General features: G+C 74.8%; 43 protein-coding genes (1 of these 43 running past the window's edge). 24 read left to right on the top strand and 19 right to left on the bottom strand.

The annotated features are described in order from the left end of the window. Positions 1–3680, bottom strand: the beginning of a protein-coding gene (locus tag D459_RS37120) for a type I polyketide synthase (protein WP_017595632.1). It extends 9883 nt beyond the left edge of the window; only the first 3680 of its 13563 coding nucleotides appear in the window; it begins with the start codon at positions 3678–3680; its stop codon lies off the left edge, out of view. A 743-nt stretch (positions 3681–4423) separates the two neighbouring features. Here D459_RS37120 and D459_RS37420 point away from each other — a divergent pair. After that, entirely contained in the window at positions 4424–7387 is a 2964-nt protein-coding gene (locus D459_RS37420) for a helix-turn-helix transcriptional regulator (protein ID WP_017595631.1), read from the top strand. A 1719-nt stretch (positions 7388–9106) separates the two neighbouring features. Here D459_RS37420 and D459_RS0124425 read toward each other — a convergent pair. The 9 genes from D459_RS0124425 to D459_RS0124385 form a co-directional block, all read right to left on the bottom strand. Beyond that, positions 9107–10126, bottom strand: coding sequence for an NAD-dependent epimerase/dehydratase family protein (locus D459_RS0124425; RefSeq protein WP_206540798.1), 1020 nt, complete (start codon positions 10124–10126; stop codon positions 9107–9109). Continuing rightward, the gene (locus tag D459_RS0124420) at positions 10123–10725 is read right to left on the bottom strand and encodes a dTDP-4-dehydrorhamnose 3,5-epimerase family protein (protein WP_026120727.1); all 603 of its coding nucleotides are present in this window, start codon (positions 10723–10725) and stop codon (positions 10123–10125) included. Before D459_RS0124420 ends, D459_RS0124425 begins: the two co-directional genes overlap by 4 nt. A gap of 101 nt (positions 10726–10826) precedes the next feature. Further along, complete coding sequence (locus D459_RS32650) at positions 10827–11570, bottom strand: class I SAM-dependent DNA methyltransferase (protein WP_017595628.1); 744 nt, start codon at positions 11568–11570, stop codon at positions 10827–10829. 59 nt (positions 11571–11629) lie between these two features. Then, positions 11630–12754 (bottom strand): DegT/DnrJ/EryC1/StrS family aminotransferase, encoded by a 1125-nt coding sequence (locus D459_RS0124410; protein ID WP_017595627.1) that lies wholly within the window; start codon positions 12752–12754, stop codon positions 11630–11632. A 3-nt stretch (positions 12755–12757) separates the two neighbouring features. After that, positions 12758–14107 carry an NDP-hexose 2,3-dehydratase family protein gene (locus D459_RS0124405; protein WP_017595626.1) on the bottom strand — a complete coding sequence of 450 codons (1350 nt, stop codon included), beginning with the start codon at positions 14105–14107 and terminating at the stop codon, positions 12758–12760. A 204-nt stretch (positions 14108–14311) separates the two neighbouring features. Then, positions 14312–15040: an LmbU family transcriptional regulator gene (locus D459_RS36215; protein WP_169558472.1), complete on the bottom strand. Its 729-nt coding sequence runs from the start codon at positions 15038–15040 to the stop codon at positions 14312–14314. A 659-nt stretch (positions 15041–15699) separates the two neighbouring features. Further along, a complete protein-coding gene (locus tag D459_RS0124395; RefSeq protein ID WP_017595624.1) occupies positions 15700–16545 on the bottom strand; it encodes a hypothetical protein in 846 nt (281 codons plus the stop codon). 58 nt (positions 16546–16603) lie between these two features. Continuing rightward, positions 16604–16903, bottom strand: a complete 300-nt coding sequence (locus tag D459_RS0124390) for a hypothetical protein (protein WP_017595623.1) — start codon at positions 16901–16903, stop codon at positions 16604–16606. 15 nt (positions 16904–16918) lie between these two features. Then, positions 16919–18169 (bottom strand): activator-dependent family glycosyltransferase, encoded by a 1251-nt coding sequence (locus D459_RS0124385; protein ID WP_026120726.1) that lies wholly within the window; start codon positions 18167–18169, stop codon positions 16919–16921. Positions 18170–18548: 379 nt separating this feature from the next. Between D459_RS0124385 and tvaA the strand changes: the two genes are divergently transcribed. The 11 genes from tvaA to D459_RS0124330 all read left to right on the top strand — a co-directional run bounded on the left by tvaA (position 18549) and on the right by D459_RS0124330 (position 28712). Then, on the top strand, positions 18549–18773 hold the full coding sequence (gene tvaA, locus D459_RS0124380) for a thioviridamide family RiPP peptide (RefSeq protein WP_017595621.1): 225 nt from the start codon (positions 18549–18551) through the stop codon (positions 18771–18773). 216 nt (positions 18774–18989) lie between these two features. Beyond that, entirely contained in the window at positions 18990–19991 is a 1002-nt protein-coding gene (locus tag D459_RS0124375) for a T3SS effector HopA1 family protein (RefSeq protein ID WP_017595620.1), read from the top strand. Continuing rightward, positions 19988–20914, top strand: a complete 927-nt coding sequence (locus tag D459_RS0124370) for a phosphotransferase (RefSeq protein WP_017595619.1) — start codon at positions 19988–19990, stop codon at positions 20912–20914. The genes D459_RS0124375 and D459_RS0124370 overlap by 4 nt, the downstream gene beginning before the upstream one ends. Continuing rightward, positions 20914–21582: a flavoprotein gene (locus D459_RS32640; protein WP_017595618.1), complete on the top strand. Its 669-nt coding sequence runs from the start codon at positions 20914–20916 to the stop codon at positions 21580–21582. The genes D459_RS0124370 and D459_RS32640 overlap by 1 nt, the downstream gene beginning before the upstream one ends. Next, positions 21569–22789: a 50S ribosomal protein L11 methyltransferase gene (locus tag D459_RS0124360; RefSeq protein WP_017595617.1), complete on the top strand. Its 1221-nt coding sequence runs from the start codon at positions 21569–21571 to the stop codon at positions 22787–22789. The genes D459_RS32640 and D459_RS0124360 overlap by 14 nt, the downstream gene beginning before the upstream one ends. After that, positions 22789–24144 (top strand): YcaO-like family protein, encoded by a 1356-nt coding sequence (locus tag D459_RS0124355; protein WP_017595616.1) that lies wholly within the window; start codon positions 22789–22791, stop codon positions 24142–24144. Before D459_RS0124360 ends, D459_RS0124355 begins: the two co-directional genes overlap by 1 nt. Continuing rightward, positions 24145–24834 carry a TfuA-like protein gene (locus tag D459_RS32635; protein WP_017595615.1) on the top strand — a complete coding sequence of 230 codons (690 nt, stop codon included), beginning with the start codon at positions 24145–24147 and terminating at the stop codon, positions 24832–24834. Beyond that, entirely contained in the window at positions 24831–25685 is an 855-nt protein-coding gene (locus tag D459_RS0124345) for a phytanoyl-CoA dioxygenase family protein (RefSeq protein ID WP_017595614.1), read from the top strand. Before D459_RS32635 ends, D459_RS0124345 begins: the two co-directional genes overlap by 4 nt. Further along, complete coding sequence (locus tag D459_RS33855; protein ID WP_017595613.1) at positions 25682–26590, top strand: C1 family peptidase; 909 nt, start codon at positions 25682–25684, stop codon at positions 26588–26590. Before D459_RS0124345 ends, D459_RS33855 begins: the two co-directional genes overlap by 4 nt. Next, the gene (locus D459_RS0124335) at positions 26587–27714 is read left to right on the top strand and encodes a phosphotransferase family protein (protein WP_017595612.1); all 1128 of its coding nucleotides are present in this window, start codon (positions 26587–26589) and stop codon (positions 27712–27714) included. Before D459_RS33855 ends, D459_RS0124335 begins: the two co-directional genes overlap by 4 nt. Further along, positions 27711–28712, top strand: a complete 1002-nt coding sequence (locus D459_RS0124330; protein WP_017595611.1) for a T3SS effector HopA1 family protein — start codon at positions 27711–27713, stop codon at positions 28710–28712. Before D459_RS0124335 ends, D459_RS0124330 begins: the two co-directional genes overlap by 4 nt. A gap of 107 nt (positions 28713–28819) precedes the next feature. On the opposite strand, the gene D459_RS33850 is transcribed toward D459_RS0124330, so the two are convergent. Together D459_RS33850 and D459_RS0124320 are read right to left on the bottom strand one after the other, a co-directional pair. Continuing rightward, positions 28820–29611 (bottom strand): MerR family transcriptional regulator, encoded by a 792-nt coding sequence (locus D459_RS33850; RefSeq protein WP_017595610.1) that lies wholly within the window; start codon positions 29609–29611, stop codon positions 28820–28822. A gap of 20 nt (positions 29612–29631) precedes the next feature. After that, positions 29632–31125, bottom strand: a complete 1494-nt coding sequence (locus D459_RS0124320; protein WP_081620693.1) for an FAD-dependent monooxygenase — start codon at positions 31123–31125, stop codon at positions 29632–29634. A 132-nt stretch (positions 31126–31257) separates the two neighbouring features. Here D459_RS0124320 and D459_RS0124315 point away from each other — a divergent pair, with 132 nt between their 5' ends. Continuing rightward, positions 31258–32289: a methyltransferase gene (locus tag D459_RS0124315; protein WP_017595608.1), complete on the top strand. Its 1032-nt coding sequence runs from the start codon at positions 31258–31260 to the stop codon at positions 32287–32289. A 106-nt stretch (positions 32290–32395) separates the two neighbouring features. On the opposite strand, the gene D459_RS0124310 is transcribed toward D459_RS0124315, so the two are convergent. Next, the gene (locus D459_RS0124310) at positions 32396–34975 is read right to left on the bottom strand and encodes a penicillin acylase family protein (protein WP_040710961.1); all 2580 of its coding nucleotides are present in this window, start codon (positions 34973–34975) and stop codon (positions 32396–32398) included. A gap of 319 nt (positions 34976–35294) precedes the next feature. Between D459_RS0124310 and D459_RS0124305 the strand changes: the two genes are divergently transcribed. Both D459_RS0124305 and D459_RS0124300 read left to right on the top strand, forming a co-directional pair. Further along, positions 35295–35765 (top strand): hypothetical protein, encoded by a 471-nt coding sequence (locus D459_RS0124305; protein ID WP_017595606.1) that lies wholly within the window; start codon positions 35295–35297, stop codon positions 35763–35765. Next, positions 35762–39529 carry a caspase, EACC1-associated type gene (locus D459_RS0124300; RefSeq protein WP_017595605.1) on the top strand — a complete coding sequence of 1256 codons (3768 nt, stop codon included), beginning with the start codon at positions 35762–35764 and terminating at the stop codon, positions 39527–39529. Before D459_RS0124305 ends, D459_RS0124300 begins: the two co-directional genes overlap by 4 nt. Positions 39530–39759: 230 nt before the next feature. On the opposite strand, the gene D459_RS0124295 is transcribed toward D459_RS0124300, so the two are convergent. After that, positions 39760–40080, bottom strand: a complete 321-nt coding sequence (locus D459_RS0124295) for an AzlD domain-containing protein (RefSeq protein WP_017595604.1) — start codon at positions 40078–40080, stop codon at positions 39760–39762. Further along, positions 40077–40766: an AzlC family ABC transporter permease gene (locus D459_RS32620; protein ID WP_040710967.1), complete on the bottom strand. Its 690-nt coding sequence runs from the start codon at positions 40764–40766 to the stop codon at positions 40077–40079. The genes D459_RS0124295 and D459_RS32620 overlap by 4 nt, the downstream gene beginning before the upstream one ends. A gap of 54 nt (positions 40767–40820) precedes the next feature. On the opposite strand from D459_RS32620, the gene D459_RS37415 reads away from it, so the two are divergent. Beyond that, entirely contained in the window at positions 40821–41387 is a 567-nt protein-coding gene (locus D459_RS37415; RefSeq protein ID WP_017595602.1) for a helix-turn-helix domain-containing protein, read from the top strand. A 45-nt stretch (positions 41388–41432) separates the two neighbouring features. On the opposite strand, the gene D459_RS37510 is transcribed toward D459_RS37415, so the two are convergent. Further along, the gene (locus tag D459_RS37510) at positions 41433–41702 is read right to left on the bottom strand and encodes a Uma2 family endonuclease (RefSeq protein ID WP_338044457.1); all 270 of its coding nucleotides are present in this window, start codon (positions 41700–41702) and stop codon (positions 41433–41435) included. A gap of 52 nt (positions 41703–41754) precedes the next feature. Continuing rightward, on the bottom strand, positions 41755–42051 hold the full coding sequence (locus tag D459_RS37505) for a Uma2 family endonuclease (protein WP_338044456.1): 297 nt from the start codon (positions 42049–42051) through the stop codon (positions 41755–41757). A 152-nt stretch (positions 42052–42203) separates the two neighbouring features. Here D459_RS37505 and D459_RS0124275 point away from each other — a divergent pair, with 152 nt between their 5' ends. Next, positions 42204–44222: a tetratricopeptide repeat protein gene (locus D459_RS0124275; protein WP_017595601.1), complete on the top strand. Its 2019-nt coding sequence runs from the start codon at positions 42204–42206 to the stop codon at positions 44220–44222. 8 nt (positions 44223–44230) lie between these two features. Here D459_RS0124275 and D459_RS35945 read toward each other — a convergent pair whose 3' ends face one another. Further along, complete coding sequence (locus tag D459_RS35945; protein ID WP_017595600.1) at positions 44231–44488, bottom strand: DUF397 domain-containing protein; 258 nt, start codon at positions 44486–44488, stop codon at positions 44231–44233. Positions 44489–44718: 230 nt separating this feature from the next. Here D459_RS35945 and D459_RS0124260 point away from each other — a divergent pair, with 230 nt between their 5' ends. After that, positions 44719–45276, top strand: coding sequence for a hypothetical protein (locus tag D459_RS0124260; RefSeq protein WP_017595598.1), 558 nt, complete (start codon positions 44719–44721; stop codon positions 45274–45276). 445 nt (positions 45277–45721) lie between these two features. Then, entirely contained in the window at positions 45722–46951 is a 1230-nt protein-coding gene (locus tag D459_RS0124255; protein ID WP_017595597.1) for a M20 metallopeptidase family protein, read from the top strand. A gap of 1678 nt (positions 46952–48629) precedes the next feature. Here D459_RS0124255 and D459_RS0124250 read toward each other — a convergent pair. Further along, a complete protein-coding gene (locus D459_RS0124250; RefSeq protein WP_017595596.1) occupies positions 48630–49634 on the bottom strand; it encodes an Lrp/AsnC family transcriptional regulator in 1005 nt (334 codons plus the stop codon). A gap of 155 nt (positions 49635–49789) precedes the next feature. On the opposite strand from D459_RS0124250, the gene D459_RS32610 reads away from it, so the two are divergent. The 5 genes from D459_RS32610 to D459_RS0124225 form a co-directional block, all read left to right on the top strand. Then, positions 49790–51211, top strand: a complete 1422-nt coding sequence (locus D459_RS32610; protein WP_017595595.1) for an MFS transporter — start codon at positions 49790–49792, stop codon at positions 51209–51211. A 77-nt stretch (positions 51212–51288) separates the two neighbouring features. Next, entirely contained in the window at positions 51289–53496 is a 2208-nt protein-coding gene (locus D459_RS33845) for a serine/threonine-protein kinase (RefSeq protein WP_051065532.1), read from the top strand. 423 nt (positions 53497–53919) lie between these two features. Beyond that, the gene (locus D459_RS0124235; RefSeq protein WP_017595594.1) at positions 53920–54780 is read left to right on the top strand and encodes a hypothetical protein; all 861 of its coding nucleotides are present in this window, start codon (positions 53920–53922) and stop codon (positions 54778–54780) included. Next, positions 54773–56965, top strand: coding sequence for a hypothetical protein (locus tag D459_RS32600; protein ID WP_017595593.1), 2193 nt, complete (start codon positions 54773–54775; stop codon positions 56963–56965). Before D459_RS0124235 ends, D459_RS32600 begins: the two co-directional genes overlap by 8 nt. Beyond that, a partial coding sequence (locus D459_RS0124225; RefSeq protein WP_026120720.1) for a hypothetical protein occupies positions 56962–57671 on the top strand: 710 nt, incomplete at its 3' end. The genes D459_RS32600 and D459_RS0124225, both read left to right, overlap by 4 nt.

The following is a 57671-nucleotide window of genomic DNA, read 5'->3' as shown; positions in this document are numbered from 1 at the left end:
GCGAACGCCTTGGAGCGCCCGTCCGGCGCCAGCCCGCGCTGCCTGCTGAACTCGATGAACATGCCGGGCGTGGCCATGACCGCGACGCCCCCGGCCAGCGCCATGTCGCACTCGCCCCGGCGCAGCGCCTGCACCGCCAGGTGGAGCGCCACCAGCGACGACGAGCACGCCGTGTCCACGGTCAGCGCCGGACCCTCCAAGCCGAGGGTGTAGGCGACGCGGCCGGAGAGCACGCTCGTCGTGGTGCCGGTGAGCAGCCGCCCCGCGGAGGCGTCCACGGCGTCCTGGAGCCGGGGGCCGTAGTCCTGGGCCATGGCGCCGGTGAAGACGCCGACCTGGGCTCCGGCCAGGGAGATCGGCGGGATCCCGGCCCGTTCGAGCGCCTCCCAGGAGGTCTCCAGCATCAGCCGCTGCTGGGGGTCCATGGCCAGCGCCTCGCGCGGCGAGATCCCGAAGAACGCGGCGTCGAACCCGGCGGCGTCGTCCAGGAACCCGCCGTGGCGGACGCTGCTCGTGCCCGTCCGCTCGGGGTCCGGGTCGTACAGGGACTCGGTGTCCCAGCCGCGGTCGCCTGGGAACTCGGCGATCGCGTCGGTGCCGGAGGCGACGAGCCGCCACAGGTCCTCGGGGGAATCCACGCCGCCGGGCAGTCGGCAGGCCATGCCGACGATCGCGATCGGTTCGTCGTCCTGGAGAGGGGACGCCGCCGCACCCTTCGAGCCGCCGGCGTGGACGGCGGAGGCCCCGCCTTCGATCTCTTCCAGCAGGTGCGCCGCGAGCACGTCCGGCGTCGGGTGGTCGAAGACCAGGGAGCTGGGGAGTCGGAGCCCAGACGAGGCGGCGATCCGGTTGCGCAGCTCGACGCCGGCCAGTGAGGTGCATCCGAGGTCTCGGAACGTGGAGCCGGTGTCGATCTCGCCGGTGGACTCGTAGCCCAGTACGGCGGCGGCCTGGGAGAGGACGAGGTCGAGGACCTGCCGGGACTTCTCATCGGCGGAAAGCCCGGCGAGGCGCTCGGCCAGGGGGGAGCCGCCGGCGTCGGCGGGAACGTCGGCGGTGTCGGGGAGGGCGTCGGTGAACCAGTGCCGGCGGCGCTGGAAGGCGTAGGTGGGCAGGTCGACCGTTTTGGCGCCGGTGTTCGCGAACAGGTTGGCCCAGTCGATGGTGAGGCCGTTGGTCCAGGCTTCTCCGGCGGAGAGGAGGAGGCCGTCGAGTCCGCCCTCGTCGCGGCGGAGCGACCCCGTCCCCACGACGTCGTCGGGGAGTGCCATGAGGAGGACGGGGTGGGGGCTGGCCTCGATGAAGAAGAGGTGTCCTTCGTTCCTCAGGGTCTCCACCGCGGGGCCGAAGAGGACCGGTTCGCGCAGGTTGCGGTACCAGTAGTCGGGGCCGAGGGCCGTGGTGTCCTCGACCCAGGTGTTGTCGGTGGCCGAGTAGTACGCGACCTCGCCGCGCCGGGGAGAGATCTCTGCGAGCAGTTCGTGTAGCTCGTCCTGGATGCGTTCGACGTGGGGGGAGTGGGAGGCGTAGTCGACGGGGACGCGGCGGGCGCGCAGGCCCGTCTTCTCGCATTCGTCGATGAGTCCGTCGAGGAGGTTCGCGTCGCCGGAGACGACGGTGGCGCTCGGGCCGTTGAGCACCGCGATGGACAGTCCGGTCCGGGATCCGATGAGTTCTTCGACGTCATCGGCGGGTGCGGCGATGGAGACCATGCCGCCCGATCCGGCGAGCGCGCGCAGCGCCGGGGAGCGGAGGATGACCACGCGTGCGGCGTCCTCCAGCGAGAGCGCCCCTGCCACGTGGGCGGCGGCGATCTCGCCCTGGGAGTGGCCCAGCACCGCGTCGGGCTGCACGCCCAGGGACCGCCAGACCTTGGCCAGGCCGACCATCATCGCGAACAGGGCCGGCTGGACGACGTCGACCCGGTCCAGGGAGGCGGCGCCGTCGGCGCCGCGCAGCACGTCGGTGAGCGACCAGTCGACCAGCCCGGAGAACGCGGTCTCGCATTCGGCGATGGCCTGGGCGAAGACCGGGGAGGAGTCGAGGAGTTCGGCGCCCATCCCGAGCCACTGGGACCCCTGCCCGGGGAAGACGAACACCGTTCGCCCCCGCCCTGCGACCGAGCCGCGCACCCACTCCTCGCCCTGGATGGACATGGCGCGGTGCTCGAAGACCGAGCGCCCGGTGGCCAGCGAGAAGCCCACGTCGACCGGGTCCAGGCCAGGGTTCTCGGTCAGGAAGTCCCCGAGCCGCTCCACCTGGGCGTCGCGGGCGTCCGCGCTCTTGCCGGACACGAGCCAGGGGGCGGTCGGGAGCGCGGTTCGAGGGCCGCTCTCAGCGGCACCGGCCCGGGCGGGGGCGCCGCCGGGCTCCTCGGAGAGGACGACGTGGCAGTTGGTGCCGCCCATGCCGAAGGAGCTCACACCGGCCGTTCGCGCCGCGCCGCCGGGCGGGGCTTCGAGCGGTTCCCGCTCGGTGACGACGCGCAGCCGCAGCTCGTCCAGGGGGATCTCGGGGTTGGGGGTGGCGAAGTTCAGGCTGGGCGGGAGTTCGCGGTGGTGCAGCGCCAGCACCGTCTTGATCAGGCCCGCGATGCCCGCCGCGCCCTCCAGGTGCCCGATGTTGGTCTTGACGGAGCCGACCGGCAGAGGCCGGCCCTCGGCGCGGCGGGCGCCGCCGAGGACCGCGCCGAGGGCGGCCGCCTCGATCGGGTCGCCGACGGGGGTGCCGGTGCCGTGCAGCTCGACGTGGCCCACGTGCGCGGGGTCGACGCCGGCGTGCTCGTAGGCGGTGCGCAGGACCTCGGCCTGGGCGTCGGTGTCGGGCACGGTCATGCCCTTCTCCGCGCCGCCGCTGTTCACCGCGCTGCCGCGGATGACCGCGAGGATCCGGTCGCCGTCCTCCCGGGCGCGCGCGAGCGGCTTGAGCAGCACCAGGCCGCCGCCTTCGCCGCGCACGTAGCCGTTGGCGCGGGCGTCGAAGGTGTAGCAGCGGCCGTCCGGGGACAGGGCGCCGAACCGGGCCTCGGCCACGGCGCTCTCGGGGGCGATGTTGAGGTTCACGCCGCCGGCGAGCGCGAGGTCCGCCTCCCCGCGGATCAGGCTCTGGCAGGCGGCGTGCACCGCGACCAGGGACGACGACTGGCCGGAGTCGATGACGAGGCTGGGGCCGCGCAGCCCGAGGGCGTAGGAGAGCCGGTTGGCGATCATGCCGCGGTGCGTGCCGGTGAGCGTGTGCCGGTCGAACTCCTCGGCGCCCTCGCGCTGCAGCAGCGAGGCGTAGTCGTCCCAGATCGCGCCGACGAACACGCCGACCCCGGTCCCGCGGCGGGAGGCCGGCGGGACGCCCGCGTGCTCCAGGGCCTCCCAGCCCAGTTCCAGGACGAGCCGCTGCTGGGGGTCCATGGCGGCGGCCTCGCGCGGCGAGATCCCGAAGAACGCGGCGTCGAACCGGTCGACCGCGTCGAGGAAGGCGCCGCGGCGGGTGGGCACGCGGCCGGGGGCGTCGGGGTCGGGCGAGTAGAGGTCCTCGGCGTTCCAGCGGTCGGCGGGGGTGTCGCGCACGGCCTCGGTCCCGCCGCGCAGCAGGTCCCACAGTGCGGCGGGGCCGGGGGCGCCGGGGAAGCGGCAGGCCAGGCCGATGACGGCGATGCCGCCGCCCGCTCCGGTGGGGGCGGTCACGGGTCGCCGGTCTTCCTGACGGTCTTCCATCGCTTTCCAGACCCCCATCGATCCGCTCGGGACGCAGTTCGGCGATTCGCGGAATTCGCGCCCGCCGGTCCGCGGTTCCGCGCCGGGGTATTCCTTATTCATTTCGAAAGGAATTGTTCGCTCCGGTGTTTCTCCGCCTTCGGAGGGGCGCCTCCGGCCTCGGGGTCGGGGGCGCGCCATTCCGTTATCGCCGCCACCGGACGCTACGGAGTCGGGGGCGGCCGGACAACCCCTAACCAGCGGCTTCCCGCGTGACCTGTCGGCTTCGGGGGCAACCCCTCAGGCACCCCTATCCGGGGCCGGGGAATAGGGGGTGTCGTTTTCCGCGGTGCGGATCGGGGTGTGGGGGTGGAACACCGGGCGGGGTGGTGTCCGGAGAGCGGGTCCCGGTGCCGATCGGTCGCCCGGAACCCGGTGCGGGAGGGAGAACTTGACGCGGTGGGGCCGGTGTGGTGAGGGTTCGGTGGCGACTCTACAGTAGATGTGACCGAAGCCACACGACCGAAAGCGGCCATGAACGCACGTTCGGTGACCGCTCGGACACGGATCCGCATTCTCCCTCTTGGTGCGCTCCGTTCGGCGCCGCCCCCGCATTCACCCGCCAATTCATATCCGCCGCCGCTTCGACACGTGTGGGTAGAGTCGATTCGCCCAGCCCATTTAACCCCAGGTAATCGTGGAACGCCTCGGACGGACACGGAGGACGTGTGTTGGTGAGGCTCGTCGAACGGTCGCGTGAACTCGATTCGCTGAGATCTGTCATCGACGCCTCTTTCGCCGGTGACGGTCAGATCGCCCTCGTCTCGGGCGCCGCCGGAAGCGGAAAGACCGAGCTCCTGCGCGAGGCGCGGGGATACGCGCGCTCGGTCGGGGGCAACGTCATCGCGGGCCAGGGGGCCGTGGCCGACCGCCGCCTCCCCCTCGCCTTCATCGAACAGCTCATCAGCGGCGCGGCCATGACGCCCGAAGAGGCGGAGAAGGCCGCCCGGGCGGTCGAAGAGGCGGCGAGGGCCGCGGAGGAGGCCCCCTGCTCCGCCGAGGAGCCGCTCCACGCCCACCACCTGCGCGATATGTGCAGGCTGCTGAGGTCGCCCTCCAACGCCCCGGTGCTGCTCGTCGCCGACGACATCCACCACGTCGACCCGGCCTCCCGGCAGGTGCTGATGCACTTCGCCCAGAACGGGCTCTCGCGCCCGCTCGGGTTCCTGTTCAGCGAGCGGGTGGGCTCGTGGCCGGAGTACCAGATGTTCCGCAGCGCGCTCATGCGGATGCCCAACTGCCACGCGCTGTGGCTGCCCCGCCTGTCGCCGGACGGGGTCCGCCGGGTGCTGGCCGACTCCTTCCCCGAGGAGGCGGCGGCCCGCCAGGCGCCCGCCTACCACGACGCCAGCGGCGGCAGCCCGCTGTTCGTGCGCGCGCTGGTACAGGACCACGAGGCCGAGCGCGGCCTGCGCGGGCCGGGGGAGGACGGCTGCCACGACGGCTGCGACGGCGCCCTGGTCACCGGCGAGGCCTACGCGCAGGCGGTCCTCACCTGCCTCTACCGCAGCGAGCCCGGCGCGCTGCGCACCGCCCGCTGGCTGGCGGTCGCCGGCCCGGTCGGGGCCCCGCTCATCGAGCGGCTGGAAGGCATCGAGGGCGGCTCCGTCAGCCGCCACCTGCACGAACTGACCGCGATGGGGCTGCTCGACGGGGACGAGCTCTGCCACCCCGCCGCGCGCGACGCCGTCCTCGGCGACATCCCCGAGGACGCCCGGCAGGACATGCACCTGCGCGCCGCCGAGCTGCTGCACGAGGAGGGCGAGTCCGCGCTGCTGGTCGCCACGCACCTGGTCGCCGCCAAGTGGGGCGACGCGCCGTGGGCGCTGGCGGCGCTGGAGCGGGCCGCCGAGCAGGCCATGGCCGAGGACCGGATCGACCTGGCGGTGAGCTGCCTGGACCAGGCGGTGCACTCGGCGACCGAGGACGACACCCTGATCCGCCTGGGCGCCCTGCTCATCGCCGCGTCCTGGCGCTGCGCCCCGGCGGTGGCCGCGCGCCGCTTCGCCCTGCTGGACCGGCTCTGGGAGCGCGGCCTGCTGGGCACCCCGCAGGCGCTGCTGCTGGTGGTCTGCCTGGTCTGGTACGGCCGCATCGCGGAGGCGCGCAAGGCGCTGATCGACATCGGCGCGGACGCCGACGCGCAGGACGACCCGGAGTTCCGCATCGCCGAGATGTGGCTGTCCTGCTGGGTGCCGCTGCTGCTGCGGAGGCTGCCCGCCCGGTCCGCCGGCGCGTCCCGCGCGGAGCCCCCGGCCGCGCCGCCGCGCGCCGGGGGCGGCGGCGGGACGTTCGTCAGCGCCCGGATGGGCGCCGAGACGGGCGCGGTGCGCTCCTCCGGGCTCCGGTTCACCGCCTTCTCCGCGCTGCACGACGTGCTGTACGGCGACCCCGACGGGTCGGTGCTGGTCCGCGCCGAACAGGTGCTGGAGCGGTCGCGGCTGTCGGAGAAGACCTACGCCGCGGTGGAGTCGGCCCTGCTCGCGATGGTCTACTCGGACCGCCTGGAGCGGGCCGCCTACTGGTCGGACTCGCTGCGCGACGAGGCGGCGGAGCGCCGGTCGCCCGGCTGGGAGGCGATCTTCGCGGCGGTCCGCGCGGAGGTGGCGCTGCGCCAGGGCGACCTGCGCAGCGCGATGGCCAACGCCCGGTTCTCGCTGACCTACATCACGCCGGAGAGCAGCGGCCTGGCGGTGGGCGGCCCGATGGCGGTCATGGTCATGGCCCACACCGCGGTCGGCGAGTACGACGAGGCCGAGCGGCTGCTGCAGCGGCCGGTGGCCGAGGAGATGCTGGTCTCCCGCCCCGGCCTGCACTACATGTACGCGCGCGGCCGGTACTGGGCGGCGACCGGCCGGAACCGCGCGGCGCTGGGCGAGTTCATGCAGTGCGGGGAGTACATGCTCGACTGGGGCATGGACCGGCCCTCGGTGGTGCCGTGGCGGGCCGCGGCCGCCGAGGTGCAGCTGCGGCTGGGCGACCGGGAGCAGGCGCGGCGCCTGATCGGGGCGCAGTCCGGCCGGATCGGGGCCGGGCAGCACCGCACCCGCGGCGCGACCCTCCGACTGCTCGCGGAGTGCGCGGACCCCGGCGACCGCGAGCGGCTGCTCACCGAGGCCGTCGAGGCGCTGCGGGTGGGCGGTGACCGGTTGGAGCTGGCCCGCGCACTGCACGACCTGAGCCGCCTCCAGCAGGGGAGCGGGGACACCCGCAGGGCGCACACGACGGCGCGCGCGGCCTGGGAGACGGCGGACGCCTGCGGGGCCCGGGTCCTGCGCGAGGAGATCCTGCCGGGCGCCGCGGCGCGGCCCGGCGGCGCCGAGCCGGGCGAAGCGGGCGCCGAGGCCCGCCCGGGCGCGGCGCTCCAGGACCCCGGGAAGGGCGCCCTCCCGGAGTCCGCCCCGGCGAACGGCCCGGGCCGGGGCGCCCCCTACAGCGAGACGCTCTCCGAGGCCGAACTGCGGGTGGCCGCCCTCGCGGCCCGCGGGCTGACCAACCGGCAGATCTCCAACCGGCTGTGGATCACGGTCAGCACGGTCGAGCAGCACCTGACCCGTGTCTACCGAAAACTGAAGGTGGCCCGCCGGCGCGACCTCCCCACCGACCTGATCCACCAAGAGGGCACCCTGGCCCCCTGACCCCGCCCGCCCCTCCCTGATCCCCGACATCAACATCACCGCAAGAGGAAAGAGGGGAAGGGGAGAAGAGCGGGAGCCCCCACTCGAGCGCGGCGCCCCACGGGGCCAGGGTTCAAGCGGGCGGCGACGGCGCAGGCAGGGGCGGGGCGAAGGCGGTCGCCCGGGCGCGGCGCCTCACGGAGCGAAGGTTCAGACCGGCGGCGACGGCGGCGGTGGGGACCGGCTGGTCGGTCGGGTGCGGGCCCCACGGGGTGAGGGTTCAAGCGGGCGGCGACGGCGGCGGTGGGCACCGGCTGGTCGGTCGGGTGCGGCGTCTCGCGGAGCGAAGGTTCAGACCGGCGGCGACGGCGTAGGCAGGGGCGCGGTCGGGCGCCCTGGCCGGGCGCGGTGCCTCACGGGGCGGGGGCTCAAACGGGCAGCGAGGGCAGCGGTGGACACCGGCCGGTCGGTCGGGCGCGGCGCTCCGTGAAGCGAAGGTTCAAGCAGCGGCGACGGCAGCGGCAGGGGCGTGGTGGAGGCGGTCGCCCGGGCACGGGCCCCACGGGGTGAGGGTTCAAGCGGGCGGCGACGGCGGGCAGGGGAACCGGCTGGTCGGTCGGGTGCGGCAGAGCGGGGTGGGGCGGTCGGGGCGGGCCGGGGTGGCGGGTTCGCCGTTTCCGTGTCGCCCGGGCGCCGGGGCCGACCGCCTCTGAAATCGCTACACCTCTTTGACCTGGATGAATACGCAGGGTGATGGTGGGGTGGGGCGCCCTGCGCACCGCGAGAGCACCTCGGTGATTCCCGGGCGCGCATCCCGGCCCGGATCGGCCCCCGAGAGGCCCGAATCGCCCCGGTCGGGCCGGTGTTCGGGGGTTCGAGCCGCCCGCAAGGCCGGGAAGCAGGGGGCCGGAACCCGGGGAGGGATGGCGCGAGGGCGAGATGTCGCTTTTGCTCTCCTGGAAGGACCCGCTTTGGCCACTCTGGGTGATCGGTGAGGGGATGGTGGGGGCTTGGGGGCTTACTACTCGCTGGTAGATGTAATCGGGGTGCTCTCGCGGCGCGCAGGGCGCCCCCGCTCCCGCCCGATCCCCGCCGCAAACCAGGCATATAGGGATAAGACCCCCTGGCGGGCCCGGGCAAGCGGGCCGGCTCCCTGCGCCGGGGCACCACTCCGCTCCCGCCTTCGCCGCCTGCTTGAACCCCCGCCCTGCGGGGCGCCGCGCCCGGGCGACCACCCTCGCCCCGCCCCTACCGCTGCCGTCGCCGCCCGTCTGGACCTGCACTCCGCGAGACGCCGCACCCGACCGACTGGCCGGTCTCCACTCCTCGCCTTCGCTGCCCGCTTGGACCTTCGCTCCGTGGGGCGCCGCGCCCGGGCGACCGCCTGCGCCCCGCCCCTGCCTTCGCCGTCGCTGCCGGTTTGAACCGTCACCCCGTGAGGCGCCGCGCCCGGGCGAGGTCTGCGCCCCGGCCCTACCCTTGCCGTCGCCGCCTGTCTTGACCTGTACTCCGCGGGGCGCCGTGCCCAACCGACCGGCCGGTCCCTCTCCCGCCGCCGCTGCCGGTCTTGACCTTCGCTCCGTGAGGTGCCGCGCTGGACCGACCGGCCGGTGCCCACCGACGCCTTCGCCGCCGGCCTGAACCCCGGCCCCGCGGGGCGCCGCGCCCAACCGGCCGGCCGGCCGCCCCCTTCCGTCGCTGCTGCTTGGGTGAACCTCGCCCTGGGGGCGTCGTGCCCGGTTACGGGTGGGGTGTCCGGGTGTCCTGGGCTGCGAGGGCGGAGACGGTCTGGCGGAGTCCCTCTTGCAGGGGGATCTCGGGGTGCCAGCCGGTGGCGGTGTGGAATCTCGACGGGTCGATCTCCACGCTGCGGAAATCGGTCTCCTCGGCCTGGGCGGGCGGTTCGACCGAGAGGACCGGGACGGGGGGACGGCCGGCGTGCTCGGAGACGAGCCGGGCGATGTCGGAGAAGACGTCCCCGAGCCGGGCCCCGCGGCCGGTACCGACCAGCCAGTGCCCGCCCGCGAGGGCGTCGGCGTGGTCCAGTGCGGCCGCGAAGGCGCGCGCCACGTCGCGGACGTGCACCAGGTCGCGGAGCACGGTGCCGTCGTTCCACATGGTCAGGGCCTCGCCGCCCAGCGCGCGGCGGGCCATCGAGGAGACCACCCCCCGGTCCCGCGCCGCCGGGTGGCGGGCCTGCCCGAACACGGTCGGCAGCCGCAGGGAGGCGCCGCGGACCGCGCCCTCGGCGGTGGCCGCCTTCAGGGCCTGCTCGGCGGAGAGCTTGTGCCGGTCGTAGGCGCTCCGGGGCCGGTCCGGCTCGGTGCCGTCGAGCCGGGTCCGGTCGGCGAGGCCGACCTGGGTCGTCGTCCCCGCGAACACGACCGCCGGCGGCGGGCCCGCCGTGCGGCGGTCGCGCACCGCGGCGATCAGGTCGTGCATCAGGCCGACGTTCACCCGCTCGGCGCCGCCGTCGCCGCCGGCCGCCCGCCAGCCGGTCGCGCCGCCGAGCCTGGCCGCCAGGTGGACGACCGCGTCGGCGCCTTCGACGGCGCGGGCGAGCTCGCCGCCGGCGGTGAGGTCGGCGCTGCGCACCTCGACGCGGGCCGCGCCGCCGGAGGGCTCGGGCACCGGCCCCCGCGCCACGAGCCTGAGCCGGACCGGCCGCCGGGAGAGCTCCTCGGCGACCCAGGAGCCGATGAAGCCCGAGGCGCCGAGGACGGCGATCAGGGGCCGGGACCGGGACTGGGGGTCGGTCACCGCCACAGCTCCTCCCCGATCTCCCGGCAGCGGGCGTAGGAGGGGAGCAGGCCGCGGGCCTCGGCCTCGGCGAGGGTGGGCGCGGCCCGGTCGCGGGCGGACAGGACCGGGGCGACGTCCTCCGGGATCGGCAGGCCGAGCCCGGGGTCCAGCGGGGAGACCGCCAGCTCGTTCTCGGCCACGTAGGAGCCGGAGAGCAGGTAGGACATCACGGTGTCGTCCTCCAGCGCGATGAACGCGTGGCCCACGCCCACGGGGAGGTACATCGCCCGGAAGCCGTCCTGGTCGAGCAGGACCGAGTCCCACCGGCCGAACGTCGGGGAGCCGGTCCTGATGTCGACCACGATGTCGATAGCCCTCCCGCGCGGGCAGTAGACGTACTTGGCGGTCCCCGGGGGAGTCGCGGTGAAGTGGACCCCGCGCACGACGCCCCGCTTCGACCTGCTGTGGTTCGACTGGGCCACGGGGAACAGGGGGCCGCCCACGGCCTCGGTGAAGGCCGGCTCCTGGAACGGGGCGACGAAGACGCCGCGCTCGTCCGGGAAGGCCTTCGGGGTGAACTCGAAGGCCCCTTCGACCTCCAGCGCCCGCGCGCTCATCGTCTCGGTCTCCACCAGGGCGGGGGAGTGCGGCCGCTGCGGCCGCCGGGCCCCGGACACGTCATCGGACACGTGGTCGGACACGTCGTTCCGCCTTTCGCTCAGTCTTCGGTGGACTCGGGGGCGGGGGCCGGGCGGCGCACCGCCAGGAACAGGCCGCGGCCCTGCTGGACCCCCTCGATGTACTCGGCGTCGAGGCCCGCGCCCGCGAACGCGGCCTCGTACTGCGCCCTGGTGAACAGCCGGGCCGTGTAGGTCTCGGAGAAGTGCCGGACGCCCGACCCCCGGTCCGCGACGGTGTAGTGCACCTCCATCCGCGAGCCGCCGCCGTCGCGCACGGAGTGCGAGACCCGGGCGACGGTCCGCTCCCCCTCGGTGACGACGTCGGCGGAGACGTACCCGTCCAGGAAGGTCTCCGGGAACCACCAGGGGTCGACCGCCGCCACGCCCCCGGGGGCCAGGTGCCGGGCGAAGCAGCGCAGCGCATCGGCCAGCCGGTCGAACGACTCGGGGTGGCCGATCGACCCGAACAGGCAGGTCACCGCGTCGAACGACCGGCCGAGGTCGAAGTCGCACATGTCCCCCTGGTGCAGGGCGGCCCGCAGGCCCTTCGCCCGCGCGGCCTCGATCATGTCCTTGGACGCGTCGAGCCCCGCGACGTCGCCGAACGACTCCTCGAACGCCTCCAGGTGGGCGCCGGTCCCGCAGCCGACGTCGAGCAGCGAGGCCGCGCCCGGCATCCTGCCGCGGACCAGCCCCCCGATGTACTCGGCCTCGGCCCGGTAGTCCTTGCCCCGGCCCCGGTACACGAGATCGGAGATCTCGGTGAATTCCGCTCCGTACACGCTCTCACCTTCACTCGTTCCTGAGGGGGTCCCGCCCCCGCGGTCTCGGCCTCGGGGCCCTACAGGGTCCGCAGGACCTCGCGCAGGGAGGCGATCACCCGGTCCTGGACCGCCTCGGGCAGCGAGGGGTACATCGGGAGCGAGAAGATCCGCCGCGCCAGCGACTCGGTCACCGGCAGGGAGCCCTCCGCGATCCCCAGGTGGGCGAAGCCGCGCATGGTGTGCACCGGCCACGGGTAGCTGATGTTCAGCGCGATGTCGTACTCCTCCCGCAGCCGCCGGAGGATCTCGTCGCGCCGCGGGTGGCGGACGACGTACACGTAGTAGACGTGCTCGTTGCCGGGGGAGGTCGCCGGCAGTTCGAGGCCGCCGGGCCCGCAGACGTCGCCGAGCCCCTCCTCGTAGCGGCGGGCGACCTCCCGGCGGCGCCCGATGTAGGAGTCCAGCCGGGTGAGCTTGCGCCGGAGGATCTCGGCCTGCACCTCGTCGAGCCTGCTGTTGTGGCCGGGGAGGCGCTCGACGTGGTAGACGTCCTCCATCCCGTAGTAGCGCAGCCGGCGGAGGGCGGCCGCGGTCTCCGCGCCGCCGGTCAGCACGGCGCCGCCGTCCCCGTAGGCCCCCAGGACCTTGGTCGGGTAGAACGAGTAGGCCGCGGCGTCGCCCAGCGTCCCGGCGAGCGCCCCGTTCCGGCGCGCGCCGTGCGCCTGCGCGCAGTCCTCCACCACCGCCAGCCCGTGCCGGCGGGCGATGTCCAGCAGCGGCTCCATGTCGGCGCACTGCCCGTACAGGTGGACCGGGACGAGGGCCTTGGTGCGCGGGGTGACCGCGGCCTCGACCAGGGCGGGGTCGATCAGGTGGTCCTCGGCGCGCACGTCGGCGAAGACGGGCACGGCCCCGGTCCCGTCGATGGCGACCACGGTGGGCGCCGCGGTGTTGGAGACGGTGATCACCTCGTCCCCGCGGCCGATCCCGAGCGCCTCCAGCGCCAGCCGCACGGCGTTGGTGCCGTTGTCCACGCCGACGCAGTGCGCGGCGGAGTGGTAGGCGGCGAACTCCTCCTCGAAGCCCCGCACGCTCTCCCCGAGCACGAGGCGGCCGCTGGCGAAGACCTTCCGCACCGCGTCGAGGATGTCCTCCCGCTCCGTCCCGTACTCCGGGAGGTAGTCCCAGACCTGGGTGGTCACTCGTCATTCCTCCTCGTAGAACCCGCAGAACGTCAGCAGGCTCCGGGCCTCGACGTTCAGGTGGTGGCCGTACTTCACGAACTCGGTCATCTGCCGCAGGGTGATCCAGGCGTAGTCGTCGGGGACGTCGAGCGGGAAGCCGTCCCCGGCCTCGACCATGAGGTAGCGGTTGCGCGCGTGGTAGAAGCGCCCGCCCTCCTCGGAGAGGACGGCGTCGAACCGGATCCGCTCGGCCGGCGCGCCCAGGACCTCGTCCAGGAACAGGGGGCGGCGCTCCTCCGGGAGCCCGTCGTAGTTCTCCGGCCGGCACTGGACCGTGGGCGCCATCTCCACGCCGTCCAGGGAGCCGGTCTCGATCCGGGCCTGGACCAGGAGGTGCAGCACGCCGCCGATGGGCCGCACCAGCATGGCGATGACGCCCTGGCCCCGGGGCTCGAACATCGGCTGCTGCCAGCCGGGCACCTCGCGGCCGCCGCCCTCCACGGACACGCCGATGACGGAGAAGTGCAGGCCCCGCTCGTGCACGATGGCGCCGTCCCGGTGCCGCCAGCCCTCGACCTTCGCGAGGGGGACGGAGCGCCGGGTCAGGGTGCACCGCCCCTTCGCCTCGGTGAACCAGCTGAGCACCTCCACCATCGAGTGCAGGGAGTACTCCGCCCGCCAGGAGCGGGCCAGCGCGCCGCGGAAGGTGCCCGCCGCCGCGCCGCCCTCCCGCAGCCGCAGGGCCGCGGCGCCGGCGAGGACGGTGCGGACGTCCATGTTGACCAGGTCGGGCACCCGGAGGAGGGCGCCGATCTGGGCGAAGCTCAGCCAGCAGAAGTCGTCCAGGACGGGGACGTCCTCGTCGACCCGGACGATCATGTTCCGGTTGCGCTTGGTGAGGAACCACGAGCCCTGCTCGGACTGGAGGACGTCGGAGAGCACCCGGCCGCTCCTGGGGGCGGCGAAGTGGTCCAGGTAGGGCACCGCCCTGCCGCCGTGCACCCCGGAGATGTTGCTCTCCGTGGCCTGCACGGTCGGTGAGAGCTGGAGGCCGTTGACGTTGCCCGGCTCCATCTTCGCCTGGAGCAGGCAGTGCGGGGTGCCGCCGAAGTCCTTGACCAGGATGCCGAGGACGCCCCGCTCCGGCTGGACCATGATCGGCTGCTGCCAGGCCTCCGCCCCGCGCCCGGAGCCGGTCAGGTCCAGTCCCTCCACGGTGAAGAACCGGCCGGTGCGGTGGGAGAGGTTCCCGGTCACGGGGTCGGCGGACCACCCCTCGATCCGGTCCAGGTCGATCCTGGTGACCCGGTGCCTCTGCTCCCGGTGCCGGTGGGCGAACCAGGCGTGGAACTCGCTCAGATCGGTGAACATGTGCCCTCTCCCTGCGCGGTGGCCGTACCGACGGTCGGGCCGCCGCGCTCCTCGGCGCTGCGGAAGGACGTCGGCCGTGAGGCGCGGGCAGGGGACGTGGTCAGAGTCCCCGCCCTGTTCGAACCGCTCGGCCCGGGGGACCGGGCCGCTCCGCCCCCTCGCCCGGCGGGTCCGGCGCCCGGCGCGGATGCTCGTCGCCGGCCGTCAGCCGCCGGCGGGCCCGTCGGCCGGCACGGGGGCCGGGCCGTACTCGCCGACGGCGGACGCGGCCTGGTTGAGGACCTTGACGATCCACGAGTCGAGGCTCTCGTTGTGCGCCTTCGCCGCCATCACCCAGCGCTGCTTCATGTCGGGGCTGGCCTGGACCTGGAACCGGACGTCGCGGGACTCGCCCTTGGCGCCGTTGAGCTGGTAGGCCTTGATCCGGCGGCGCAGCTCGTTCCGGGACCAGGCGAACTTCGCCGCGCGGTCCAGCCAGCGGTCCTGCTCCTCCGGGGGCAGGCCGGCCACCTCGGCGTGGTGCTGGAAGCTCAGGCCCTGCCGGCGCCGGTCGGTGCCGAACTTCCGGGCGACGCAGGCGTAGTTCCGCAGGGTCTGGTAGCTCAGCCCGGTCCTCTGGACGGCCACCTTGTAGCGGTCGGGGTAGTTGTCCTGCCCGTAGACCAGCCAGTCGCCGATCCACCAGCTCATCGACTCCCAGCAGGCGAAGAGCCGGTCGCCCAGCTCCTCCCACTCCTCGATGGAGAGCTGCTGCGGAATTATCAGCGAAGTGCCGGCGAGGAGGCCGGTCGAATCGACCCCCAGTTTGCCGAGGAATGAGGACAGGGAATCCCCCGCGGGCGGTTCCCAGAAAACATCATTGGAGTTAACATCGGAGAAGCCCGAGTCGACATCGCTTGGGACACGGACTCCGCTCGAGCTCGACCGAGACAATAACATCACCATTCCCTTTATTGCGGGTCGGGGGTCGCCTGTTCGCGACAACAGTCAATGGCAATCTTCCCAAACTGGACATCCCGGATTTTTGTTGAACTATACAAATCAACTGCGACCGTGTCTAGAGGATGCTCGTCCGGGGTCGGGCCACGGGCAAGTCTGGCCGAGCCGGCGGCGATTTGTCCACCGGGCTTCCAGTCGGTTCCACGTTGTGGTACATCGCCTTCTCCAAGTGCCGAAATCTCCCGTGCGAACTGCAAAAACGTTCTTAATCAAAGGCCGCTACCGAGTGTGAGGCATGCCTGGACCGCCGTTCCCCCTAGATTCACCGAGTGGAAAATAGGGGCCCTTATTCCAGGGGGCGCCCCGACTCTAGGGGTTGCGGTTGCACTCCCTTGCCGAGCACTTCCAGGGCGGTTTGAAAACGTAAATGCGCATGGGAATGCGCGAGGGTCGCATTCGCTGTCCAATGCGCACCGGCAAGGCGGAGCGATGTGCACGGACGACCCTCGGAAACCCGGTAATATGAGCGGGCGGATGAATCCGAACGCTTTTTCAATCGAGTCGGGACGGGGGAGCCGGCCCGACTTCGCGCCTCCGCCGCAGGCGCATTTCCTCCCTCGGATCGGAGCGGTGGGAACCGGTGCGCCGGCGCGTCACCGGGAAGTGCGGGAGAGGCGCTCCTCGATGGCGGCGACGGCCCTCTCCGGGGAGTCGGCGAAGAACCGGACCCGGGTCACCGCGGCCTCGTCCCGGTCGAAGAAGACCGCCGGAACGGGGGAGGCGAACTCGACGGCGACGTTGGTCCTGCCGAACATGGTGACGGTGAGGGTGCCGCCGTCGACCGAGACCGGCCCGCTCCGGTGCGCCTCGGGGGAGACGCGGACGGAGGCCGCCTCGTCCAGCGGGAAGGCCACGTCGGTGGTGGCCCCGTGCCGCACCCGCAGCGTCCGCGGGCCGACCAGGTGCCCGTTGGAGTCGTAGAGCGCCCACAGGCCCACCGCGTAGAAGGCGAAGTAGAGCGAGACCCCGAACAGCACCCAGCGGAGCCAGTCGGGTCCGCCGACGAACAGCAGGGACAGCGCGCAGCCGGGCACGGTGACGGCCAGCATGCCGATCGAGATCGCGCCCGTCGGCCCGGAGGAGGGGAGAGCGGTCGTCCCGGGGTCAGGGGAACGCCGCCGGAACAGGCGGGGGAAGGCCAGCGTCACCAGCAGTTCCTGCTTGACCAGGAACGCCACGCTCGGCGGGAGGCAGGCGTCCAGGCTCGCCATGGCGGCCTGGACGCGGCTCGCCCCGCGGGCCCGGGCCTTGCGGAAGGCGATGCGGATGGCGGCGAACTCGGCGATGACCACCCCCAGGAGGCACGCCTCCAGGACCGCGATCAGCACCGCGGCCTGCGCCACGTTCACCACGCCCGCGAACACCAGGAACAGGTTGGCGGCGATGATGATGAACGGCAGCCAGCGCAGGAAGGCGGCGACCCGGGGGTGGCGGAGCATGAGTCCCTCGTCTCGAAGCGGAGTCCGTCGGACCCCACACTGAGGGCTTCACGCCGCGTCAGGGCAAGTCCGGGCCCTCCGCGGCCGCGGCGGCGAGCTCCGGGAACTCGCGGACGAGGAAGTCGGCGATGTCGTCGGAGGTCGCCCAGTCGGCGGAGCCGACCCGCTCCAGGACCGCCAGGTCGAACTCCTCCTCGATGTAGAGGACGAGGTGGACCAGCCCGAACTCGTCCAGGGCGGCCAGCCCCGCCCCTCCGGGCGCCTCCCGCTCGCCCGGCTCCAGGCCGACGGTCATGTCCTTCACGTCCAGTGCCAGGGTCCGGACCCTGGCCCGGACGCCGCTGTCGGTCGTGCCCATGGTTCTCCCTTCCTCTCAGATCCGCTCGCCGGCCAGGCCGAGCAGGCGCGGGACGGCCTCGGCGGGGGAGGGCATCCGCTCCGACGCCTCCCGCAGCTCCGCCGCCCGGGCCCGGTAGCCGGGGCCGGCCAGCAGCTCCTCCAGGCTCTTGCGGACCGCGTCCCCGGTCGCCTCCTCCGCGGTGAGGGTGAGCCCCGCCCCCAGCGCGGAGATCCGCCGCCCCTTCGCCGGAGCGTCGAAGAACTCGGGGATCACGAGCTGGGGGAGGCCGTTGATCAGCGCCGTGCTGAGCGAGCCGAAGCCGCCGTGGTTGACCGAGACCGAGCAGTGCGGCAGCAGCGCGTTCAGCGGGACGAAGCCCACCGGGTGCACGTTGGCGGGCAGCGGCCCCACGTCCTCGGCGGGGAAGGTCGCGACGACGTCGGCGTCCAGGTCGGCCAGGGCCTCCAGGATCTCCGGGATGCGCACCGCCGAGGGCGCGACCGGGTCCTTGACCGAACCGCCCAGGCTGAAGCAGATCCGGGGGCGCTCGGGGGCCCGCCACAGCCACCGGGGCACCTCCGACCTCCCGTTGTAGGGGACGTAGCGCACCGGGACGACCGGGCGCCCGGTGGGCATCCGCATGGCCTCGGGCGACTGCTCGACGGTCGCCATACCGGTGGTCATGTCCTCGGAGAACTCCCCGCCGAACCTGCCCACCCGGGCGGAGATCCACTCCGCCAGGGGGTCGGGCCGGCCGGCCTCCTCGTCGCGGCGCTTGACGAACAGCTCGCGCATCCGGCCGTAGAAGTCGAGGCCGAGGACGATGCGGGCGTGCGCCGCCCCGGCGGCCTTCGCCGCGATCGCCCCAGCGACGGTGCCGGGCTCCCACACGACCAGGTCGGCCCGCCACTCCCGGGTGAACTCCACCAGGTCGTTGATGATCGGGTCGTTCACCATGCGGAAGAGCCAGTTGACCGAGTTCGCGTACCCCGAGTGCAGGTACTCCCAGCCGATCTCCTCCTCCGGGGCGTCCCCCCGGCCGAACGGCGGCTGGTCGTCCGCGCGGGTCATCCGGGACAGGTGGGGGCGGCGCCCCAGGAAGGACCGGATGACGCTGTCCCGGCCCACCGGCACCCCGGTCAGCCCGGCGCCGGTGACCGTCTCCATCAGCTCCGGCGGGCCCGCCGCCCGCACCTCGTGCCCGGCCGCGAGGAACGCCCAGGCCAGCGGGACCATATTCCGAAAATGCGAAGGCTCGGCGTAACTGGTGAACAACACGCGCATGGCGGCATCTCCAGACGTCTAGAAGGCCGGTGGATGCTACCAGGGGGTGCACCGAATGTCTCCGGGGTCGGCACGAAAAAGGCGTTCGGGGTGCGGAACGCTGTTATCCCTTCTTTTTCAAACCTGCTTTCCGCTGTTCTGCGACGGCCCTTCGCCGCGGCGGCTGTACCGCTGGCGGGACACTGGCGGTGGGCCGTCAGGGCTGATCAGAGGGGAGCTTCGGGGTGTGCGCCCGCCCGGGTGCGCGTTTTTTCGGGGGTGCTGCCGGGAAAGGCGGAAATCGTCTTGACTGGCGTTCGCACCGCCTGGCTAATGTTCTGGAGTCGTCGGAGACAGCGACCGCCGGCGATGAAAGCACCACCAAAGGAAAGGGGTAGGAATGCCTGCCGTCACGCAGAACATCGAAGAGCTCGCCGCGCAGATCAAGGCCGCCGAGGCCGAGGTCGTCGCCGACCAGGGCGAGGCGCTCGACCTGTCCAGCCTCACCGGGCTGGACGAGGCCGAGCTGCAGACCCTGCTGGAGTCCAAGAGCGGCATCTCCGCCGACGAGGACGCCCAGGGGTCCGTCATGGCGGCCGCCGCCTCCGTGGCCGCGCACTGCTGATCGGACCGGCGTGACCACCGAGGGCGGCGGGGCACCATGACCTGCGGCGCCGGCCGGGCCGGCACCGCGCCCCCGAACCCTCGGTGAGCACCGCGCACCGGGCCCGGGCCGTGCTGCGGGGCGGCACCGCCCCGCAGCACACCCGGGCCCCGGCCCGCGCACACCGCCCGCGCACCCGGCGCGGCCAGCACACCAAGTACAGACCGATGGGGTTCCGTGGACCGGTACGAGAGAGTCTTCAGAAGCATCGCCGAACAGGTGAAGGTGGTCTCCCCCGACCTGTTCGAGCAGGCCTCCTATGGTTCCAACGCCCCCGTCCGCGTGCTGGACCTGCGCGGCGACCTCCCGGTGCGCCAGCACCTCTGGAGGTTCCTCTACCTCCACTACTACTGCGGGGACCTGGAGGCCGCGGCGATCCTCATGCAGGGCGTCCGGCGGGTCACCGCGGTCACCGACTGGGAGGCCCCCGAACTGGGCAGGCGGCTGCGGGAGATCAGCGCCGGCCGGACCTTCCTGAGCCGGGGCTGGAGCATCGCCTCCGAGGAGGGCGGCCGGGTCGAGGTCCGGCGGAACGGCGTCCGGCTCAGGGCCGACCCCGCCGACGTCCTCCCGGATCCGGGCGGGGAGGGCGTGCGGCTGAGGCTGCCCGCCCACCGGCACTACACCGAGGCCCGCTGGTTCACGGCCCTGTCGGAGGCCGGCCCGCCCGGTAAGGACGACGGCCCGCTCCGGCGGCACTACTTCACCCCCTCCGGGGCGGAGGCGGCGGTGCGGCTGCTCCGCCGCTTCGTCGGCGACCCGGGGTTCGCCTTCCCCTGGCAGCTCAAGCTCCTCAACTCCCCGAGCGGCTACCACCGGCTCGACCCGTTCGTGTTCTACGTCGGCGAGCGGCACGAGCGCCGGGCCGCCCCGCTGCTGCAGGCCGTGCACGCGGACTTCGCCGCCGACCTGCGCGACGAGGGCCCCTCCCTGGCCAGGCGGCGGGGAAGGGGGTGGCACGACGCCCCGGAGCCGGCCGCCGCGGCGGGGCCCGGGGCGGTCAGCTACGGCCAGTTCCACGCCACCCTGATCGCCGACGCCCTGATCGAGGCCTACACCGCGGGCGCCGACGGCCCGGAGGAGCGGTTCGCCGCGATCGAGCGCCGCTACGCCGCCGAGGGCCTGGACGTCCGCGAGCCCTACCGCCCCGCCCGACCGAGCGGCCGGGAGGTGGCATGAGCACCGGAGCCGCGCCCGGGGTGCGGGCCCCGCGCGTCCTGGACGGCCCGATCGCCGCCCGCAGGTGCGCCGGGACCGGCGCGGAGCAGGTGTGGGAGGAGACCGTCCGCGGCGACCACACCGCCTACCTGCCGGAGGACCGGCTGCGCGCGCTGGAGCGCGTCCTGCCCGGCCGGGCCGGGTGCCTGGTGCCGCGGATCCCCGACCCCGGGGCGCCGGAGCGGGCCGTGTGGCCCGCCGTGCCCACCCGCGCGCTGCTGTTCGACGACCTCACCGCCCCGGAGGGGCCCCCGGCCGGCGCCGAGCGGGCCTTCGAGGGGCTCGGCCGGCTCCTGGCCGCGGTGCACCGGGTGGCACCCGACCGGGTGCCGCCCGGGCTGCCGGACCGCACCCGCGGGGCGGCGTGGACCGGGGCCCTCCCCGGGCCCGCCGCGGACGTGCACCGCATCCGCGGCCTCCTGGCCGAGCGGGCCGGGCCCGCGCTGGCCCAAGCCCTGGCGGCCCCGCCCGCCCGGGGCCCGTCCGCCCTGGTCCACGGCCGGTTCTCCACCGCCCTGGTGGTCCCGGGGGACGCGCCGGCGCTGCTCGGCTGGCGGGAGGCCGGGTGGGGCCGGCCCATGGCCGACCTGGCGTTCATGGCCGCCGAACTGGTCGAACTCGCCGGGGCCGCCGAGGAAGGGCGCCGGCGGCGGCTGCTGGGCCTCGGCCGAGCCCTGCTCGCGGGGTACGGGCGGGGCGCCGGGCGGCCGCCGTCCGCCGCCGAGCGCGCCGAACTGCGGTACGCCGCCGCCCACCGCATCACCGAGCACATGGCCCTGAACGCCGTCTTCGGCGGCGGAACCAGGGGGCCGCTGGGGCTGCTGCTCCGCTGCGACGGCCCGTTCGCCGCCCTGCTCACCGCAACCGAGGGAGGAACAACCTGATGACCGAGGCCGCCCCCGCCGAAGGCGAGGAGGTCAGGCTGCTGATCGGGGTCTGCGGGTCGGTGTCGGCCGTCGCCGTCCCGCACATCCTGGCCTGGCTCCCGCTCAGCGGATTCACCGGTGTGGTCCCCCGCGTCGTGATGACGCGGAGGGCCGCCGAGATCATCGGCCCGGGCGCGATCCGGCCGTTCACCCCGCACCCGGTCCTCACCGGCTGGGACGACACCGGCCTCGCGGTCCCGCACGTCGAGCTCGCCCGCTGGGCGGAGGTCGTCCTGGTGCTCTCCGCGACCGCGAACTTCCTGGGCAAGGCGGCGAACGGCATCGCCGACGACCTGCTCACCTCGGTCGTCCTGGCGGCGGAGGTCCCGGTCATCGCCGTCCCCTCGACCAACGGGGCGATGCTGGCCAAGCCCGCCGTGCAGCGCAACATCGCCCGGCTCAGGGAGGACGGGGTGGACGTGGTCGAGCCCAAGGCCGGGCTCGTCGTCGCCGACCAGGGGCGCGGGACCGGCTCCATGGGCGACTTCCGCCCCATCGTGGTCCGCGCCCTGGCCAAGGCGGTCGCCGCCCGCACCCCGGCCCCCTCCGCCGGCGGACCCCCGGACGGCGGACCCCCGGACGACGGAAGCCCAGCGAAGGAGACCACCGCCCATGCTCACCCCTGAGACGCGGCTGTACCGGGAGCGGGAGCTCGACCTCCGGGTGGATTCCGGCGGGTCGGTCCGCCTCCACCACCAGGGGCGCGTCCTCAAACTCGGCCCCGAGACCCTGTCGGTCCTGGACGCGCTGCGCTCGCCCCGCACCGTCACCGAGCTGCTGCGGTTCTGCGCCCCCCGGATCACCGGCGCCAGGAGCACCGAGCTGATCCTGGCCACCGCCTCCCAGCTGGTGGAGGGCGGGGTGGTGCGCACCGAGCCCGACGCCCGGTTCTCCAAGGGGCCGGTGTACGGCTACGACACCTCCTACGTGCACCAGTTCATCCTCAACGACACGATCCGCAAGCCCGCCTTCGTCCAGGCCGTCCGGGAGCTGGTCCGCCCCGACGACGTCGTGCTGGACCTGGGCACCGGCAGCGGCATCCTCGCCATCGCCGCGGCGCAGAGCGGGGCCCGCAAGGTCTACGCGGTCGAACCCGCCGGCATGGTGCACCTGGCCGAGAAGCTGGCCGTGCACAACGGGGTCGCCGACCGGATCGAGTTCCTCCAGGAGTGGTCGCACTCCCTGCGGCTCCCGGAGAAGGCCACCCTGCTCACCACGGACATCGTCGGCAACGAGGCGATGGACATGCTCATCTGGGAGACCGTCGACGACGCCCGCAGGCGCCTGCTCACCCCGGACGCCCGCCTCCTCCCCGGCCGGCTGGACGGCCTGGCCACGCTCGTCGACGTCCCGGACGAGGCGGTCGCCGCGCAGCGCATCGACGAAGCGCAGCTGGACCGGTGGCGGCGGTGGTACGGCATCGACTTCGCGCCGTTCCGCGACGCCCAGCAGGGGCGGTCCTCCTCCTTCTACGAGCGCCCGGAGACGGTCGGCACCTGGACCGCGCTGAGCGGCGCCGACCCCCTCTACGAGGTCGACCTGTCCGAGCCGCCCCGGCGGCTCTCCGAGCGGCGCACCCTGACCGCGACCCGGGCCGGGCGGGCCAACGGCGTGGTGGTCCACTTCCGCGCCTCCCTCTCCCCCTCGGTCGACTTCACCTCCTCCCCGTGGACCGGCGGCCCGGAGAGCCACTGGTACAGCTGCGTGTGGCTGCTGCCCGAGGCCGTCCCGGTCCGCCCCGGGGACCAGATCGACATCCGATTCGACTACGCCGGTGAGGGGCGGGTCGACCTGGCCCGCGCCGGCACCGCCGACAGCGGAAAGGCCTCCTGATGAAGCTCCGGAACCGGATCCCCAAGATCGACGGGGTCGGCGCGCACCGAGAGGTGGCCGTCGAGACCACCTACGAGCGGGTGGTCCCGCACATGCGCAGGGTCGGCATCACCCGGCTGTCCGACATCACCGGGCTGGACCGGATCGGCATCCCGGTCTGGAACACCATCTGCCCCTCCTCGCACGACATGATCTCGGTGTACAACGGCAAGGGCGGCACCGACCTGGCCGCCAAGACCTCCGCCATCATGGAGGCGGTCGAGCGGTTCGCCGCGGCGCTGCCGATGCGGCCCGAAGAGGTCGCGAGCGTCGGCGAGCTGCGCGCCGCCGGGCGCGCCATCGTCGCCCCCGACGAGGTCAACCTGGAGCCGTTCCACGTCTGCGGCCCCGACACCCCGATCTCCTGGGTGAAGGGGCACGACCTGGCCCGGGACGAGGAGGTGCTGGTCCCGCTCTACCTGGCCGGCTACTACTCCCGCTACCACGAGGTGCCCAGCCACCGCCTCGGCACCACCAACGGCATCGCCTCCGGCAACTCCGTGGAGGAGGCGGTCTGCCACGCGCTGTGCGAGCTGATCGAGCGGGACGACTGGACCATGGCCGACCTCATCGGCAACCGGATGAGCCGGCTGGTCGGCAGGGGCACCTTCGGCTCCGCCACCGGGCCCGTCCTGCGCTGGCTGCACGAGCGCCACCGCAACGTCGACCTGGACACCCTCCCGCCCAGCGCGCAGCGGTACGTGCAGATGTACCGGGACGCCGGGCTGGAGGTGTCGCTGAAGGACGTGAGCTCGGAGACGGGCGTGTGCACCGTGCTGGCGCTGGTGGCGGAGAACATCGCGAACACCTTCTCGCAGAGCCACATGGGCATGGGCACCCACCCCGACGCCGAGACCGCGGTCTGCCGGGCCCTGTGCGAGGTCGCGCAGAGCCGCGCCGTGGACATCAACGCGCTCCGCGAGGACATCACCCTCCCCGGCGAGGAGGTGGAGAAGTTCTTCTTCCACGTCCGCCGGAGCGGCCAGGTGAACAAGGAGGCCTGGGCGTTCAAGCCCTCCGAGAGCCTGATCCGCTTCGACGAGCTGCCGCACCACCCCTCCGACGACATCGTCGCCGACATCGACCTGATGATGGGGCGCCTGCGCGAGCGGGGGCTGGACCGGGTGGTCGTGGTGGACCTCTCGCCCCCGGGGGTCCCGGTGAGCGTGGTCAGGGTGATCGTCCCCGGCATCGAGTCGTGGATCATCGACCGGACCAAGCTCGGGCCGCGCGCCGCGCGGCTGTGGGAGGGGACGCTCGGCGAGATCCGGCGCGCGTGCGACCAGGCGGAAGAACCAGTCCGAGAGGGTGTGTGAATGACAGCCGTACTGTTCATCGGCCCGAGCATGCCGATGGAGAAGGTCCGATCGCTGTTCGGCGGCGAGATCCGGCCCCCGATCAAACGGGGCGACCTGCCCGAGCTGATGAACCGCCCGGAGCCGCCGCGGCACATCGGCATCGTCGACGGCCAGTTCCTGCACGCGCTCTCGGTGGCGCCCAAGGAGGTGCTCAACTGCATCTACCGGGGGATCTCGGTCTACGGCGCCTCCAGCATGGGCGCGCTGCGCGGGACCGAGTGCGCGCCGTTCGGCATGACCGGCATCGGCGAGATCTTCCGGATGTACCGGGACGGCGTGCTCTACGCCGACGACGAGGTCGCGATCAGCTACGAGTCGGACACCCTGAGGCCGATCTCGGAGCCGATGGCCAACATCCGCGTCGCCGTCGCCGAGGCCGTCGCCGCCGGGCACGCCTCGCCGGCCACCGCGGAGAAGGTCCTGGCCGCGGCCAAGGCGATGTACTTCCCGGACCGCAGCTACCCGAACCTGAGGCTGGCCACCCGCGGCGAGCTCCCCGAAGAGGAGCACGCGCGCCTGTTCGCCTTCCTCACCGGCCCGGACGTGCCGGACCAGAAGCACCGCGACGCCGAGGAGCTGATCCTCGCCCTCAACGCGGCGGTCGAGGCCGACCGCGCCGCACGGGCCGCCGAGGAGGTGCCGTCGTGACCGCCGCCGGGGAGGGGCTCGCCCCCGAAGAGGTCGCGGCCATGCGGCGGGACGGCTTCCACTTCCCGATCGAACCGCTGACCGAGAAGGAGGCCGCGGCCGCCCGCGCCGACTGCGAGGAGTACCTGGGCATCGTCGACCGCGTCGGCGGGTTCCTCTCCGTGTACCGCTACTTCCCCAAGATCCACCTGTTCAACATGTGGGCCTACGAGATCGCCCGGAACGAGCGCATCCTGGCGGCGGTGCGCAGCCTGATCGGCCCGGACGTGCTGGTGTGGGGGAGCGAGCTGTTCCAGCGGAAGGCCGGCGGCGGCTCCTCGCTCGCCTGGCACCAGGACTCCGTCTACTACGGGCTCGACGGCGTCGAGGAGCACGCCGTCCGGGTCTGGGTCGCCCTCACCCCCGCCAACGAGGCCAACGGGACGCTGCGCTTCTCCCGCGGCTCCCACCTGCTCGGCCCGCAGGAGCACGCCTTCGGCGGCGACACCCTCGCCGACAAGATGCGCGGCGAGGAGGTGCGCATCGACATCGACCCGGGCAGCGAGGTCGCCGTCGAGCTGCGCGCCGGCCAGGCGTCGATGCACAGCATGCTGGTGGCGCACTGCTCCGGGGAGAACACCAGCGGCGAGGACCGGCTCAACTTCGCGGTGGACTACGTCTCCCCGAAGGTGGTGCCCGCGACCCCGGACAGCGCGCTGCTGGTCAGCGGCGCGGACCACGGCCGGTTCCGGCCCGAGCAGGCCCCCGAGGCCGGCTTCGGCCAGGAGGAGGTGCGCCGCGCCATGGCCGCGACCCGGCTGCGGGTGGAGCGCACCAGGGAGGGAACGGCCGGCGCACCGGGGCCGGGGTGACGGCCGCCGACGGGCCCGGCCCGGCGGTGGCGCACGGCGGGGCCGCCCCGCCGTGCGCCACCGCGCGGGCGGCGCGCGCCCTCGCGGACCGGGCCGCCGCCCTGGCCTGGGCCCGCCCGCCCGGGGCGCGGTGGAGCGGCGCCCCGCCGCCCCGCGCCGACCTGAGCGCCTGGCTGCCCGGCGTCGCGGACCAGGCGGAGCGCCCGCTGTGCACGGCCGCCGTCGTCGCCGGGTTCGCCGGGTACGCCGAGCGCCGCCGCGGCCGCGCGCGCACCCCGTCGCTGCTGTTCAACTACCGGACCTCGCGCCGCTACAGCGGCAGCCCCGACCGCTGGGGGTCGACCACGCTGCACGCCCTGCGCGCGTGGAGCGAGTACGGCCTGGTCGAGGAGGAGCACTGGCCCTTCGACCCGGACCGGCTGGACACCGACCCCCCGGCCGGGTGCTTCGAGCGGGCGCGGGAGTGGCGCCAGCCCCACTACGGCAGGCTGGACCGCTGCCCCGGCCCCTGCCCCGCCTACCTGGACGCGATCCGGACCGCGCTCGCGCTGGGCCTGCCGGTCTCGCTGGAGATCCCGCTCCACCCGAGCATCCTGCTGTCGTTCGGCACCGGCGACGTCGTACCGCCCGGCCCCGGCGAGCCCCTGGTCGCCAGGCACGCCGTCCTGCTGTCCGGCTACGACGACACCGCCCGCCCGGCCGGGGCGGCGGGGGAGGGCGCGCTGCGCTTCCAGAACAGCTGGGGCCCGGGCTGGGGCGACCTCGGCTACGGCCGGATCCCCTACGCCCTGGTGCGGGAGGGGCTGGTCAAGGACAGCTGGATCGTCCCCGGCGTGCCGGGGGCGCTCCCGGAGGAACCCGAGAAGGCGTCGGTGCACGCCGCGAGTGGAGGCGAAAGAGAGTGACCCCGTCGCTGAAGGCCGAGGACGAGAGCTCCCTGCGGCGCTGGATCATGGGGGTGCGCTACCCGCCGGCCGACGTCGTCCCGGGCACCGACGCCGTGGTGAGCTCCGCCGAGGACGAGATCGACCCCGCCGAGCTGGGCGAGCGGCTGCGCGCCGCAGGGGCGGCCCGGGGGCCGGTCCTGCGCACCCACCGCTACACGGCCCGGCGCCCGGTGGTGCGCGCCGAGTTCGCCGACGGCCCTCCGCTGATCGTGAAGTGGCCCCACTACGACGCCGACCTGAACAGCGACAACGAGCGCCGCACCCTGGAGATGCTCGACTCGGCGGCGGAGGACCCGGTCCTGCGCGGGGCGCTGCCCCGGCTGCTCGGCGGCGACGCGGACGGCCTGACCGTCATCGAGGCCGTGCCCGGGGCCGAGACGATGGCGGAGGCGTCCCGCAGCGCGGGCGGGGCCGACGGCGCCCACCTGCTCCACTTCGGCGCGGTCCTCGGCCTGCTGCACGGGCTCCCGGTCCCCGCCGAGGTCCGGGACGACCCCGGGTGGCGCCCGCACGTCCCCATCCCGGACGGCCTCCACCTCACCCCGGACGAGTACGCCCACGGGTGCGGGCTCGACTTCGACCACTACGCGGCCTCCCTGCAGGAGGTCGAGCCGGAGCTGCTGGAGCTGCGGTCCACCTGGAGGGCCCGCACCCTGGTCCACTTCGACCTCAGCCCGGACAACGTCCTACTGGACGCCACCGGCGCGGCCGAGCACCCGGTCACGCTGATCGACTGGGAGATGGCCGGGCTGGGGGACCCCGCCTACGACCTCGGGCACGTCCTGGGCCACATGGTCTCGGGCCACCTGCGGGACGCGTCCGGGGCGGGCGGGGCCGCCCGGCCCGCCGGCGCCGCCCGGGTCGTCCAGGGGTACCGGCTCACCCGGGACCTGCCGGCCGCCGAGGTGGCCCGGGCGGTCCGGTTCTGCGGGCTGATCCAGCTGCTCAGCGCCCTGTTCCGGGTGGAGCGGATCGGTTCGCTGGGCGAGATCGGCAGGCTCTCGCTCCGCGTCGGGCAGCGGATCCTGCGCGACCCCGAGGCCATGGCGGACACGCTCTTCGGGCCCGGACTGCTCCGGTGAGCGCGCCCCTCCGGGCCCTGGAGCGGATCGCGGAGGAGACCCGGGTCCTCGGCGCGGACGCGGTCGCGCACACCGAGCTCGGCCGGCTCCCCGTGCCGGACGGCGCCGGGGAGGCCGGCTCCGCCGAGCGGGCGGAGCGGTTCCTGACCACGGTCCTCTACCTCCACTACCACGCCCGGGACCGGCGCGGGCTGGTCGAGGCGCTCTCCGGCGGACCCGCCCGCGGGGCGCTCTGGCGGGGGGAGGACCCCGGCTTCGCGGAGAAGCTCATCGCGGGCATCGCCGGCGAGGGGTACCTGGTGGAGGGGTTCGGCGTGGCCGCGGTGGACGGCGACCGCGCCGACCTCGCCGGGTACGGGCTGCGCCTGCGCGCGCACCGCTCCGGGCTGCGCTGGGCGGGACGGCTGCGCGCGGGCGGCGAGGCGGCCGTGCGCTTCCCGCCCTACCGCCGCTACCTCCAGCGCGGCCGCCTCCTCGTGGTGGGCGACGCCTGCACCGGCGGCCCCCGCCCCGAGGACGTGGTCCGCTGCTACCTCCGCCCGGCCGCGGACGCCGCCGCGGGGCTCACCGCCGGGCTGACCGGGGAGCTGAACGCGCTGGGCGCCCGCTTCCAGCTGAAGCTCGCCTCGCACCCGGACGGGTACGAGCGCGCCGACGCCGCGGTCGCCTACCTCCCGGTCGCCGAATGGGACCGGGCCCGGGGCGCGGTCGCCGCGGTGTGCGAGCGGTTCGCGGACGCGCTGTCCGGGGAGGCGCCCTGCCTGGCGCTGCGGGTGCGGCCGGGGTGGGCGGTCGCCGTCGACCGGGCCCGCCCCGGCTCCCCGAGCTTCGGCCGGGGCCGCTCCGCGCTGGTCGCCCGGGGCCTGGTGGCCGCCTGGCGGGCCGGCGCCCGCACCCCGGCCGACCGGCTCCAGGGCGTCCTCGCCTCGCTGCGGGCCGCAGGGGTGGACCCGCACCGCCCCTACCTCGAACCCGGGCTGGCCCCGCCTCTGTGTTGATCTTGGACTTGTCGACCGGTCAAGGAGTGCTCACCTGCGCAGGTCCGCGGAGCGGGACCGGTCGACAAGTCCAAGATCAACACGGGGGAAGGCGCGGGGCGGCCCGGTCAGGGCGCGGGGCGCGCCCCGCCCCCTTCCGCCCCCTCGCCCTCGCCGCCGAGGCGGAGCATCACCGCGCGGATGACGCGGCGCTGCGCGGGAGGGAAGGAGTCGAGGAGCCCGGAGGCGAGCTTCCCCGCGGCCTCGGCGGACTCCGGGGCCGGCACCGCGGACATGAGCGGCCGGGCCAGCTCTACCAGGTCGTCGACGAGCCGGTCGGTCTCGGCGCGGCCCGGGTCGGCGTGCGCCAGGTCGACGAAGCGCGCCATGACCCCGCCGATCCCCTCCCCGCCCGGGCCGGCGCCGCCGCCGGGGGAGGGGGACGGCGGGCGGAGGGAGGACTCCTCCTCCACCATCAGCGAGAGGAGCTGGGCCGCGGTCCGCTCCTGGTCGATGAGGTCCGGGGCGACCCCGTGCTCGGCCAGCACGTGCGCCCACCCGGTCCAGACCGGGCCGCCGCTCTCCTCGCCGGACCGGTCGTGCTCGGCCCGCAGCCGCGCGATCATCAGCCGCCGCTGCTCGAGCTCGCGCTGCTGCCGGGCGATCTCCTCCTCCCACTCCCGGAGGGCCGTGCCGAGGTCCTCGTCGTCGGCGTCGAGGAGCTCGGCGCACCGGTCGAGGGGCAGGTCCAGCTCGCGGAGGGCGAGGACGCGCTTCAGCGTGTGCACGGTCCCGATGTCGTACCTGCGGTGGCCCAGCTCGTCGCGGCCGGGCTCGGGGACGACGCCGCGCTCATGGTAGAAGCGGAGGGTGCGCGGTGTCGTTCCGAGGAGCCGGGCGGCCTCTCCAATGGTGAGCATGCCCCATTATGGCCATGCCGCTAGGCGGCGGCCCGCTGGTGGCCGAGGACGATCCGGGAGAGCGTGTTCAGGTCCTCCGCCCCCATGTCGGCGGGGGCGATCGCCCCGACGTGCCGGTCCGGGCGCACCACCAGCACGCTCTCGCCGCGCAGCCCCCACTGCCCGGGCGGGTCGGGCACCCGGACCACCGGCAGGCCGGCGGCGGAGGGGAGGTCCGGCCCCCGCCCGCAGAGCACGAACGCCGCGCGGCCGGCCAGGGAGTCGCTGAGCCGGCGCTCCCCGGAGATCCGCGGGTCGCTCAGCCGGGAGCCGACCAGGCCGTGGTCGCCGACCATCAGCGACCCGGACGAGGGGTAGGCGGAGTTGAGCATGGACAGGCTGCGGGCCATGCTCAGGTTCATCCGGGGGAAGGACATGGCCACGGACAGCCCCTTGACCATCAGCTTCTTGGCCCACCGGGGGGTCGACATCTCGGCCCGGGTGCCGGCGTCGATCTGCTGGGAGATGCTGCTGGTCATCAGCCCCCGGCACTCCTCCTCGTAGCTGTCCAGGAGCAGGTCGGCGTCGCCCCCGGCGAAGGCCTCCGCGAGCTTCCAGGCCAGGTTCTCCGCCTCGTTGATGCCGGCGTTGAGCCCCTGGCCGCCGATCGGGCTGATCAGGTGGGCGGCGTCGCCCGCGAGGAGGACCCGGCCGACCCGGTAGCGGCCGGCCACCCTCCGGTGCACGTTGAAGGTGCTGGCCCAGGTGGTGGTCGAGGAGACGTCCCCGAAGAGCGCCCGGACCCGGTGCCGGGCGGCGGCCTCCTCGTCGGCCCCCTCCGGGGGCGTGCTCCCCATGATCCGCCACTGCTCCGGGCCGAACCGGATGCCGACCAGGAAACCGGGCTCGTCCAGGGCGAACCGGAGCCAGCCCTCGGGGGAGGGGGAGATCAGCTCGTCGGAGAGGAGCATCCGGTCGTCGCTGGTCTCCCCCTCCATCGGGACGCCCGCGCAGCGCCGCACGGTGCTCCGCGCGCCGTCCGTCCCGACCAGGTAGTCCGCGGTGAGCAGCAGCCGGCGGCCGTCCCGCTCCACCTCGGCCGACACCCCCGAGGCGTCCTGCTCGATGCGGACGCACTCGCCGGCGACCTCGGTGATGAGCGGGTCGCCGGCCACCCGCTCCCGGAGCACCTCCTCGGCGGTGTTCTGCGGGCACATCAGCGTCCCCGAAACCGGTGAGAGCTCTTCCAGCCCGGTGAAGTCCAGGCGCAGCAGCGGGCGCCCGCTGCGCGGGTCGAGGGGCTCCAGCCGGGTGACGAACGTTCCCCTCTCCATCAAGTCGCCGAGAAAACCGAGATTGCGGAAGGTCTCCAGGGTGCGGGGCCAGAAATTCAATGCGCGGGATTCGCGGACCGCGTCGGGATCGCGCTCCACGATGGTGCTGCGGATTCCTTGGTGGGACAGGGCCAGTGCCAGGACGAGCCCGACCGGACCTGCGCCGATGATCAGTGTGGGGGCGCGGTCGATGTCGCTCAAAAGAACCCCTGCTCTGCAATTGCGGAGCGCGTCTTGATTTCCCGCTCCGGGTCTGATGAATTGATGGTCGCGATGCTAGCATCCGGTTTCCGGAACATGTGGTGACCGTTTCATTGTCAGGGGAGTCGTGTCATGGCCGACACTGAATTCGATATCAAATCCCTTCTTCCGTCGCTGGTTTTCGGCTATATCACCTCGCGCATCGTCAGCGCGTCGGTCGTCCTCGGCGTCCCGGACGCGCTCGGCGAGGGCACCCGGCCCGCCGGGGAGGTCGCCGAGGAGCTCGGCTGCGCGGAGGGGCCGCTGCAGCGGATGCTCCGCGCCCTGGTGGTGATCGGCCTGACCGAGGAGGCGGCCCCGGGGGAGTACCGGCTCACCGAGGCGGGCCGCTGGTTCCGGTCCGACGTGGAGGGGTCGGTCCGCCCGTACGCGCTGATGGCCGCCTCCCCGGGGATCTGGCGGGCCTGGTCGGGGACGGAGGAGGCGGTGCGGACCGGGGGCGACGCGTTCCGGGCCGCCAACGGCAAGGGCCTCTTCGACTACCTGGAGGAGGAGCCGGAGTTCGGCCGCGCGTTCGACGGCGTCATGGCGGGCAACAGCGGGCTGATCTCGCCGGCCATCGTCAAGGACTGCGACTTCTCCGGGGACGGGGCGGTCATGGACGTCGGCGGCGGGAGCGGGGTCCTGCTCTCCTCGATCCTGGCCGCCGACCCCGGCATCCGGGGCGTGCTCTACGACCTCCCCGACGTGGTGGCCGAGGCCGGGCCGGTGCTGGAGGCGGCCGGCGTCGCGGACCGCTGCGAGGTCCGGGCGGGCAGCTTCTTCGACTCCGTCCCCGAGTTCGAGGGGGCGGTGCTGCTCAAGAACCTGCTCAACGACTGGAACGACGAGGACGTGCTGAGGATCCTGGGCAAGTGCCGCGAGGCGCTGGGGGACCGGAAGGGGCGCCTGCTCATCGTCGCCCCGATCGTCCCCGAGCGGGTCACCCCCGACGACGCGATCGCGGTCATCGGCGACTTCGAGATGCTGGTGACCACGGGCGGCAAGGAGCGCAGCGCCCGGGAGTACGAGGCGCTGCTGGCCTCCGCGGGCTTCCGGCTGGACCGGGTCGTCCCGCTCTCCGAGTTCCCGCAGTACTCGATCGTGCACGGGACCCCGGTCTGACGGGGTGCGGCGGCGTCCCGCCGGCGGGACACCGCCGCACCGCCCCGGCGCGCGCCCCGGGCGGCGGGCCGGCGCGGCCCGCCGCCCGGGGGCGCCACTCGGGGCGTCACTCGGGGCGCAGCACCAGGGTGTCCTCCGCGGCCTCCGCAACCGCGCCGGGGGTGAACGGCATCGGGACCGTCTCCCCGGCGGCCCACTTCTCCGTCATGTTCTGCCGCTGCGGGTGGAAGGCGTGCCCGGAGGGGCCGGTCAGGTCGATCCACCGGGCGGCGTCGAAGTCGGCCAGGTCGATCGCCATCCGCATGGACGGGACGGTGGACACCGCGTAGCCCTCGGTGCGCTCCCAGCCGGTGGCGTTGACCGTGCTGGAGCCGCCGGAGGCCGGCACCGGGGAGCCGTTGAACAGCCACTCCACCGGGGCGATGCCGGAGGTGCCGAACGAGGGGTGCACCGGGGTGAAGGTGTGCAGGTCGCCCCAGCGCCAGTCGGCGGGGTCGGGGCCGAGCCGGTCGGACAGCTCGTCGGCGGCCCGCTGCATCGCGGTGGAGAGCACCGCGTCGCGCCCGCTCGCCTCCGACCCCTCCCACCACGCGGAACCGGGCTCCTCCAGCAGCCGGGAGACCACCAGCCAGGCGCGGGAGCCCCCGTCGATCCGGTGGTCCGGGCCGAGCTCGTCGAAGAGCAGGTCGAGCAGGTGGTTCCAGGTGGCGTTGTAGAACGCGGCCGGCGCGGAGCCGGCGTCCTGCTGGAAGTCCCAGTCGGCGAGCAGGTCGCGGGCCTCGGCGGCGGTCCCCTCGGCGCCGGCCTCCAGCAGGTGCGGGACGACCGCGCGGGCGGCGCCGTTCTCCGCGTCCATCTGGATCGCGACCATGTCCTCCGCGGTCAGCCCGCCCTCGGCGGCCGCCTCCTGCAGCAGGTCGCGGATGCGCGCCGCCCGGTAGCCGTAGTCCCAGTCGGCGGTGAGCATCCGCGGGTACTCCGAGCCGACCGCGGCCTGGTTCGCGGTGACGATCATCCCCGACGCGGGGTTCTCCGCGTAGGGCAGCTCCTCGAACGGGACCGTGCCGTCCCAGTCGTAGTCGGAGTCCCAGCCGGGGGCGGGCCAGCGGCCGTCGCCCTCGCCGCGCACCGGGATCACCCCCGGCGCCTGGTAGCCGATGTTCCCCTCGGTGTCGGCGTAGACCAGGTTCTGCGCGGGCACCTCGAAGGAGCGGGCGGCCTCCCGGAAGGAGGCGAAGTCGCCGGCGGCGGCGATGGCGAAGATGGCGTCGGCGGTGCCGCCCGGCTCCAGCGCGGTCCAGCTCAGCGCCACCCCGTAGGAGGCATCCTCGGCCTCGCCGACCGGTTCGCCGTCCGCGTCCACCGGCGCGTTCTCACCGAACGCGCGCAGGTCGGCGGCGGCCTCGGCGTCGGAGAGCAGCGGCCCGTGCCGGGTGGAGCGCACGGTGAACTCCACGTCCTCCCCGCCGGCCACGGCGACGGTCTCGGTCCGGGTCTCCAGCGGCTCCTCCTCGCCGTCGACGATCGCGGCGTCCCCCTCGATCCGCTCCAGGTAGAGGTCGGCGACGTCGGGGCCGAGGTTGGTGAAGCCCCAGGCGATGTCGGCGTTGTGGCCGATCATGATCCCGGGCAGGCCGGGGAAGCCGAACCCGGTCAGGTCGAACGGGCACTCCGCGGACACCTCGGTGCAGTGCAGCCCGGTCTGGTGCCACACGCTGGGCATCTGCGCCCCCAGGTGCGGGTCGTTGGCCAGCAGCGGCATCCCCGACTCGGTGAACTCCCCGGAGACCACCCAGGAGTTCGAGCCCAGCTCAGGGGAGGACGGCCCGAGCAGCTCGGGGACGGACCCGAGCCCGTCGGAGACCCGCTCCAGGGCGGCCGCCGCCCCCTCCGGGGGCGCGGGGGCCTGCGCCTCGTCCGCGCCGTCCCCGCCGTCCTCCTCCGGTTCCCCGGGCTCGAAGGCGCCGCCGCGCACCTCGCCGTCCTCGACGATGACCGGGTGCTCCTCCTCGGGGTAGGCGGGGTAGAGCTCCTCCACCCGCTCCCGGTCGATCCCGGCGGCCAGCAGGCCGGCCCGCTCGATCTCGTCCTCCATGTTCCCGCGCAGGTCCCAGGCCATCGCCTTGAGCCAGGCGAGGCTGTCCACCGCGGTCCACTCCTCGACCTCCGCGCCGCCGTTCATCGCGCCCAGCACGGAGAACTCCAGCCCGAGCTCCCCGGTCTCGCGCTGCGCGAGGTAGGCGTTGACCCCCTCGGCGTAGGCGTCGAAGTAGGCCCGGGTCTCCGGCTCCAGCAGCTCGTACTCCTGCTCGGCGACGTGCCGCCAGCCCAGCGTCCGCAGGTAGACGTCGGTCTCCACCTGCTCCTCGCCGAACAGCTCGGCCAGCCGCCCGGCGGTGGTCATCCGGTTGAAGTGCATCTGCCAGAACCGGTCCTGGGCGTCCACGAACCCCTGCGCCCGGAACAGGTCCGCGGGGGTGTCGGCATAGATCTGCGGAACCCCGTCGGCGTCCCGGTGCACGGTGGCCTCACCGTCCAGCACCGGCACCACCATCTCCCCATCGACCTGGGGAAACGCACGCCGAACGGTCCAATACCCGAGCCCCGCGGCGACCAGCCCGAGGGAGAGGAGAACGGACAGGGGGATGATGATCCACCGCTTCACGCGGGGTGTGACACGGGCCATACCGGCGAGTTTAGACCGACCAGTCGGAAAGATCCCCGCGAGGGGCCCGCCTCCGGGCCGCCGGTGGCGCGGGCCTGCGGTGCGACGTCCGGGGCGGGTCCGATCGCACTCCCTCCCGCCCGGGGCGGCCTGCTCTGCCCCTAGTTCCGGGAGGTGGTGCCGCGGCGGGCGCCGCCGGAACGGTGTGCGTTGGCCGAGAACGGTCATCCGGGTGGACTCGGGGATATCGCGATCTCTCCGGTGCTATATGTGGCGGGTTCGGAATGTGGTCGTTCGATCACCGAGCGGATCGCTCTGTCAGGGCTCGTCGAAGGTGGGAATGCGCGTGACCGACTTGCGGCTCAGGATCGGTTTCCAGGAGGACACGACTCCGGAAGAGGCCGAGGAGCATACCCGGGATCTGCTCGAGCTCGTGGAGCGCGTCGACGCCGACCGGGTTGATCTCGTGAGGGCGCCGGGCGCGGTGCCCCCGGGGGTGCGCGCCGGTGATCCGGCGGCGGTCGCCGGTGCGATTCTGCTGGCCGGGGTCGCGGTGCGCCAGGCCGTTCCGCACATCGCCGCGATCGTTCAGGAGTGGCTGAGGACCCGTGCGCAGAAGTCGGTGACGGTGGAGGCCGACGGGGCCAAGGTGACCCTGGAGGGGCACCATGTACGCCCGGAGCAGGTCGAGGCGTTCCTCTCGGCGCTGCTGGCGGAGCGGAGCGGGGAGGAGGGCGGGTCTCGGTCCTCCGGTGGCGGACGAGGCGCCGAGGACCGCGCCGAAGGGGACGGTGCAGGGGAGGAGCGGTGACGCGGACGGCGATTCTGCTCGGAGTCACCTCCTACCGGGACGGGGCGCTCGCCGACCTGCGTTCTCCGCGTGCGGACGTCGACCGGCTGGAAGCGGTGCTCAAGGCCAACGGCCATTTCGACCGCGTGCGCTCCCTGTACGACCCGGGAAAGAGGGAGGCGCTGGAGGCGATCGAAGAGCCGCTGGTGGAAGGCAGGCCCGGAGACCTGGTGCTGGTCTCCTTCTCCGGGCACGGCCTGACCAACCGGCGCGGCAGGCTCCACCTCGCCTTCGGCGACACCCGGCCGGACAGGCTCGAATCGACGGCGGTCTCCGCGGAAACGCTCCAGCGCCTGTTCAAGGACTCGCGGGTGGCGAAGAAGGTCCTGCTGCTCGACTGCTGCTACAGCGGTGCCTTCGCCGACGGGTTCGCCACCCGCAGTGCCCAGGGGGCCGGTGATCATCCGGACTTCCAGCGCCAGATGGGTGGAGACGACTCGGCGGGAACCTATGTCCTCGCCGCGTCGGGGGCGATCGAACCGGCCTACGAAGGCGACAACACGACGAAGATCGAGCCTTCGCCCTTCACCGCCGCCGTGGTGCGCGGGCTCTCCGGCGCCGCGGCCGATTCCGACGGCGACGGATGGATCGACACGGTCGATCTGTACCAGTACGTGTACAAGTCGGTCGACAGGCACGGCGGACAGCACGTCACCGGCTTCTCGCTGGCGGCGCAGGGCGCGATGAAGCTGGCCCGCCACGTCGGCGCCTCGACCGCAGTGGTGCTGGACGAGCCGGCCGGCCAGGGGGCGGCGGAGGCCCCGGGGGTTGAGCGGAGCGCTGACCGGGGCGGGGCGCCCGGGCCCGATGCCCTCTCCGCCGAGGGAGCCTTCCGGCCTTCCGATGGAGGGGAGGGAGACCGGTGGGACACGCGGCGCTGGAAGGCCCTGTTCGACTACTACAGCGCCTGCCTCAGCCGGCAGAGCGTGCTGCAGCAGCTCCCCGACGTCGCCGGCGGGGAGTTCGCGGTCCTCGAGGCGGAACGCGAGCGGATCCTCAGCGGTGAAGCGGAGAGGATCCCGCTGACGGGCGCCGCCGCGCGGATCGCCGAATCCTCACTGAAGGAGAAGCGGCCCCTGCGCTACGGATACCCGGCGGTCCTCTTCGCTCCCGTCCAAGAGAAGGGGCGGGACCGGAAGGGCTACAAGGCCGCCCCGCTGCTGGTTATGGACGTGGAGGCGCGGAAGCGCGACGACGGCGGATACGAGCTGCTCGCGGCGGGAGAGCCCGAGCTCAACCGGGAACTCCTCCTCACCGCCGCCGAATTCGATGAAGAGGCGGTCGAGGACCTCTTCGCCTGGTTCGAAGCCGATTGGGGAGGAACGGGGGCGGCGGGCCTGGCGGACAGGGCGCGCGCCCTCTGCGGGCGCCTGGGGCTGGAGCAGGTCCAGGACCTGGTCGCCGGGCGCCTCGACGGGCGCTTGGAGGCGGGGCCTCCATTCCGCAGCGGCGCCCGGAACGCCGCGATGCTCCATGCCGCCGACCCCGGGGCCCGGTCGATCGGCGCTTTGGTCGCGGACCTGGACCACCGCTCCAAGAACGGCATGAAGCCGGAAGGGATCGCCTCCACGGCGCTGGCGTCCTTCGCCGATCCGGGAGCCGTCCGGCCCGTGCACCGGGGCGAGGTGCGCCCGGTGGTCACCGGGCACGGCAATGCGGCGCAGGAGCGCATCCTGGAATCGGCGATGCGGGAGAGGCTCACGGTCGCGACCGGCGCGCCGGGTACGGGCAAGAGCGAGCTGATCACGTCAGTGGTCACCACCGCGGTCGCCGCCGGGGAGTCCGTCCTGGTCGCCTCCACCAACAACACGGCGGTCGATGAGGTCGTCCGCCGGGCGAACGGACTGCTGCCCGGCGTGGACCTCGTCGTCCGTACCGGTAACGCGGAGAAGCAGAAGAACGAAGCGGAGATCCTCACCCGCCTGCGGACGGTGCGCCTGGAGGCCGCGAACGGGCGCACCGGGGCCGAGCGGCTCGACCTCCACCAGCGCGGCCTCGCCGACGCGCAGGCGATCCTGGAAGAGGCGGGGGCGGCGGAGCGCCGCCTGGCCGTGTCGGCGCCCGTGCGCGATCAGGACCGGGCGCGCGTCGCCGCAGAGGTCGCGGTGGACCGGCTCTTCCCCGATGCCGAGGCCGTCCGCAAGTGGCGCCGCCGCGTGGACGCGGCGATCGGGCGGGGGTGGACGGCTCCGCTGTACCGGTGGTGGGTGCGCCGGAGCCTCCGGTACGGGCGCGACGATGGGGAGCTGGCGGCGCTCGCGGAGTTCCTGGGGACCGAGCTCGAATGGTGCGAAACCCGGATGCGCCTGGAGCGGGGCGGGATCCCGGAGGAGGTGCACGCCCGCATCGCCGACGTCCGAGAGAAGCGCCGAGAGGACGGCCGGCGGTACCTCGCGGCGCAGGTGGCCCGCGCACTCGCCGAGGGAGGAGGCGTGCTCGACGAGAGGCTGGACCACCTGGCGTCACGGGGGTCCACGTGGGTGGGCATGGGCCGCCTCATCCGGGTGGCCCGGGCATGGGCCGTCACGTCTCGCTCCGCCCGGGTGTTCCCGCCGAAACCGGCCCTGTTCGACCTGGTCGTCGTGGACGAGGCGAGCCAGTGCACGATCGCCGACGTCCTTCCGCTGCTCTTCCGGGCCGAGCGCGCCCTCGTGATCGGCGACCCTCACCAGCTTCAGCCCGTCAACCCGCTGGGCGCGAAGGAGGACCGCCGACTCCAAACGGCCAGTGGACTGGATGAGGAATGGCTTGACGACCGCTCACTGGCCTATACGCGATCGTCCGCCTACCACGCCTCCGCCGCGGCCCTCGCCCGCGCCGACCGCGAGGTCCTCTGGCTCGATGAGCACTACCGCTGCCACCCCGACATCGTCGCGCCGGTGAACAGGCGCTTCTACGGGAACAGGCTCGCGGTGCGCACCCGCACGCCGGGCCTGGCGGCGCCGGCCCGGCAGGCCGTCCAGTGGATCGACGTCCAGGGGGCCACCGACCGGCCCGGCGGGCGCTCGTGCCGCAACACCGGCGAGGCGGACGAGGTCGTCCGGCTGCTGCGTCGGCTCTGGACCGAGCTGCCGCCGGACGCGGACATCGGGGTCGCCACCCCTTTCACGGCGCAGAAGCGCGAGCTGGAGGGCCGCCTCAGCGGGGCGGGAGAGCGCATCCGGGTCGGTACCGTGCACACGTTCCAAGGCGGGGAGCGAGACGTCATGGTCGTGTCCCCGGCGGCCGCGACCGGGGTCGCCCGAGGACCGGGGCAGTGGGCAGCACGGGGGGAGAACCTGTGGAATGTCGCCGTGACCAGGGCCCGCTCCCGTCTCTACCTGGTCGGGGATCAGAGGTACTGGTCGGAGCAGGAGGGCCTGCTGGCCGACTTCGCACTCGGGGCGCGGCCGGCGGGAACGGAGGAGGCGCCCGATGGGGCCCGAGGCCGGCTGTTCGGGGCGCTGGAGACGTGCGGAGCCGCGGTCGAGGTCGGCAGGGCCGTGCACGGATACGCCTGTGACCTCGTGGTCTCCGGGGCCGACGGGGAAGTCGCCGTGATCATCGACCGTGCCGGCGTCGGCGACCCGGCGGCGCCTGAGGCAGGGCGGACGCTCCTGCGGGCGTTGGACGAGGCCGCGCTCTTCGAAGCGGTGTCGGGGACGCGCACGGTCCGTGTCCCGGTCTGGCGCTGCTGGACGGAGCCGGAAGCCGTCGCCGCCGAACTGGTCCGGAGGGCCGGCTGAACCGGAATGCCGCCGTGCAGGGCGGGACGCCGTCTCCTGCCGGACGTGGAGGCTTCTGCCCGGCGTCCTCGGCGCCGGGCAGAAGCCTCCGAAAGGAGTGCCTGACAGGCGGTCCGGTACTTCGGGCCCCGCCGCGGACGACCCGGGGGAGGGCCGAGAAGGAAGAGAACCCCGTCCCCTCGCGCGGGCACGGCGTACACCTTCCCGAAGCGGTGCGCTCCCGCCCCCGGTCAGTCGATGCCGAGCAGGCGCAGGGCCGCGGTGCAGCCCGCCGCGGTGAGCAGGGCGGCGGCCAGAGGGAGGCGGGCCAGCGTGCACAGGCCGCCGGCGGCGACCCCGGCCAGGCGGGCGGTTCCGGCCGGCTCGGTGCCGTCGAAGAGGGTGGTGGAGACCAGTACCCCGGCGAGCAGCACGGCGACCGCGCGGTTCAGCGTCTCGTCGGTTCCGGGGGAGAGCGGCAGCCGGTCGCGGAGGAGCAGCCCTCCGGCGCGCAGGGCGTAGGTGCCCACCGCCAGCACGGCGAGGGCGGTCAGGAAGGCCGTGGTGCTCATCGGCGGAACCTCCGCTCCAGGGGGCGCAGCAGCGGGATCGCGGCCAGGCCGAGCAGGGCCGCGGGTGGGGCGGCGCCGGCCGGGAGCAAGGGGGTGCAGGCCGCGGCGATCAGCGCGCCGGCGATGACGGCGGCCGCGGTCCGCCGGTCGCGCAGCGCCGGGACGACCATGGCGAGCAGGATGGTCGGGAAGACGGCGTCCAGGCCGAGCGCGGCGGGGTCGCCGGTCAGCGACCCCAGTGCGTAGCCGGCGAGGGCGCCCCCGGGCCAGGCGGCGGCGATGGCGAGGCCCCCGGCCCAGAACGCGGCCCGCCGCCCCGCCCCGTCCGGTCGGGCCAGGGAGAGCGCCACCGTCTCGTCGTTGACGAAGTGCGCCGCCAGTGCCCGGGACGGGCCCCGCCGCAGGAACGGCGCGACGGCCATCCCGTAGGCGAAGTTGCGCGTGTTGACCAGCAGCGCCGCCCCCGCGGCGAGCAGCGGGGCGGCGCCGGCGGCCAGCAGGCCGACGAGGACCAGCTCGGCGGAGCCGGCGAGCACCGCCGCGGCCAGCGCCGCCACCTGCCACAGGGGGAACCCCGCGGCCTGGGCGATCGCCCCGTAGGAGGCGCCGACGAGCGCCACCGCCCCGGCGACGGCCGCCGCGTCCCCGAGTCCGGCCCCGGAAAGTGTTCTCTGTGGCGAACGCATGTCCATTATGTTGGCCGCATCGCGGTTGTTCGTCAAGGAGAACGAACGATCGCTATGCTGGACGGCATGGTGGAGTCCGGGCCGCTGAGCGGCCTCATCGCGGCGGCCCTCAAGCGCGAGCGCGCCCGAACCGGGTACAGCATCTCCGAGCTGGCCCGCCGCGCCGAGGTGTCCAAGTCGACCGTCTCCCAGCTGGAGGCCGGCGCCGGCAACCCGAGCGTGGAGACCCTGTGGGCGCTCAGCACCGCCCTCGGCATCCCGTTCTCCCGCCTGGTCGACCCGCCGATGCCGCGCACCCGGCTGGTCCGTCGCGGGGAGGCCCCGGCCGTCCCCTCCGGGCGGGCCGACTACACCGCCGCCCTGCTCTCCTCCGGCGCGTCCGGCGCCCGCCGCGACATCTACCTGGTCGAGGCGGAACCGGGGGACCAGCGCGAATCCGCCCCGCACCCCGAGGGCACCGTCGAGCACGTGGTCCTGGTCTCCGGCCGCGCCTCGGTCGGCCCCGCCGACTCCCCGTCCGAACTCTCCCCCGGCGACTACCTCTGCTACCCCGGCGACGAACCCCACGTCTTCCGCGCCCTCGAACCCGGCACGGCCGCCGTCCTCGTCTCCGAGGCCTGACCCGCCCGGAGGGCGATCCGGAGTGCGATGAGGGGCGGGCCGCGCTCACCCGCCGCCGATCCGCCTCTTCCAGGTGGAATCGTCGGCGGTGAGCCAGTGCGGCACCAGCTTCACCGGGAAGGGGGCGTCGGTCTCGAAGAGGTCGAAGTCCACGGACTCGGAGGCGCCGCGGTAGGCCCCGCCGTCCAGGCGGAACTCGATGATGCTCGGGGCGAGCGGGTCCGGCGTGACGATCCAGTACGACTCGACGCCGAAAGCGGCGTATTCGTTCCTCTTGGTGTGGTGGTCGCGGAACCGGCTCTCCGGGGAGACCACTTCGACGGCCAGGGCCGGTGGATCCGCGAAATGACCGGAGGCCGGAAGGCTCTTATCTTTGCTCTGCTCTCTGAAGGCTGAAAGCTGAAAGGTCCGGGATGCGGTGGTGGGTCCGGTCCGCATTGAGGTCGATCCCGGTTCCCTGGAAGATCTCGAATCCCGGCGGGCAGGCGGTTTCCAGGCACCAGGCCAGCCGGTGCTCGGCGCGGCCGTGCGCGGGCTTGGGGGCCGGAGACACGTCAAGCCTCCCGCAGACCAGCTCGTAGCGGTTGCCGTCCTCGGGCAACCGCTCCAGGTCGTCGACGGTCAGCGGCCGCGGCTCCGTCTCCCCGATGCTCATGATGGACATACTGCCCCCTCGATCGCATGGAGACCACTGTCCAGGCCGCTTTCCGGTTACGGACGGGTATTCGCAGAGTCGCGGCGGATCCGTCCGGGCAGGGGCGCCGGAGGGGGAGGGCGGGCCCTCCAATCCGGCCGGGCGGGCACTACCGTGATCCCATGCCCGACGCCCCCTCCTCCAGGAACACCGTCCGCGGCGACCTCTACGGCTCGCTGCTGCAGGCCGGCGACGTCCACGGCGACGTGCACATCCACTCCGCCGCGCGGTCGGGGCCGCGCGCCGACGTCTGCCTGGACGCGCCCCGGCCCGCCACCCGGGTCCGCGGGCGGGACCGGCTGCTCGCCGCGCTCACCGGCGCGATGGCCGGCGGCGACCCCCGGCCGCAGGTGTTGACCGGCCCCGGCGGGATCGGGAAGTCCACCGTCGCCGCCGAACTGGCCCGACGCGCCGCCGAGCAGGGGCGCACCGTGTGGTGGGTGCGCCCGGGCGGCGTGGCCGCGTCCGTCCTGGAGGCCGCCGTCGAGCTGGGCGGCGACCCGGACGAGGCCGCCCGGCTGGCCGGCGCGCCCCGGCGGGCGGCCCGCTGGGCCTGGAACCTGCTGGACGCGGCGGACCGCCCGTGGCTGCTGGTCTTCGACAACGCCGACCGCCCCGAGGAGCTCGACCCGGACGACCGGCCCGGCGCGGGCGTCGGCTGGCTGCGCGGCAGCCCGTGCGGGACCGTGCTGGTGACCACCAGAACGGCCGACCCGGGCACCTGGGCGCCCGCGGCGCTGCACCCGGTCGAGCCACTGGCCGGGGCCGACGCGGCCGCGGTGCTCGCCGACCACGCCGGCGCGGCGGCCGCGGACGGCGCCGCCGAGCTGGCCGAGCGCCTCGGCGGGTTCCCGCTCGCCCTGGCCCTGGCGGGCAGGGCGATGGCCGCCCACCCGACCCTCTTCCCCGGCTTCCGGGAGCTCGGCGGCCACCTCGCCGCGTCGGCGGTGCGCATCGACGACCTGGTCCGCCCGCTGGGCGGGCGGGGCCCGACACTGGCCGGCACGCTCCGGGCGTCGGTGCGGGCGCTGTCCGGCACGCCCCAGGCGGAGCCCCTGCTCGACCTGCTCGCGCTCCTCGGTGCCGAAGGGGTGGAGGTGCCGCTGCGCCGCCTCCCGGTGCGGCTGCTCCGCGGCGGCCGCGCCGACACCGGCCCCGGGCCGCTGGACGAGGCCGCGGTGGCCCGCGCGCTCAACGCACTGGCGGTGCACGGCCTGGCCGCCGTGGTGGAGGTGCACGGGGAGCGCGCGCTCCGCCTGCACCCGCTGATCGGCGAGACCGTCCGGGCCGGCCTGGGCGAGGGCGCGGCGGAGGCGGCGGAGCAGGCCGAGCGGCTGCTGCGCGCCGCGCCCGACCGCGACCCGGCCATGGAGCACGCCGCCCACCGGGCGGTGGCGGAGGTCCGTGCCGCCGCGCTGGGCGAGGACCACCCGGACGCGCTCGCCGCCGCACTGGACCGGGAACGGCTGCTGCTCGTCCGGGGCGACCCGGCCGCCGCCCGGCGCGCCCTCGCCGCGCTCGCCGCCCGCGCGGAGCAGGCCCTCGGCCCGGAGCACCCGGTGGCATTGCGCGCGTGCCACCTGCACGGCGACGCCCTGCTCCAGCTCGGCCGGCTGGACGAGGCCGAGCAGGTGTACCGGGCCGAGTACGAGGCGCGCGGCCGCCTCCCCGGCGGAGGGGGCGCCGAGGCGCTGAGCGCCCTGCACCAGATCGCGCTGGTCGCGGTACGGCGCGGCGACCTCCCGGCGGCCGCGGAGCGGTTCCGCGCCGTGCTGGAGCAGGGGGCGGAGCCGTTCGGCGCGGACCACCCCGTGCTGCTCCAGGCCCGGCAGAACCTGGCCTTCACCGCGATCCGGCTGGGCGAGCGGGAGACCGCCGAGCGCGAACTCGCCGAGGTCGTCGCGGTCAAGGACCGGCTGCACGGGCCGGAGCACTCCGAGGCGGTGGACGCCCGCTACTACGTCGCGCTGAACGAGCTGGAGAACGGGGACGCGGCCGCCGCGGTACAGGGCTTCGCCGGGGTCGCCCAGGGGTGGGAGCGGACCCTCGGCGCGGACCACCCCCGCACCCGGCTGGCCCGCGAGCGGCTGGCGCAGGCCGAGGAGCGCGCGGCCCGGGAGGGCGCCGGCCGGCAGGGGTGAGCCGGGGCCTACAGCGCGCCGCCGCGCACCGAGCGGACGAGCGCGGCCCACTCGCCGAGGGGGAGCGCCAGCCGGGCGAGGCCGGGGTGGCGGGAGTCCCGGAGCAGCACCCGCGGCTCGGCGGAGCCGGTCCCGCCGAGGAGCGCGCCCCGGCGCGGGCGCGGCGCGGCGAACTCCACGCAGGCCCCGGTCTCCGCGGAGCTGTGGCTGCTCCGCACCCAGGGGCCCGGCTCCCAGGCCGGCGGGCGGTCCGGCGTGCGCGGCATTCGGGCCTCCTCTGCTCGGTAACGGAAGACCCCAGTATGGCCGCGCGGGCGGCCGGCGGCAGCAGGTGGGCGGTGGGCGGCGGTCGGACGGAGGCCGCCGGCGCGGGCGGGCGGGCCCGGGCCGGCGCGCGGGGGCCGTGACGGACCTGGGACTCCGCCGTTGCCGTTCCGGTGGCGGCGGTCCGCGATCATGGGACCGTCGGCGGCGGAGCGACGGGTGGAGGCGGCGGATGAGCGGCGGACTTCGGCACGGGCTGGGGGCGGTGTACGGGGTGGCGCTGCTGCTCCTGGTCCCGCTGGTACTGGGCACCGGCCTCGGGTGGCTCCAGCGGGGGATCGTGATGTTCCAGTTCACCCACTGGGAGCCGCTGGTCGGAGCGGTGCTGGTGGTGGCCGGGGCGGTCCTGGTCGGCCTGGCGACGGCGCCGTGGATGTCGCCGGTGGCCGGCCTGGTCTCCGGTGCCCTGTTCACCCTGTACGGGATCGGCCAGCTGGCCTTCTTCGGCCTCGGCGGCGGCCTGGGGCCGCTGCTGCACCTCGACCCGATGTGGATGAGCAGCGGAATGGCGATCTACCTGCTGCTCGGTCCGGTACTGCTGATGACGGCGGTGTGGCCGTCGCGCTGGCGGTCGCCGCAGGTGCAGGGGCGGCGCGGCGTGCCCGTCCCGCCCTCTTCCTGGCCGCCGGCCGGCGGCGCCCCGACCGGCGGCGCGCAGCCGGGGCCCGGCGTCCCTCCGGGCGACGCTCCCCGCTACCCGGAGGCCCCGGGCGGCCCGTCCGGCCGCTGAGCGCACCCGTTCTCTCCCCGGGAGCCGGAACCCCGGCCGGGCCCGGTGCCGGGGGCGCGGAGGCCGCCCCGGACCGGCCCGAACGCCGCCTCCGGCGGCGGGATCGGCGGTCGACCGCGCCGGCACCGGACCGCACCGCGGAGCGGCGGAAGCGCGGTCGGTGCAGCGGCCCCGCGCGGTAGGGCCGGGGCGGGGACAGGCCGAGCGCAGGCGCGCACCGAACCGAACTGCGGTCGGCGTGCGGCGCCGGACCCGGCGCGGATCGGCCGCAGGCGCCCGCTTCACCGACCGGTCCCGGCTACGCCCCCGGCTCCCGCCTGGCACCCGGGCGGTCCTTTCCGGAGCGGAAGGGGCCGGAAACGGACGATCCGTGCAGATCGCGGCGGCCGGGCGGGGCCGGAGGGAAGCTGGGGCGGCCGACCGTCCCCGACCTCCGGGAGCCCGAGTGACCTCCTCCGCCGCTTCCTTCGCAGCATCCTCCCTCCGCGCCTCCGCCGCCGCGATCCAGGACGACCTGGTGCGGCTGCGCCGGGCCCTGCATCGCGAACCGGAACTGGGACTGCAGCTCCCGCTGACCCAGGCGAAAGTGCTCGAGGCACTGCGCGGGCTGCCGGTGGAGGTGACCACCGGGACCTCGCTCAGCTCGGTCACCGCGGTGCTGCGCGGCGGCCGCCCCGGCCCGGCGGTGCTGCTCCGGGGGGACATGGACGCGCTCCCGGTGCACGAGGAGACCGGCCTGGACCACGCCTCGCGCTTCCCCGGGCGGATGCACGCCTGCGGGCACGACCTGCACACCGCCGTGCTGGTCGGCGCGGTCCGGCTGCTGGCCGAGCGGCGCGCGGAGCTCCCCGGCGACGTGGTGTTCATGTTCCAGCCGGGGGAGGAGGACGGCGGCGGCGCCCGCCTGATGATCGAGGAGGGGGTGCTGGAGGCCGCCGGGTCCCGCCCGGTCGCCGCCTACGCGCTGCACGTGAGCTCGGCCGGGCGCCGCAGCGGCGTGTTCGCCTGCCGCGGCGGCACCGCGATGGCCTCCGCCGACCGGCTCACGGTCGAGGTGCACGGCCGCGGCGGGCACGGCTCCGCCCCGCACACCGCGCTGGACCCGGTGCCGGCCGCCTGCGAGATGGTCACCGCGCTGCAGACGATGGTGACCCGCAGGTTCGACGTGTTCGACCCGGTCGTGGTGGGCGTCGGCCGGTTCCACGCGGGCGACGCCGACAACGTGATCCCGGACCGCGCCGAATTCGAGGCGACGATCCGCTCGTTCTCCCCGCAGAGCCGGGAGAGGGTGCGGCGGGAGGCCGCCCGGGTGGTGCGCGGGGTGGCCGAGGCGCACGGGCTCCGCGCCGACGCCGAGTACGAGCTGAGCTACCCGGTCACCGTCAACGACGCGGCCGAGGCGGACTTCGCCGCGCGCACGGTCCGCGAGGTGTTCGGCGCCGACCGCTACGAGGAGCAGCCCGAGCCGATGACCGCCTCGGAGGACTTCTCCTTCGTCGCCGAGCAGGTGCCCGCCGCGTTCCTGATGCTGGGCGCCGCCCCGCCGCAGGCCGACCCGGACGCCGCGCCGTTCAACCACTCCGCGCACGCGGTCTTCGACGATGCGGTCCTCGGCGACGGCGCCGCCCTCCTTGCCGAACTGGCCCTGCGCCGCCTGACCGCCGATCCGCGCTGACCCGGCCCCGCTCCTCCCCGCCTCTCCCCGATGGTCTTGACGTTGTCGCCGTCTCAAAGCCGACGGTCTCCAGCGTCCGCTGCAATACCGCCCGCCAGAGGACGGGCGGGGACCGGCCACTCGGCCGAGCGCGGCGCCCCGCAGAACGAAGGTCAAGACGGGCGGCGACGGCGAAGGCAGGGGCGGGGCGGGCGCCTCACCCGGGCGCGGCGCCTCGCGGGGCGGGGGTTCAAGCTGGCGGCGATGGCGGGAGGGGAACCGGCCGGTCGGTCGGGTGCGACGCCCCACGGGGTGACGGCTCAAGCCGACGGCGGAGGAAGGGGCAGGGGCGGGTGCCCCGGCCGGGCGCGGCGCCTCGCGGAGCGAAGGTCAAGACGGGCGGCGACGGCAGAGGCAGGGGCCGGGTGCAGGCGTCGCCCGGGCGCGGCGTCTCGCAGGGTGAGGGTTCAAGCGGGCGACGAGGGCGGTGGAGGGGACCGGCCGGTCGGTCGGGCGCGGCAGAGCAGGTCGGGAGTGGTCGCGGCGGGCAGAGAGGGCGGGTTCGCCGTTCCCGCGTCATCCCAGACGCCGGGGCCGGCTACCCATGAAACCACTGCACCTCCCCGACCTGGACGAATACGCAAGGTGATGGCGGAGAGGGGTGCCCTGCGCACCGCGAGAGCACCCCGGTGATTCCCGGGCGCGCACCCTGGGCGGGATCGGGCCCCGGGAGGCCCGATTGGCCCTGATCGGGCCGGTGTTCGGGGGTTCGAGCCGCCCGCAAGGCCGCAAAGCAGGGGGCCGGAACCCGGGCAGGGGCGGCACGAAGGCGAGATGTCGCTTTTGCCCTGCAGGGAGGGTCCGCCTTGGCCACTCTGGGTGATCGGTGAGGGGGTGGTGGGGGCCTGGGGGCTTACTACTCGCTGGTAGATGTAATCGGGGTGCTCTCGCGGTGCGCAGGGCACTCCCGCCCCTGCCCGGTCCCCGCCGCGAACCAGGCATACAGGGATAAGGCCCCCTGGTGGGCCCGGGCGAGCGGCCCGCCCCCTTCACCGGTGCCGCCCCGCCCGACTCCCACCCTCGCTGCCCGCTTTGACCTTCGCTCTGCGGGGCGCCGCGCCCGACCGACCAGCCGGTCCCCCTCTCGCCCTCGCCGCCCGTTTGAACCCCGGCCCCGTGAGACGCAGCGCCCGGGTGAGGCGCCGGACCCCGCCCCTGCCTGTGCCGTCGCCGCTGGTCTTGACCTTCGCTCTGTGGGGCGCCGCGCCGGACCGACCGGCCGGTCCCCTCTCCCGCCCTCGCTGCCCGCCTTAACCTTCACTCCGCGAGACGCCGCGCCGGACCGACCGGCCGGTCCCCTCTCCCGCCCTCGCTGCCCGCCTTAACCTTCACCCCGTGGGGCGCCGCGCCCGGGCGATCGCCTGCGCCCCGCCCTGCCTTCGCCGTCGCCGCCGCTTGAACCTTCACTCCGCGAGACGCCGCGCCCGACCGACCGGCCGGCACGCCCTCCTGCCTTCGCTGCCCTCCCGCCGTGGCCGCCCGCTCGGACCTTCGCTCCGCGAGATGCCGCGCCCGGTCGGGGCACCTTCCGTCCCTCGCCCCTCCCCGAGTTCCCCGTTGCAACGGCCACTTGACGACAAGGGGTCTGAGACGGAGACAACGTCAAGATCATCGCCCGGGGGCGGGTCAGCCGGGCGGGTCAGCCGGGCGGTGCGGCCCAGGGGTCCATCGGGATCCGGGCGCGGGCCAGGCCGTCCTCGTCCAGGAGGCGGCCCATCAGCTTCACCGTGCGCAGCGTCAGCTGCCGGTCCACCACCCGTATCCGGGGCCGGCCCCGGGTCGCCAGGGCCTCGATCCGGGGCAGGTCGACCAGGCGCCGCGCCACCACCACCAGCAGCAGGTTGGCCGGGCCCGCGGTCAGCGCGCACAGCCGCGCCTGGGGGAGCAGCCCGAGGCCGTGCGCGGCCTCCTCCAGCTCCTCGGCGGGGACGTCCAGCCGCAGCAGCGCCGTCTCCGGCCACCCGGTCAGCCGGGCCGACGCGTCGCAGCGCAGCACCGCCCGGCCCGAGTCGAGCAGCTCGGCGACCCGGCGGCGGACGGTGGTCACCGGGATCCCGGTCCGCTCGCTCAGCTCCGCGTGCGGCATCCGCCCGTCCTCGCCCAGCGCCAGCATCAGCTCCCGGTCCCGGGGCCGGTCCCGGGCGGCGCGGCGCCCGGAGGCCGGCCGCTCCCCGATCGCCTGGCGCTGCTCGGCGTCGAGTGTGCCCAGCCGCCACCGGCTGCCCTCCCGGACCACGTGCAGCAGCGGGTCGGTGCGGGTGCGCAGCACGCCGGGGACCCGGGCGACGCGCTGCTCGACGTAGCGGGTCAGCTCCCGCAGGTCCGCCGCGAACACGGTGAGCAGCAGGTCGGCCCGGCCGGCCGGCACCTCCACCGTGGCGGCCTGCGGGTCGCGCGCGAGCACGCCGGCGACCTCGGCGGCCCGCGACGCCGCGCACTCCACCTCCACCATCGCGCTGGCCGGCCCGCCGTCGGCGGCGCCGCCCGGATAGCAGGTCACCCACGCCTCCCCGGAGGAGGACAGCCGGGCCCAGCGGCGGGACAGCGTCGCGGCGTCCACGCCGAGCGGCCCGGCCAGCGCGGACCAGGGCGCGCGCGGATCCCGCTGCAGCGCCCCGACCAGGGAGAGGTCCAGCTCGTCCACGGCGGCCCCTACGGCCGATCCGTGCAGCGGGAGCGGAGAACGGGCCGATCCGTGCGGTTCGGCGCGGCACCGCACCAACGCGGTGATCCTGAACCGAGTTCGGTCGACGCAGACCGCATCGCCACCATCCCCCGTCCCATCAGCAAGGATCGCCCATGCCCGGTTCCACACCGGCGGCCGGCCGCCGGTCGGCCGCCTTCGTCGGCTTCCTCGTCTTCATCGAGCTGTGCAGCGGAGTCCTCCAGGGAGGGTTCCCGGTGCTGCTCCCGGCCATCGGCGCCGAGCTCGGGCTGGGGCCGGGGGACCTGAGCACCGCGTTCTCCGTGGAGCTCCTCGCCTCGGGCCTCGCCCTGCCGCTGCTCGCCCGGCTCGGCGACGTCTTCGGGCACCGGAGGCTGATCCAGATTACCGTCGTCGTCACGCTGGCCGGCTACGCGCTGGTGGCGATGGCGGACGGCTTCGCCCTGCTGATCCTCGGCCGGATCCTCTCCGGCGCGCTGGCCTGCTGGCTGCCGCTGGAGTTCGCCATCGTCCGGGACCGGCTCGGCACCGAGCGCGCCGGCCCCGCCATCGGCCTGCTCGTCGGGGCGCTGTCCGTCGGCGTGTCCTTCGGGGCGCTCGCGGTCGGCCTGATCGACGACGCGGCCTCCTCGGTCCGGGTGTCGCTGTGGGTGCTGGTCGCCCTGCTCGCCGCCTGCCTGCTGGTCAGCCTGTTCCTGATCCCGGAGTCGGAGGTGCGCTCCCGCGGCCGGGTGGACTGGGTCGGCGGCATGCTGGTCGCCCTGGGCCTCGGGCTGGCGTTCGACGGGATCGCCGCGCTCGCCTCCTCGCCCGGCCGGGCCGGCGCCGAGCTGCTGGCCGGGGCGGTGCTGCTGGTCCTGTTCGTCCGCTACGAGGCGCGCATCGCCGACCCGCTGATCGACGTCCGGGTGATGAGCGGCAGGACGCTGGCGCCGGTGTACTGGCTCAGCATGATGCTGGGGCTCTCCCTCTACGGGTCGCTGACCTCCGCCCCGACCTTCGCCGCCACCGACCCGGCGCACGGCTACGGCTGGGGCCTGGACACCCTGGGCGTCTCCGCGGTGAGCATGTGCTCGGCGCTGGGCATCCTGGTCGGCGGGCTGGCGGCGGACCGGGCCGCGCGGCTGCTCGGCGAACGCGCGGTGCTGGCCGGCGGGTTCGCGCTCTCCGCGGCCGGCTACGCCGCGATCGCGCTGCTGCACGGCCACCCCTGGCAGTTCGGGGCCGGGCTGCTCGCCAACGGCCTGGGGGTGGGCCTGGCGATGAGCGCCATCCCGCTGTTCATCATCCGCCGCACCCCGGCGGACCGCACCGCCGCCGCCACCGGCGTGTACAACACACTGAAGGCGCTGGCCGGCGGCATCGCGGGCGCGGTCTTCGGCACGGTGCTCAACCGGATGGCCCTCCCGGGCGCCCCCGACGTCCCCCGCGAGGGCGGCTACATCGCGATCTGGGCGGGCTGCGCCGTGCTCTGCCTCGCCGCGGTGGCGATCGCGGCGGCCCTGCGTGCCCCCGCCCCGGCCCCCGCCCCGGCCGAACACGACTCCCCGTCCTGACCCGGGAACGCCCGGCGGCCCCGGGGACGGGCCCTCCGGAGTCGCGCCGACGACCGATCCAGGGGAGCATGGCGCCCATGACGAACATGGGCTCTGCCGCCCCGAGGCGGCTTCCCCCGGAGCTCGCCCCCCTCGGGCCGGGCGACCCCGAGACCATCGGCCCCTTCCGGCTGGTCGGTCGGCTGGGGGCGGGAGGCATGGGCGCCGTCTACGGCGCGCTCGACGGCGCGGGGCGGTGCATCGCGGTCAAGGTGGTGCACGAGCGCTTCGCCGCCGACCGGCGCTTCCGCTCCGCGTTCGCCCGCGAGGTGGAGCTGATGCGGCGGGTCGGCGGGATGTGCACCGCCCCTGTACTGGATGCGGACCCCGGGGCCGGGCGGCCGTGGGTGGCGACCGGCTTCGTTCCCGGCCGCACTCTCGCCCGGTACGTGCGCGAGCACGGGCCGCTCGGCGGCGAGGTGCTGCACGCCTTCGCCGCGGGCACCGCCGAGGCGCTCGCCGCGGTGCACGCCGCAGGAGTGGTGCACTGCGACGTCAAGCCCGCCAACGTGATGCTCGCCCCGGACGGCCCCCGCCTGCTCGACTTCGGGATCGCCCGCCCCGTCGCCGCGTCCCGGGACGACGGGGTCTTCGGCTCCCCCGGCTGGATGAGTCCGGGGCGCATCGCGGGCCGCGATCCCGTCCCGGCCGACGACGTCTTCGCCTGGGGAGGCCTGGTGGCGTTCGCCGCCACGGGGCGGCCCCCGTACGGGCGGGGCGAGCCGGAGGAACTCCTCCGCCGCACCCGCGAGGAGGCCCCCGACGTCGCAGGTGTTCCGGAGGGCCTGCTGCCCTTGGTGGCCGCGGCCCTCGACCGCGATCCCAGCGCGCGGCCGTCGGCCGAGGAGGCGTTCCGCGCGGTGCTCGCCCGCACCGCCCCGGCCGCCGGGACCGCTCCGGGCGGCCCCCTGTCGGCCGCCCCCGAGGCGCCGGAGACCCGGGAACTCCCTGCGGAGCAGGATCCCCGCGGCCGCCTCGGCGCCCTGCTGCGTACCGGGTGGAGCGGGTTCGACGCCCCCTGGCACCGGCCCGAGCTGTGGCTGGCGGCCGCCCCGGTGCTGGGCGCGGTCGGTGGGACGGTGCTGGCCGGCGGCGCCGCAGGCACGGCGGGCGGCATGGCGGGCGGTTCGGCGGCGGGCGGCATGGCGGGCGGTGCGGCGGCGGGTGGCGCCGTGTCCTCCGCGGTGGGCGGCGCCGCCGCTGCCGGGGGCGTGGCCGGCGGGCTGAAGACCGCGGGCATCGCGGCCGCCGCCCTGCTCGCCGCCGGTGCGGCGGGCGTCGGCGGCGTCGCGGCCTACGGCGCCCTGACCGCGCTCACCCCGCAGGAGGCGGTGGTGCAGGCGGCCGATCTGGCCGCGGAGGCGCAGAGCTTCCGCGCCGAGACCACCTTCCGGACCGAGATGCCGGGGCAGGAGCCCTACACCAGCGTCGTCCGGCACGAGTTCAGCGCCGAGCCGGCCATCGGCTACCTGCGCACCGACGAGACGGCGGACGTCGGCGTCACCTCGGTCGCGCGCGACGCCGACGGCCCCGTCTACCTGTTCGACGGCACCTGGAGCCGCCGGCCTCCGGGCACCGACGTCCCGCTCTACTCGGAGGAGGAGTTCTCCGCCCAGTGGGTGGCCGAGGAGCTGCGGCGGATGGCCGACTCCGGCGAGCTGCGCGAGCACGAGGAGGAGACCGGACCGGACGGTGAACCCGCGGCGCACTACAGCGGCGACTACACGGTCACCGTCACCTCTTACCCGTCCGGGGAGGAGACCGAGTATCCGGCCTCCTTCGACGTCTGGCTCGACGAGGAGGGGCTGCCGCTGCGCCTGGAGTCCTCCTACGACGCGGGGGAGTCCGGCGGCGAGAACACCACTGAGACGGTGTTCTCCGACTTCAACGCCCCCGTCGAGGTGGACCTCCCGGAACCCTCGGAGATCGTCGCAGGGCGCTGCGAGGACTCCCCGGTGGCGGACCGGGCTTCGGGCGAGGTCATCGTCGAGCCCACCACCCCCGGCATCACCTGCGAGCAGGCCGTCGAGGTCCTGGAGGGCTACTTCGCACTGCCGCCCGACCGGCTTCAGGGCAGCGGCGGGTTCGGTGAATACGACGGCTGGACCTGCGGCTGGGTCCCCGTGGGCGGGCGGGAGCCCGGACAGCCCATCGGCTCCTGCTACGAGCAGGAGTCCCTGGACGGGGACGGCGGCGAGCCCCCCGCGGAAGGAGCCGGGCACATCTCCCTCTGGCCGGTGCAGTGACGCCGTCCCGGCCTCTCGGGAACGGCCGTCCGGACACGCCCTGCGGGCCGGCGGCCTCCTGAGCCCCCGGCCCGGGTGGCGGTCCCCGCTCCGCCCGGAGGGCGCATCGGGTGCCCCGTTCCCCTCTTCCGGGCCGCCGGTCCGGCCCGAGTCCCGGCCGGGGCGGTCCGCCGCTCCGGGGGCGGGGAACCGGGTGTGTCCGGGGTCGCAATGCGCGCGCTCTGTCTGGTTCTGGACACTCTCCGGCATCGGCGGCCTGGAGGGTCGGCAGTGCACCGGGAGCACCGGAGCACCGCCGGGGGACCCGGGCCGCCGAAGCGGCGACCGCCTGGGCCGCCGCGCGGTGCAGGCCGCCCCGGGCCCGTGATCGCCGACCTCGCGGAACGCCGGTTCGGCCCGAGAGAGTAAGGAAGGTGCGACCCCATGGCCGCCACCCCCCGACCGCTGCGGACCAGCTCACCCCTGCCGCCCTACCGCGCGGTGCTGGCCGTCGACGCGGAGGGCTACACCCGCAATTCCGCCTTCCACCAGCAGGTGCTCAGTACCGCCATCCCGGAGGCGCTGGAAGAGGCGTTCCGCCGCTCCGGTCTCGAAGAGGTGTGGAGCGGGCGCCGCTTCCCGCAGAGCGCCGGGGACGGGTACGTGGTCGGAGTGGAGCCGGAGCACCTTCCGTTCCTCGTCCACCCCATGCTCGGGCACCTGCAGGACGCGCTCGAGGACGACCAGTCGCGCCTGGCCGCCCACGAGCGGGAGCTGCGGCTCCGGCTGCGCGTCGCCCTCGACGTGGGGCCGCTTCCCGACGGCGGAGGGGCCGGCCCCGGGCCCGCCGGCATCGGCCGCGCGATGAACGATGTCCACCGGCTGCTGGACGCCGCCCCGCTCCGCGACGAACTCCGCGCCTCCGACCGGGACATCACCTACCTCGCGGCGATCGTCTCCCGGGGCGTCTACGAGGAGGCGGTGGTCGGCCGCTTCGTCGGCCTGAACCCGCGCCGGTTCCGCCGCGTGGAGGTGCGGCACCCGGACAAGGGGTTCACCCAGGAGGGCTACCTGTACGTTCCGGTGCAGTCGCGCTCCTCCGGTGCCCCAGGCGCCCAGACGGCGGAGCGGAAGGCGGAAGCCGCGCCCGAGCCCGCGCCCGGGCCCGGCGCCCCGGAGCCGCCCTCCGGCCAGGGGGCGGCGCCGGGCGGCGTGCGGATGGGCGACAACCACGGCCAGGCCGTGCTCGGCGGCACGCTCCAGGGCGGCATGCACGGTGACTTCCGCGGGAGGGGACGTGGCTGAGCGGCCCCAGGACGCCCCCGGTGCGGAAGAGCCCCCCGCGCCGGAGCCGGAGCAGGAGGAGCAGGGCCGCGCGGAGCGGGAACCGTCCGTCCGGCCGGACGGGGGCGAGGCCGCGCCCGGGCGGGAGAAGGCGGCCAACACCGCCGCGGACAACTACGGGCAGCTGGTCCAGGACGCCGTCATCTACGGCGGCATGCACATCCACACCGGCCCCGCCGACGGCCTGTACAGCCGCGCCGAGGCGACCCGGCTGGTCCGGGAGGCGCGCCGGCTCGACCCCCGGCGGGTGGAGGCGGTGCGCGCCTCGTTCGTCCGCCCCGAGCACTACCTCCGCTTCGAGCGGGAGTTCCGGGACGCCCGGGTCGGCGTGGTCGCCGGCCCCTCCGGCGCGGGCCGGGCGGTGACCGCCGTCTACGCGCTCGACCGCACCCGGCTGCCCCTCCGCGAGGCGGTCCCGGAGGCCGGGGAGCGGGACCTGGGGCTGGGGAGGCTCCCGGCGGAACCGGACCACGCCTACCTGCTGGACCTCACCCCCTTCGGCGACATCACCGGGCAGCGGGCCGCGGTCCGGGAGTACGCGCGCCGAGTGCGTGCGTGCGGAGGGCGGCTGGTCGTGGTCGCCGGGGCCTGGCGGGAGGACCCCGCCGACGACTACGCCTGCCTGGAGGTGGAGCCGGTCCCGGCGGAGCGGGTCTTCCACGGACACCTGCGCCACCTCATCGGGGAGGAGCGGGCCGCCCGCTGGTCCGCCGCCCCGGAGGTCCGCGGGCTGCTCACCGGGGAGACCCCGGACCGGGCGGTGCGCATGGCCAAGCAGGTCCAGCGCTCCGCCTCCTCCGAATCCGCCTTCGCGGTCCAGGTCGAAGAAGTCCTGGGAGTGTTCCGGAACTACGCGGCCGAGGTCCGCACGTGGTTCCAGGAGCACGAGAAGGCGGCCGCGCAGGCCGAGGGGAACCGGTACGGGCCGCGCGGCGCCGGGGACGGCCGGGACCGCCCGGAGCGCCGGGAGGAGCTGCGGGCCGGCGACTACCAGCGGGTTCTGATCGAGGCCGTCGCGGTCCTGGAAGGCTGCCCCTCCGACGCCGTGCTGCCGCAGGTCGACGAGCTCGCCAAGGCGTGGTCGGTCCCGGTGCAGTTCTCCTCGCCGATCTCCGGCGGCGGGCTCACCGCGATGCTGGCGGAGGTGGGCTCCGTCGTCGACGCGGAGGACCGCATCCGGTTCCGGCGGCCCGGGTTCGGAGATGTGGTGCTCGACCACTTGTGGCACGAGTACCCCAAGGCGCGCAGATCCCTGCTCACCTGGTCGAACCGGGCGGTCCGCGAGATCCCCGTCCGGGAGCGCGGCGAGGTGGCGGAGCGCTGGCTGCGGCTCGCGGACCGGCAGGGGGACCCCGGGCCGGTGAACGGGCTCCTGGTCGCCTGGGGGCGGGACCGGGTGCTGCGCCCGGCCGCCGTCCCCGTGGTCGCCCGGGCCGCGGTGCACGGCCGGCTCGGCCCGGCGGTCCGCGCCTACCTCTACCGGCTGGCCGAGGGCGGCCGCGGCGGCGCGGCGACCGACATCGCCGTGGCCCAGGTGTGCGGCCAGTACGGCAGGGTCGAACCCGGCTCCGCACTGGTCCGGCTCAGACTGATCGCCGACCGGGCACCGGCTTCGGAGAGCGGCGGGGCGGCCGTCTCGGAGGCCCTGGACTCCATCGCGGAGGAACCGGCCCCCTGCGCCGAGGTGCTGAGGGAGCTCGCGGCCTGGGCGGACGACCCCGAGCAGCGGGGCCGGGCCGACCTCGCCCGCGGCCACCTCTACCGGATGCTCTCCGCGGCCGACGGCCGGGGCCTGCCGCTCCTGCTGGTGAGGACCGCGGACGAACCGGCCGGGATTCCGGCGGACGCGGTCGGCGCCGCGCTGGCGGCAGCGCTGAGCGGAGCGGACCCGGAAGGGGCGGAGCGGGCCCTCGGCGGCTGGGCCGATGCCCCGGCGCTGGCGCCGCGGGGGCGGGAGAGAGCAGCTCTGGAGGCCGTACTGCTGCACGCCGCGTCCGCGAGCCCCGCGGCCAACGTGAGGATCGCCCGACTCCTCGGCCGGCGAGCGCGCGACCGGGGCGACCTCCGGGCGGCGGAGCTGATCGGGCGGATCGCGGCGCACGACCCGTTCACCCGGAACCCCGAGTCCGTCGGAGGAGAGGTATGAGCTGGCTGATGCGGAGCGTCGTCCCCGGAGCGGAGGTGCCCCCGTGGAGCATCGCGTTCCGCTCGGGAGGCGAGGCGATGGAATTCTCCGCCCGCCTGCCGAGCAGGGACGAAGGGCTGCTGTTCAACGCCGACTTCGCGCTGGTGCTGGACATCGCAGCCCGGGGGAGGCGCCGGGAGCGGGCCGCGCAGAAGGCGCGGGCGGCGGTACTGGAGGCCGCGCGGGAGGAGGCGCGCGGCCACTCGGTGGCCGACCACGGCCTCGCCGAGGCCGAACTGGCGCGCCGGCTCCTCGCCGACGGCGTCGTCGACGACCCAGACATCAGGATCGGCAGTGTCGAGGTCCGGGTCGGAGCGGACGAGGCCGATGTCGAACTGGTCAAGAGCAGGGAGCGGTGCATTCCGCGCTACGCCCTCAAAGAGGAGGAGCTGCTGGCCCGGCTGCGGCATCTCGAGCGGCTCACCGAGGAGGTCTACAGCGACCCCGCGACGGCCCTCCGCTGGTGGTACGACCACAACCCGGAACGCACCGGGGAACTGGACGTGGCCGCCGACCGGTTGCGGCTGGTGACGGCGGAGGGGAGAGGGGCGGACGGGGAGCCGTCGGAGGAGGAGGCGGCGGGGCGCCTCGTGGCGGACCTGCTCCGCGGGCTCACCGCGGACGACCGCACCGATGTCCTCGACCGCCTCGCCGGGCTGTTCGACGC

The organism is Nocardiopsis potens DSM 45234 (assembly GCF_000341105.1).
Taxonomy (GTDB): domain Bacteria; phylum Actinomycetota; class Actinomycetes; order Streptosporangiales; family Streptosporangiaceae; genus Nocardiopsis_A; species Nocardiopsis_A potens.
This window is presented reverse-complemented; position numbering and strand designations above follow the sequence as displayed.

What these genes read in the sequence shown, in the direction of transcription:
- D459_RS32640 (WP_017595618.1), top strand. Translation starts at nt 20,914, where the DNA reads ATGACCGAGGCCGCCCCCGCCGAAGGCGAGGAGGTCAGGCTGCTGATC.
- D459_RS0124310 (WP_040710961.1), bottom strand. Translation starts at nt 34,975, where the DNA reads ATGGCCCGTGTCACACCCCGCGTGAAGCGGTGGATCATCATCCCCCTG.
- D459_RS0124420 (WP_026120727.1), bottom strand. Translation starts at nt 10,725, where the DNA reads ATGAGCGCGCGGGCGCTGGAGGTCGAAGGGGCCTTCGAGTTCACCCCG.
- tvaA (WP_017595621.1), top strand. Translation starts at nt 18,549, where the DNA reads ATGCCTGCCGTCACGCAGAACATCGAAGAGCTCGCCGCGCAGATCAAG.
- D459_RS0124295 (WP_017595604.1), bottom strand. Translation starts at nt 40,080, where the DNA reads ATGAGCACCACGGCCTTCCTGACCGCCCTCGCCGTGCTGGCGGTGGGC.
- D459_RS0124355 (WP_017595616.1), top strand. Translation starts at nt 22,789, where the DNA reads ATGAAGCTCCGGAACCGGATCCCCAAGATCGACGGGGTCGGCGCGCAC.
- D459_RS32620 (WP_040710967.1), bottom strand. Translation starts at nt 40,766, where the DNA reads ATGCGTTCGCCACAGAGAACACTTTCCGGGGCCGGACTCGGGGACGCG.
- D459_RS0124315 (WP_017595608.1), top strand. Translation starts at nt 31,258, where the DNA reads ATGGCCGACACTGAATTCGATATCAAATCCCTTCTTCCGTCGCTGGTT.
- D459_RS0124390 (WP_017595623.1), bottom strand. Translation starts at nt 16,903, where the DNA reads ATGGGCACGACCGACAGCGGCGTCCGGGCCAGGGTCCGGACCCTGGCA.
- D459_RS0124360 (WP_017595617.1), top strand. Translation starts at nt 21,569, where the DNA reads ATGCTCACCCCTGAGACGCGGCTGTACCGGGAGCGGGAGCTCGACCTC.
- D459_RS32635 (WP_017595615.1), top strand. Translation starts at nt 24,145, where the DNA reads ATGACAGCCGTACTGTTCATCGGCCCGAGCATGCCGATGGAGAAGGTC.
- D459_RS32610 (WP_017595595.1), top strand. Translation starts at nt 49,790, where the DNA reads ATGCCCGGTTCCACACCGGCGGCCGGCCGCCGGTCGGCCGCCTTCGTC.
- D459_RS0124370 (WP_017595619.1), top strand. Translation starts at nt 19,988, where the DNA reads ATGAGCACCGGAGCCGCGCCCGGGGTGCGGGCCCCGCGCGTCCTGGAC.
- D459_RS0124395 (WP_017595624.1), bottom strand. Translation starts at nt 16,545, where the DNA reads ATGCTCCGCCACCCCCGGGTCGCCGCCTTCCTGCGCTGGCTGCCGTTC.
- D459_RS33845 (WP_051065532.1), top strand. Translation starts at nt 51,289, where the DNA reads ATGACGAACATGGGCTCTGCCGCCCCGAGGCGGCTTCCCCCGGAGCTC.
- D459_RS0124260 (WP_017595598.1), top strand. Translation starts at nt 44,719, where the DNA reads ATGAGCGGCGGACTTCGGCACGGGCTGGGGGCGGTGTACGGGGTGGCG.
- D459_RS0124235 (WP_017595594.1), top strand. Translation starts at nt 53,920, where the DNA reads ATGGCCGCCACCCCCCGACCGCTGCGGACCAGCTCACCCCTGCCGCCC.
- D459_RS37415 (WP_017595602.1), top strand. Translation starts at nt 40,821, where the DNA reads ATGCTGGACGGCATGGTGGAGTCCGGGCCGCTGAGCGGCCTCATCGCG.
- D459_RS35945 (WP_017595600.1), bottom strand. Translation starts at nt 44,488, where the DNA reads ATGCCGCGCACGCCGGACCGCCCGCCGGCCTGGGAGCCGGGCCCCTGG.
- D459_RS0124385 (WP_026120726.1), bottom strand. Translation starts at nt 18,169, where the DNA reads ATGCGCGTGTTGTTCACCAGTTACGCCGAGCCTTCGCATTTTCGGAAT.
- D459_RS0124275 (WP_017595601.1), top strand. Translation starts at nt 42,204, where the DNA reads ATGCCCGACGCCCCCTCCTCCAGGAACACCGTCCGCGGCGACCTCTAC.
- D459_RS33850 (WP_017595610.1), bottom strand. Translation starts at nt 29,611, where the DNA reads ATGCTCACCATTGGAGAGGCCGCCCGGCTCCTCGGAACGACACCGCGC.
- D459_RS37505 (WP_338044456.1), bottom strand. Translation starts at nt 42,051, where the DNA reads ATGTCCATCATGAGCATCGGGGAGACGGAGCCGCGGCCGCTGACCGTC.
- D459_RS0124305 (WP_017595606.1), top strand. Translation starts at nt 35,295, where the DNA reads ATGCGCGTGACCGACTTGCGGCTCAGGATCGGTTTCCAGGAGGACACG.
- D459_RS0124405 (WP_017595626.1), bottom strand. Translation starts at nt 14,107, where the DNA reads ATGTTCACCGATCTGAGCGAGTTCCACGCCTGGTTCGCCCACCGGCAC.